This is a genomic window from Flavobacterium sp. GW823-FHT04A11 (assembly GCF_058796535.1).
This window is the reverse complement of sequence record NZ_CM179503.1, coordinates 1-57,671: the sequence shown is the minus strand read 5'-3', so window position 1 is coordinate 57,671 and position 57,671 is coordinate 1. Positions and strand designations below refer to the sequence as shown.

Annotated in this window: 50 protein-coding genes, 5 tRNA genes and 3 rRNA genes; 22 read left to right on the top strand and 36 right to left on the bottom strand. The window is 34.4% G+C overall.

From position 1 onward, the window contains the following. Positions 1 to 92: 92 nt before the first annotated feature. The 9 genes from AC3QL1_RS00290 to AC3QL1_RS00250 all read right to left on the bottom strand — a co-directional run bounded on the left by AC3QL1_RS00290 (position 93) and on the right by AC3QL1_RS00250 (position 6,167). A complete protein-coding gene (locus AC3QL1_RS00290; protein ID WP_492494254.1) occupies positions 93 to 533 on the bottom strand; it encodes a sterol desaturase family protein in 441 nt (146 codons plus the stop codon). A gap of 157 nt (positions 534 to 690) precedes the next feature. Next, positions 691 to 1,530 carry a phytoene/squalene synthase family protein gene (locus tag AC3QL1_RS00285; protein ID WP_492494253.1) on the bottom strand — a complete coding sequence of 280 codons (840 nt, stop codon included), beginning with the start codon at positions 1,528 to 1,530 and terminating at the stop codon, positions 691 to 693. A 4-nt stretch (positions 1,531 to 1,534) separates the two neighbouring features. Next, positions 1,535 to 3,001, bottom strand: a complete 1,467-nt coding sequence (gene crtID / locus AC3QL1_RS00280; protein ID WP_492494252.1) for a bifunctional phytoene desaturase/3,4-desaturase — start codon at positions 2,999 to 3,001, stop codon at positions 1,535 to 1,537. Between the two features lie 36 nt (positions 3,002 to 3,037). Continuing rightward, positions 3,038 to 3,937 (bottom strand): MerR family transcriptional regulator, encoded by a 900-nt coding sequence (locus AC3QL1_RS00275; RefSeq protein ID WP_492494251.1) that lies wholly within the window; start codon positions 3,935 to 3,937, stop codon positions 3,038 to 3,040. 73 nt (positions 3,938 to 4,010) lie between these two features. After that, positions 4,011 to 4,973: an ion channel gene (locus AC3QL1_RS00270; RefSeq protein WP_492494250.1), complete on the bottom strand. Its 963-nt coding sequence runs from the start codon at positions 4,971 to 4,973 to the stop codon at positions 4,011 to 4,013. Between the two features lie 127 nt (positions 4,974 to 5,100). Beyond that, a complete protein-coding gene (locus tag AC3QL1_RS00265) occupies positions 5,101 to 5,601 on the bottom strand; it encodes a tetratricopeptide repeat protein (RefSeq protein WP_492494249.1) in 501 nt (166 codons plus the stop codon). Between the two features lie 256 nt (positions 5,602 to 5,857). Then, positions 5,858 to 5,940 (bottom strand) — tRNA-Leu (locus tag AC3QL1_RS00260). A gap of 42 nt (positions 5,941 to 5,982) precedes the next feature. Beyond that, positions 5,983 to 6,055: transfer RNA gene (locus AC3QL1_RS00255), tRNA-Lys, on the bottom strand. A 39-nt stretch (positions 6,056 to 6,094) separates the two neighbouring features. Further along, positions 6,095 to 6,167 (bottom strand) — tRNA-Lys (locus tag AC3QL1_RS00250). 126 nt (positions 6,168 to 6,293) lie between these two features. On the opposite strand from AC3QL1_RS00250, the gene AC3QL1_RS00245 reads away from it, so the two are divergent. Next, positions 6,294 to 6,812 (top strand): shikimate kinase, encoded by a 519-nt coding sequence (locus tag AC3QL1_RS00245; protein ID WP_492494248.1) that lies wholly within the window; start codon positions 6,294 to 6,296, stop codon positions 6,810 to 6,812. Here AC3QL1_RS00245 and AC3QL1_RS00240 read toward each other — a convergent pair. Together AC3QL1_RS00240 and AC3QL1_RS00235 are read right to left on the bottom strand one after the other, a co-directional pair. Continuing rightward, a complete protein-coding gene (locus AC3QL1_RS00240) occupies positions 6,804 to 7,304 on the bottom strand; it encodes a phosphoribosyltransferase domain-containing protein (RefSeq protein ID WP_492494247.1) in 501 nt (166 codons plus the stop codon). The genes AC3QL1_RS00245 and AC3QL1_RS00240 overlap by 9 nt on opposite strands. Before the next feature lie 130 nt (positions 7,305 to 7,434). Next, complete coding sequence (locus tag AC3QL1_RS00235) at positions 7,435 to 7,824, bottom strand: RNA-binding S4 domain-containing protein (RefSeq protein WP_492494246.1); 390 nt, start codon at positions 7,822 to 7,824, stop codon at positions 7,435 to 7,437. Between the two features lie 79 nt (positions 7,825 to 7,903). On the opposite strand from AC3QL1_RS00235, the gene bamM reads away from it, so the two are divergent. Beyond that, a complete protein-coding gene (gene bamM, locus AC3QL1_RS00230) occupies positions 7,904 to 9,076 on the top strand; it encodes a BamM family beta-barrel-assembly machinery protein (RefSeq protein WP_492494245.1) in 1,173 nt (390 codons plus the stop codon). A gap of 78 nt (positions 9,077 to 9,154) precedes the next feature. On the opposite strand, the gene AC3QL1_RS00225 is transcribed toward bamM, so the two are convergent. From AC3QL1_RS00225 to AC3QL1_RS00215, 3 genes are all read right to left on the bottom strand, one after another. Next, on the bottom strand, positions 9,155 to 10,108 hold the full coding sequence (locus AC3QL1_RS00225; protein WP_492494244.1) for a transketolase family protein: 954 nt from the start codon (positions 10,106 to 10,108) through the stop codon (positions 9,155 to 9,157). 87 nt (positions 10,109 to 10,195) lie between these two features. After that, complete coding sequence (locus AC3QL1_RS00220; protein WP_154785687.1) at positions 10,196 to 11,047, bottom strand: transketolase; 852 nt, start codon at positions 11,045 to 11,047, stop codon at positions 10,196 to 10,198. A 248-nt stretch (positions 11,048 to 11,295) separates the two neighbouring features. Next, positions 11,296 to 11,604: a hypothetical protein gene (locus AC3QL1_RS00215; protein WP_492494243.1), complete on the bottom strand. Its 309-nt coding sequence runs from the start codon at positions 11,602 to 11,604 to the stop codon at positions 11,296 to 11,298. Positions 11,605 to 12,008: 404 nt separating this feature from the next. On the opposite strand from AC3QL1_RS00215, the gene tgt reads away from it, so the two are divergent. From tgt to AC3QL1_RS00170, 9 genes are all read left to right on the top strand, one after another. Continuing rightward, entirely contained in the window at positions 12,009 to 13,139 is a 1,131-nt protein-coding gene (tgt, locus tag AC3QL1_RS00210) for a tRNA guanosine(34) transglycosylase Tgt (RefSeq protein WP_492494242.1), read from the top strand. 64 nt (positions 13,140 to 13,203) lie between these two features. Beyond that, positions 13,204 to 14,292 (top strand): LptF/LptG family permease, encoded by a 1,089-nt coding sequence (locus AC3QL1_RS00205; RefSeq protein WP_492494241.1) that lies wholly within the window; start codon positions 13,204 to 13,206, stop codon positions 14,290 to 14,292. Then, positions 14,279 to 15,166 (top strand): DMT family transporter, encoded by an 888-nt coding sequence (locus AC3QL1_RS00200; RefSeq protein ID WP_492494240.1) that lies wholly within the window; start codon positions 14,279 to 14,281, stop codon positions 15,164 to 15,166. Before AC3QL1_RS00205 ends, AC3QL1_RS00200 begins: the two co-directional genes overlap by 14 nt. Positions 15,167 to 15,278: 112 nt before the next feature. Then, a complete protein-coding gene (locus AC3QL1_RS00195) occupies positions 15,279 to 16,232 on the top strand; it encodes an acetyl-CoA carboxylase carboxyltransferase subunit alpha (protein ID WP_042567357.1) in 954 nt (317 codons plus the stop codon). A gap of 140 nt (positions 16,233 to 16,372) precedes the next feature. Beyond that, on the top strand, positions 16,373 to 17,917 hold the full coding sequence (gene dnaB, locus AC3QL1_RS00190) for a replicative DNA helicase (protein ID WP_492494239.1): 1,545 nt from the start codon (positions 16,373 to 16,375) through the stop codon (positions 17,915 to 17,917). A 191-nt stretch (positions 17,918 to 18,108) separates the two neighbouring features. Further along, a complete protein-coding gene (locus AC3QL1_RS00185; RefSeq protein ID WP_492494238.1) occupies positions 18,109 to 18,468 on the top strand; it encodes a hypothetical protein in 360 nt (119 codons plus the stop codon). Positions 18,469 to 19,142: 674 nt separating this feature from the next. Further along, entirely contained in the window at positions 19,143 to 19,934 is a 792-nt protein-coding gene (locus AC3QL1_RS00180) for a sensor histidine kinase (protein WP_492494237.1), read from the top strand. 112 nt (positions 19,935 to 20,046) lie between these two features. Continuing rightward, positions 20,047 to 20,712 (top strand): response regulator, encoded by a 666-nt coding sequence (locus AC3QL1_RS00175; protein ID WP_492494236.1) that lies wholly within the window; start codon positions 20,047 to 20,049, stop codon positions 20,710 to 20,712. 336 nt (positions 20,713 to 21,048) lie between these two features. Then, a complete protein-coding gene (locus AC3QL1_RS00170; RefSeq protein ID WP_492494235.1) occupies positions 21,049 to 22,308 on the top strand; it encodes an asparagine synthetase B in 1,260 nt (419 codons plus the stop codon). Here the strand turns inward: AC3QL1_RS00170 and AC3QL1_RS00165 are convergent, their stop codons facing one another. From AC3QL1_RS00165 to thrS, 10 genes are all read right to left on the bottom strand, one after another. After that, on the bottom strand, positions 22,309 to 23,112 hold the full coding sequence (locus AC3QL1_RS00165) for an endonuclease/exonuclease/phosphatase family protein (protein ID WP_492494234.1): 804 nt from the start codon (positions 23,110 to 23,112) through the stop codon (positions 22,309 to 22,311). Positions 23,113 to 23,197: 85 nt separating this feature from the next. Beyond that, positions 23,198 to 23,365 carry a hypothetical protein gene (locus tag AC3QL1_RS00160; RefSeq protein WP_492494233.1) on the bottom strand — a complete coding sequence of 56 codons (168 nt, stop codon included), beginning with the start codon at positions 23,363 to 23,365 and terminating at the stop codon, positions 23,198 to 23,200. A gap of 164 nt (positions 23,366 to 23,529) precedes the next feature. Next, positions 23,530 to 24,198, bottom strand: a complete 669-nt coding sequence (locus tag AC3QL1_RS00155) for a response regulator (protein ID WP_492494232.1) — start codon at positions 24,196 to 24,198, stop codon at positions 23,530 to 23,532. A gap of 180 nt (positions 24,199 to 24,378) precedes the next feature. Then, positions 24,379 to 26,103, bottom strand: a complete 1,725-nt coding sequence (locus AC3QL1_RS00150; RefSeq protein WP_492494231.1) for a tetratricopeptide repeat-containing sensor histidine kinase — start codon at positions 26,101 to 26,103, stop codon at positions 24,379 to 24,381. A gap of 169 nt (positions 26,104 to 26,272) precedes the next feature. After that, positions 26,273 to 26,707 (bottom strand): carboxymuconolactone decarboxylase family protein, encoded by a 435-nt coding sequence (locus AC3QL1_RS00145; protein WP_492494230.1) that lies wholly within the window; start codon positions 26,705 to 26,707, stop codon positions 26,273 to 26,275. Positions 26,708 to 26,784: 77 nt separating this feature from the next. After that, positions 26,785 to 27,357 (bottom strand): Crp/Fnr family transcriptional regulator, encoded by a 573-nt coding sequence (locus AC3QL1_RS00140; protein WP_492494229.1) that lies wholly within the window; start codon positions 27,355 to 27,357, stop codon positions 26,785 to 26,787. A gap of 151 nt (positions 27,358 to 27,508) precedes the next feature. Beyond that, positions 27,509 to 27,853 (bottom strand): 50S ribosomal protein L20, encoded by a 345-nt coding sequence (rplT, locus tag AC3QL1_RS00135; protein ID WP_017498429.1) that lies wholly within the window; start codon positions 27,851 to 27,853, stop codon positions 27,509 to 27,511. 102 nt (positions 27,854 to 27,955) lie between these two features. Further along, positions 27,956 to 28,153: a 50S ribosomal protein L35 gene (gene rpmI / locus AC3QL1_RS00130; RefSeq protein WP_007810722.1), complete on the bottom strand. Its 198-nt coding sequence runs from the start codon at positions 28,151 to 28,153 to the stop codon at positions 27,956 to 27,958. Between the two features lie 98 nt (positions 28,154 to 28,251). Further along, positions 28,252 to 28,803 carry a translation initiation factor IF-3 gene (gene infC / locus AC3QL1_RS00125; RefSeq protein WP_072974136.1) on the bottom strand — a complete coding sequence of 184 codons (552 nt, stop codon included), beginning with the start codon at positions 28,801 to 28,803 and terminating at the stop codon, positions 28,252 to 28,254. 22 nt (positions 28,804 to 28,825) lie between these two features. After that, a complete protein-coding gene (gene thrS / locus AC3QL1_RS00120) occupies positions 28,826 to 30,772 on the bottom strand; it encodes a threonine--tRNA ligase (protein WP_492494228.1) in 1,947 nt (648 codons plus the stop codon). 1,046 nt (positions 30,773 to 31,818) lie between these two features. Here thrS and AC3QL1_RS00115 point away from each other — a divergent pair. The 6 genes from AC3QL1_RS00115 (at position 31,819) to pafA (ending at position 39,111) form a co-directional block, all read left to right on the top strand. Then, a 16S ribosomal RNA gene (locus AC3QL1_RS00115) occupies positions 31,819 to 33,332 on the top strand. A gap of 122 nt (positions 33,333 to 33,454) precedes the next feature. Further along, positions 33,455 to 33,528 (top strand) — tRNA-Ile (locus AC3QL1_RS00110). Between the two features lie 155 nt (positions 33,529 to 33,683). Beyond that, positions 33,684 to 33,757: transfer RNA gene (locus AC3QL1_RS00105), tRNA-Ala, on the top strand. 131 nt (positions 33,758 to 33,888) lie between these two features. Continuing rightward, positions 33,889 to 36,772 (top strand): 23S ribosomal RNA (locus AC3QL1_RS00100). 171 nt (positions 36,773 to 36,943) lie between these two features. Continuing rightward, positions 36,944 to 37,053: ribosomal RNA gene (gene rrf / locus AC3QL1_RS00095) — 5S ribosomal RNA — on the top strand. The 16S, 23S and 5S rRNA genes sit together here with 2 tRNA genes alongside, the layout of an rRNA operon. Positions 37,054 to 37,491: 438 nt before the next feature. After that, complete coding sequence (pafA, locus tag AC3QL1_RS00090) at positions 37,492 to 39,111, top strand: alkaline phosphatase PafA (protein WP_492494227.1); 1,620 nt, start codon at positions 37,492 to 37,494, stop codon at positions 39,109 to 39,111. A gap of 123 nt (positions 39,112 to 39,234) precedes the next feature. Here pafA and ald read toward each other — a convergent pair whose 3' ends face one another. Beyond that, entirely contained in the window at positions 39,235 to 40,353 is a 1,119-nt protein-coding gene (ald, locus tag AC3QL1_RS00085; RefSeq protein ID WP_492494226.1) for an alanine dehydrogenase, read from the bottom strand. Positions 40,354 to 40,550: 197 nt separating this feature from the next. Here ald and AC3QL1_RS00080 point away from each other — a divergent pair, with 197 nt between their 5' ends. Beyond that, complete coding sequence (locus tag AC3QL1_RS00080; RefSeq protein WP_154784369.1) at positions 40,551 to 41,009, top strand: Lrp/AsnC family transcriptional regulator; 459 nt, start codon at positions 40,551 to 40,553, stop codon at positions 41,007 to 41,009. A 66-nt stretch (positions 41,010 to 41,075) separates the two neighbouring features. On the opposite strand, the gene AC3QL1_RS00075 is transcribed toward AC3QL1_RS00080, so the two are convergent. Both AC3QL1_RS00075 and AC3QL1_RS00070 read right to left on the bottom strand, forming a co-directional pair. Beyond that, positions 41,076 to 42,524: a glyceraldehyde-3-phosphate dehydrogenase gene (locus tag AC3QL1_RS00075; protein ID WP_492494225.1), complete on the bottom strand. Its 1,449-nt coding sequence runs from the start codon at positions 42,522 to 42,524 to the stop codon at positions 41,076 to 41,078. Positions 42,525 to 42,742: 218 nt separating this feature from the next. After that, the gene (locus AC3QL1_RS00070; RefSeq protein WP_492494224.1) at positions 42,743 to 44,143 is read right to left on the bottom strand and encodes a trypsin-like peptidase domain-containing protein; all 1,401 of its coding nucleotides are present in this window, start codon (positions 44,141 to 44,143) and stop codon (positions 42,743 to 42,745) included. A 140-nt stretch (positions 44,144 to 44,283) separates the two neighbouring features. On the opposite strand from AC3QL1_RS00070, the gene dapF reads away from it, so the two are divergent. The 4 genes from dapF to AC3QL1_RS00050 all read left to right on the top strand — a co-directional run bounded on the left by dapF (position 44,284) and on the right by AC3QL1_RS00050 (position 47,920). After that, the gene (gene dapF, locus AC3QL1_RS00065) at positions 44,284 to 45,066 is read left to right on the top strand and encodes a diaminopimelate epimerase (RefSeq protein WP_492494223.1); all 783 of its coding nucleotides are present in this window, start codon (positions 44,284 to 44,286) and stop codon (positions 45,064 to 45,066) included. Between the two features lie 82 nt (positions 45,067 to 45,148). After that, entirely contained in the window at positions 45,149 to 45,682 is a 534-nt protein-coding gene (locus AC3QL1_RS00060) for a GNAT family N-acetyltransferase (RefSeq protein ID WP_492494222.1), read from the top strand. Between the two features lie 10 nt (positions 45,683 to 45,692). Continuing rightward, positions 45,693 to 46,733: an endolytic transglycosylase MltG gene (mltG, locus tag AC3QL1_RS00055; protein WP_492494221.1), complete on the top strand. Its 1,041-nt coding sequence runs from the start codon at positions 45,693 to 45,695 to the stop codon at positions 46,731 to 46,733. A gap of 539 nt (positions 46,734 to 47,272) precedes the next feature. Then, on the top strand, positions 47,273 to 47,920 hold the full coding sequence (locus tag AC3QL1_RS00050) for a peptidoglycan-binding protein LysM (protein ID WP_492494220.1): 648 nt from the start codon (positions 47,273 to 47,275) through the stop codon (positions 47,918 to 47,920). 53 nt (positions 47,921 to 47,973) lie between these two features. On the opposite strand, the gene scpA is transcribed toward AC3QL1_RS00050, so the two are convergent. The 9 genes from scpA to dnaA form a co-directional block, all read right to left on the bottom strand. Continuing rightward, on the bottom strand, positions 47,974 to 50,100 hold the full coding sequence (gene scpA, locus AC3QL1_RS00045; protein WP_492494219.1) for a methylmalonyl-CoA mutase: 2,127 nt from the start codon (positions 50,098 to 50,100) through the stop codon (positions 47,974 to 47,976). Positions 50,101 to 50,142: 42 nt separating this feature from the next. After that, a complete protein-coding gene (locus AC3QL1_RS00040) occupies positions 50,143 to 51,507 on the bottom strand; it encodes a methylmalonyl-CoA mutase subunit beta (protein WP_492494218.1) in 1,365 nt (454 codons plus the stop codon). 17 nt (positions 51,508 to 51,524) lie between these two features. Then, positions 51,525 to 51,851, bottom strand: coding sequence for an FtsB family cell division protein (locus AC3QL1_RS00035; RefSeq protein ID WP_492494217.1), 327 nt, complete (start codon positions 51,849 to 51,851; stop codon positions 51,525 to 51,527). Positions 51,852 to 51,978: 127 nt separating this feature from the next. Beyond that, positions 51,979 to 52,587 carry a uridine kinase gene (gene udk / locus AC3QL1_RS00030; protein WP_492497597.1) on the bottom strand — a complete coding sequence of 203 codons (609 nt, stop codon included), beginning with the start codon at positions 52,585 to 52,587 and terminating at the stop codon, positions 51,979 to 51,981. 254 nt (positions 52,588 to 52,841) lie between these two features. Next, positions 52,842 to 53,723 (bottom strand): SDR family oxidoreductase, encoded by an 882-nt coding sequence (locus AC3QL1_RS00025; protein ID WP_492494216.1) that lies wholly within the window; start codon positions 53,721 to 53,723, stop codon positions 52,842 to 52,844. Positions 53,724 to 53,798: 75 nt separating this feature from the next. Then, positions 53,799 to 54,926, bottom strand: coding sequence for a methionine aminotransferase (locus AC3QL1_RS00020; RefSeq protein WP_492494215.1), 1,128 nt, complete (start codon positions 54,924 to 54,926; stop codon positions 53,799 to 53,801). A gap of 54 nt (positions 54,927 to 54,980) precedes the next feature. Further along, on the bottom strand, positions 54,981 to 55,694 hold the full coding sequence (locus AC3QL1_RS00015) for an SAM-dependent methyltransferase (protein ID WP_492494214.1): 714 nt from the start codon (positions 55,692 to 55,694) through the stop codon (positions 54,981 to 54,983). A gap of 72 nt (positions 55,695 to 55,766) precedes the next feature. Next, positions 55,767 to 56,234: a low molecular weight protein-tyrosine-phosphatase gene (locus tag AC3QL1_RS00010; RefSeq protein ID WP_492494213.1), complete on the bottom strand. Its 468-nt coding sequence runs from the start codon at positions 56,232 to 56,234 to the stop codon at positions 55,767 to 55,769. A 9-nt stretch (positions 56,235 to 56,243) separates the two neighbouring features. Next, complete coding sequence (gene dnaA / locus AC3QL1_RS00005) at positions 56,244 to 57,671, bottom strand: chromosomal replication initiator protein DnaA (RefSeq protein WP_072973220.1); 1,428 nt, start codon at positions 57,669 to 57,671, stop codon at positions 56,244 to 56,246.

Sequence of the window (57,671 nt, the reverse complement as noted above, 5' to 3'; positions counted from 1 at the left end):
GAAGTGGAGCTCTTTTTGTGTCAGGCTTTTTCTGCCTGATACAAAAAAGCGGGAACGGAAAGCCCGCCCCTTGGGGAACGCCCAAAATTACACTACATTTTATAATATTTGAAAGGAACGAATAACATTCCGAAACATTCTCCGTGCTCTTTTCCTAAATGTTTGTGGTGAATTTTATGTGCTTTTCGTAAACCAATCAGGTATTTGTTTTTGGTGTTTTTAAACCATTTAAAACGCTGATGAATCAAAACATCATGAATTAAAAAGTAGCAAATTCCATATAAGGTAACGCCACAGGCGATGAAAAACAAATAATTGAATCCGCCCTGAACGCCAAAATAAAAAAGCGTAATGCTTGGAATGGCAAAAATGACAAAGAATATGTCGTTGCGTTCAAATGTATCTTCGTATTTGGGCTGATGATGATCTTCATGAAAATACCACATCAAACCATGCATGATGTATTTGTGTGTGAGCCAGGTAACGCACTCCATGAAAAGAAAAACGCCTAAAAAGATTAAGAAAGAAATCATTTTTTATGTTTTGAATTGTTGAATTATTATTTTAAAATTTAATTTGTCATCGAGAGGAACGAAGCAACCTCACTATTATAAGACATACCGTTTGATTTAGCGAATGCAGTTGCTTCGTTCCTCGGAACGACAACACTGCAGGGAAAGCTAAAAAAAACTAAACCAGTTTTAATTTGTAAGTTACAAAAGATTGCGCTAAAAGTCCGGCTTTTGTATAATTTGAAACTCTTATTCTTGAATTTCCAATTTCGTAATAAGGCGTGTTTTTTAATTTTTTGAGTAATTTTCTATAATAGATGTACGCTGTATAAACGCCAAATTTTGCTTCGATAGGTAATTTTATAATTCCCTGATAGGCGACTCTAAAATCTTCCTCAATTTCTTTGATGATGGCGGTTTTTGCATTTTCATCAAAAGATTTTAAATCTACGCCCGGAAAATAATTTCGGTTTAGAATTAAATTATCATCTTTTAAATCTCTTAGAAAATTAACTTTCTGAAAAGCAGAACCTAATCGCATGGCTTCACTTTTGAGCTGTTCGTATTTTTGATCGTTTCCTTTTACAAAAACTTTCAGGCACATTAAGCCCACAACATCGGCAGAACCATAAATGTAATCTTCGTATTCTGTTTGGGTGTTATATGTTGATTTAATCAGGTCGAGTTTCATGCTTTTTAGAAATGCCTGAACCAAATCGTCTGTGATATTATATTGCTTAACAGCGTGCTGAAATGAGTTTAAAATTGGATTTAGGCTAATTCCGTTTTCTAAAGCTTTATAATATTCCTTTTCAAAATCATTGATAAGGTTTTCTTTATCGTAATCGTGAAATGAATCTACAATTTCATCAGCAAAACGAACAAAGCCGTAAATACTGTAAATACCATCTCTAATACTTGGCGATAACATATTTACCGCAAGCGAAAAGGATGTGCTGTAGTTTTTGGTGACCAATTTGCTACATTTGAAAGATACGGTGTCGAATAGTGATTTCATCTTTTTACGGTCTAATAGATTTTTGTATTAACTCAGCAACCAATTTTCCTGATATTAAAGCAGGTGGGACTCCAGGTCCGGGAACAGTTAATTGCCCCGTGAAATATAAGTTACGGACTTTTTTACTTTTTAGTTTTGGCCTTAAAAAAGCAGTCTGCAATAACGTATTAGCCATTCCATATGCATTTCCTTTGTAGGCATTATAATCTGTTACAAAATCATTTTTGCAGAATGATCTCTTAAATATAATATTATTTTTGATCTCTTGTTTCGTAAGTTGCTCAAAACGAGTGATTATTTTTTCAAAATACGTTTCTCGAAGTTCTTCGCTATCGTTTATTCCGGGTGCTAACGGAATGAGAAAAAAGCCGCTTTCCATTCCTTCAGGAGCGGCGGTTTTATCTGTTTTTGATGGAAAATTGGCGTAAAATAACGGAGCGTCCGGCCATTTTGGATCGTCATAAATATCTTTTGCATGCTGATTAAAATCAACATCAAAAAATAAAGCGTGGTGTGAAATGTTTTCTATTTTTTTATTGAAGCCAACAAAGAATAGAAGTGAGGAAGGTGCAAAAACACGACTTTTCCAATATTTTTCAGAATAGGCGCGGTCTTTTTCTTCCAGTAAAGTTTCGGTGTGGTGATAATCGGCGCCGCTTAAAATAATATCGGAGTTTATAATTTTTCCGTCAATTACAATTCCGGTTGCGGTTTTGTTTTCGACTATTATTTTTTCGATTGATGCATTGGTTTTAATCGTAACACCTAATTCAAGGGCTAATTTTTCGATTCCGCGAACAACATCAAACATTCCTGTTTTTGGATGCCATGTTCCTAAACCGAAATCGGCATAATTCATGAAATTATAAAAAGAAGGCGTTTTTGAAGGTTTTGCACCGAGAAATAAAACCGGAAATTCAAGAATTTGAACTAATCTTTCATTCTTAAATTCTTTTCTGATATCGTTGCTTACGTTGCTAAAAAACTGATTGAGTTTTAAAGTCGTTTGAATTGTAATTAATTCTAATGGAGAAATGCCGGGACGATACACCAAATCTTTAATCGCGATATCATAATTGCTTTTGGCTTTGCTTATAAAGTTGTCCAGTTTTTTGCCACTTCCTTTTTCGATACTTTCAAAAGTGGCTTTTATTTCTTCCAGATTATCATAAATGCTGATAAAATCATCCACGCCAAAATAAACTCTGTAAGCCGGATTTAATTTTATAAGTTCATAATAGTCTGAAGATTTTTTGTTGAAGTCCTGAAAGAAACGTTCAAACACATCGGGCATCCAATACCAGCTTGGTCCCATGTCAAACGTAAAACCATTTTTTTTGAACTGTCTTGCGCGACCGCCAATTGTGTTGTTTTTTTCGTAAATAGTGACTTTGTTTCCTTGTTTTGCCAAGTAACACGAAGCGGCTAATGCAGAGAAGCCTGAACCTATTATGGAGATAGTTTTTGTCATTTGTTTAACAAATATACAAAAACTTTAAACAAAATATTAGATCGAATCGATTGTTTCTTGCATCGAATCGAAAATTTTTATTCTTTCAGGAAGGTTTTTTGTTTCGATATGTTCTGTCATTTTACCCATAAGCCAGATTTCATTATTCTTTTGGAGTAATTTCTGTCCCATCGATTTTACATATTGATTGATAATATTGCGATCAGGCTGAATGGTCATAAATGAAACAAACGTAATGTTTTCAAAATGTCTCGTAAGATCCTGCAGGTTTTCAATTGGCATGCTTTCGCCCAGATAAATGGTTTTATATCCTTTTGATAAGATTTCGTATTGCAGGTACAAAAGTCCAATTTGGTGAATTTCATTTAAAGGCAATGAAAGAACAAAAATCCTGTCTGTTTTTGTTGGTTTTAATATCTGAAGGCTTTCCGTATAAATTAAAATCTTTTGTTTGATCAAATGACTCATAAAATGTTCATTTGCAGGAGTTATAGTTTCAGATTGCCATAACAGTCCTAATTCTTTCAAAAGAGGTAAAAAGTGATCTTTGAAAACTTCCTTAAATGATTTTTCAGAAATAAGCCAATCAAAAGTGTTGAAGAAAATTTCCTGGTCAAAATTCATCATTGCCATTTTAAAAGAAGTGATGGCATAATTTTGAGCATTTTTCTTTGAGATAATTTCGCGAACCAATTGCGGAATTTTTTCTTCTGGAAAGGTAGATATTTTAGATATTTTGTAACCATACTCGTGAAGTAAGGTTATGTTTAAAAGTTTTTGTAAGCTCTGTAAGTTATAAAGTCGAATATTAGTATCCGTTCTCATGGGTTCAAGAATGTTGTATCTTTTCTCCCATATACGGATTGTATGTGCTTTTATTCCTGATAAGTTTTCGAGATCCTTTATGCTGAAAACGGTCTTTATATTGTTTATCATTGTACATTAATTGGGTAAACAAAAGTAAAATAAAATCTGAAATTAGCTCTAAAACTTAAATAAAATGATGGGATTAAGGGAACTTTGTAGTATGATACTGATTTAATTTATCGAGATACAAAATCGTTTTAGTTCCATCCTTGCTTCTATTATACATTGTTTCGAATTTTGCGCCATAAATAATTTCGTTAAAAGTATAAGATGTTCGGGCAGCGACAGTATTACTAAACATATCATCAAAGGTGGTGATAAAAACAAGAATCTCACCATGAGTTCTTTTAAAATCTTCTTCGGTAAAATTATACAACGGACTTTCTTCTGTAATGGCATGAACTAACGTCCAACTTAATGAAAGCGCATTTATTTTGTCTAGTTCGAGATGGAGGCTGTAAAACTTGTTTGTTTTTGTACCATTTTCTTCAACGCTCATTCCCAAAGTGATTTTTGCTGTTGCATCTGTAAAATTTGTGTTTTTAAAAGGAACAAGGCGAATCATTAATGCTTTGCCATCTTTATAAGGAGCGATCAATGCGTTATGCGAAAATTTCAGGAATGCAGTTGGTTTGCTAAATCTTCCAAAAAATAATCCCGTTGCAATAGCAAAACTTAATAATCCAATTAAAGCTTCGGCTGCGGATAATGCGCTGGTTAAAAATCCGGTTGGACTAATATGTCCGTAACCAACAGTTGTGAAAGTTTGCGCGCTAAAAAAATAAGCCTGACCAAATTGGGTTAATATACTTTGTGATTGTGCGATTCCGTCAAGATGTTCGATTCCGATGGCGTAATATAAAACCGCGAAAATAAAATTGATTATAACGTAAAAGGAAAATAAAATCAACATGAATTTCCAGTTTGGCATGTCGATCATGGTGTGGTACCAACTAATACGGCGCAGGAAATTCATTCCTCTTTTTTCAATATTTGGAGTTCCGTTTTTATTTACAAATCTTCCACCGTAACTGTTTGCATTGGTTCCAAAACCGGAGTTTTCGTCTGTTTTGGCTTTATTATTTAGTTTTTTAAGAAGTGCCATTTATAGTTCATTTATAAGGCAAATGTAGTAATATCTTTTAAACGGAAATGAGTATGGTTTTTAAACAAAAAAGCAATCTGTAAAATGATATTCACAGATTGCTTTTATACTTGATTTTGGTTTTAATTTATTTACAGAAAGTAGCTCTGTTTTTTATGGCGCTTTGGCTTCCTAATTCGATTGCTTTAGAGAAGTCTTTGCAGGACTTCTTTTTCTCGCCCATTTTGTTGTAGCAAAGTCCTCTTAAATTCAGCGCTACATAATCTTTAGGATTCATCATAAGGCAATAAGAGCAGTCTTCTACTGCAGCGTCGTAATTCATTAGTTTGTAGCTTACGTTTGCTCTTCCTGCAAAAGCGTCAGAATTCATTGTGTCAAGCTCAATTGCTTTGGTAAAATCAGCAAGAGCACCCTGCAGGTCGTTAAGTTTGTATTTTGCAACGCCTCTGTTTTGATAAGCTTCTGTAAAATGAGAATTCATACTAATTGCTTTGGTGTAATCAGCGATGGCGCCTTTTGTGTTGCCGGCTTCAGCTTTTTTCATGGCTTTGTCAAAATAGGCAGTTGCAGATTGTGCCCAGGTAAGGCATGTAATCATCATAAACGATGCTAATAGTAGGTTTTTCATAAACTAATTGGGGATTAGGTTAATGGTTGATTAATTTGGAACGAATTTAGGAAAAGTTTGTTTTGGAAAGTGATTTCCGGTAAAAAAAAGTAGAAGAAATTGTTGGGAAATATTTCTGATGAATACAGATGCCCTAGCCCAGACAGGAACGGCATCCTTTTATGGTGGGGTTCACCATAAAAGATACAGTGGATGGCTGGATTAGCTTCAAATAAAAAAGGTACAAAGAAGAATAATGCTTCTTTGTACCTTTTTGTGACCATGGAGGGATTTGAACCCTCACGCCCTTGCGAGCACCACCCCCTCAAGATGGCGAGTCTACCGTTTCTCCACATGGCCTAAAATGAAAAAAGGTCAAGTAATAAATTACTCGACCTTTTGTGACCCGACTGGGGCTCGAACCCAGGACCCCATCATTAAAAGTGATGTGCTCTACCGACTGAGCTATCGAGTCATTGCTTTCAAGAAACTTATGTGATAATCACAAAATTTGTGACCCGACTGGGGCTCGAACCCAGGACCCCATCATTAAAAGTGATGTGCTCTACCGACTGAGCTATCGAGTCATTATGTTTCTTGAATGCGGGTGCAAATATAAGGAGTTTATTTTATTATTTGCAAGCATTTTTATTATAAATTTGTCTTTTTTTAATCAACATCTACAACGCCCTAGTTTATAGGGTTTTATTAAAATGAAAAAAATCGTCTTATTAGGATATATGGGTTGCGGAAAGTCAACTATTGCCCAAAATCTTTCAAAAATTACAAATATTCCATTTTTAGATTTGGATAAATGCATCGAAAAAAGAGCCAATTTATCAATAAATGAGATTTTCGAAAAACATGGAGAGATCTATTTTAGAAAATTAGAACACGAAATGTTTGTCGAATTACTTCAATCTTCAGAAAATAGTATAATAGGTTTGGGTGGCGGAACTCCATGTTATGCCAATAATCATGAATTATTAAAAAGAGAGGACCTTACATCTATATATTTAAAAGCTTCAATTGAGACTTTATATAATAGATTAATTCATAACAAAAGCAAGCGCCCGTTAATTGCTAATATGAATGAGGAAGAAATGAAAGAATTTATCGCAAAACATTTGTTCGACAGAAGCTATTATTACAACCACGCACAACATAAAGTTTCGGTTGATAAGAGAACAGTCGAAGAAACAGTTCAGGATATATTAGAAATCTTAGCTTAAAAAAGCATAATCGTCGCCGTTATCATCAAAAACCACCTGAACATGTTCTAGTAGTGATGTTGATAACGATATTCCTTTAAAATCGGCTTTTACAGGGTATTTCTTGTGATTTCTGTCAACAAGTACCGCTGTTTTGAATTTTTTAAGCGGAACGTCCAGGAAATGGCGAACGGCATATATTAATGTAGTTCCGGAATTTAAGACGTCATCTACCAAAACTAAACCTTTGTTGGAGTATTCTGCGGCGGTCAATGAGGTTTGTATAGGTGATTGTGGATTCTGTTTGTCGACTTTAACTTCGCAAAGAGAAACTTTTAATGTAGAAATGCTGCTTAATGCCAAAGCAATTTTTTCGGCAAAAACAGATCCGTTAGAAGCAATTCCGGCAATAACAACTTCTTCTTCATCAACAAAAGTCTCGTAAATTTGATACGCGATACGTTTTATTTTATGTTCGATTTCCTGATTGGTTAAGATGATGTTTTTGCTCATGATTGATTTTTTTGCTAAAGTACAAATTTAGGTTTTGAAATTCCAATATATAAAATTCCAAATTCCAATTTTGAAACATAAACAGTTTGGAGTTTTACGGTTGGAATTTGGAATTTAAAAAGTTTGGAATTTAATTTTCCTCTTCTTCATCAAAAATTTCATTTCCATATTCGTCAATATCTCTTCTGTCTTTTTTAGTTGGTCTTCCGGTTCCGCTTTTTCGATAGTGCTCTTTCGATAGTTTTAATAACTCTAAATGTGCATAAGCTTCAGCCGGAGTTTCATTTTTTCGGTACATATCGACAAGTTTTGCCCCAACACGACTTTCGGGAATATCCAAAACGGTTATAATTTGTGTAATCTGGTCTTTTCTAAAGGTAATTCTGTCCGTAGGAAAAACTTCTTTTGACGGCTTGGCAACCTGCCCATTTACAGTAATATGGTTCTTTTTACAAGCCTCAGTAACCATGTTTCTGGTTTTGTAATAACGAACACACCATAAGTATTTATCTATTCTCATAATTTTTCTAAAATCCAAGTTAAATTCTTTACAAAAATAAATCAATATTGTATCTTGCGCACCTAAAAAATTAACAATAATGAATAAATTTAAATATTATTTTATTTTATTGCTTGCTGGAATTGCAACAGTTTCTTGTAATAAAAGTGATGATGATACGCCTGTTGAACCTTTAAGAGATTATCAGGAGCAATTTAATACAGATAATGCGAATATTGAAGAGTATTTAAATACAAATTATATTACGGTAACTCAAAGTCCGGGAAATACTGAAGATCAGGATGTAGTTATTGACAGTATTACTGATCCAACGACTCAGCCTTCTATAATGTCTTATTTAAATAGTGCTACTTTTCCAAAACTATTAAGTAAAAATGTAGACATGGATGGTATTACTTATAAGATGTACTATTTGGTTTTAAGAGAAGGTACAGGAACATCTCCGGGAAATACTGATGGTGTTTTGGCAGCTTATAAAGGTGAATATATGACTCGTGTTGCAAAAACAGATAAAGCTCCAACTTATTTAAAGACTACTTTTTTTGAAGAAGTTAAGTTTCCGCAAACAAGTATAGATTTATATACGGCTATAGTTGGATGGGGTGAAGCTTTTCCTGAGCTTAAAACCGGAACTTCAACTGTACAATCAGACGGATCAATTAAATATGAAAATTTTGGGTCAGCAGTTTTGTTTATTCCTTCAGGATTAGGTTATTATTCCGGAAGTTCTTCGATTCCTGCTTATTCTCCTTTGATTTTTAATGTTAAATTTTATAATTATAAAAGGCTGGATCATGATTTTGATGGCGTTTTTGATTATCAGGAAGATATTAATGGAGATCATTTTGTAAGAGATTTTAGAAATACTACTATATATCCAAATGCTCCTGTAAATCCGGATGATACTGATAAAGATGGTATTCCTGATTTTCTAGACAGCGATGATGATGGAGATGGATTTACAACTTTCTATGAAGTTACCAAACCAGCTGGACAAATTGGTATTGTGGATGGAGTTAATTATGGAGTAAGCACATATTACCCATGGGATCCAACTGTGGATAATCCTGCGACTCCAAATGTAGATGAAACGGAGCCAAGAGGTATTCCTAGAAGACCAACAGGAGATTTGACTGATCCTACTAAACCAGAATCTGCAGCAAATCCTAGAAAATACATAGAGGCAGATTATTTAGATAATCCAAGATTAAGAATACATCTTGATAACACATATCCTATTAAGAAACCATAATAAGATTTAAAATACAGATACAAAAAACCTCGAAAGTGATTTCGAGGTTTTTTTATATAAAGTAAGAAAACTAAAAAATTATTTTCTTTTGATTACTTTTTCAACAGCTTCAACAATTGCCTGATTGTTTAATTTATATTTCTCCATTAATTGCTCTGGAGTTCCAGACTCACCAAAACTATCGTTTACAGCTACAAATTCTTGTGGAGCGGGAGTATTTAAACCTAATACTCTTGAAATGCTTTCTCCAAGACCTCCAAGAATGTTGTGCTCTTCTGCAGTTACCACACATTTTGTTTTAGCCAATGATTTAAGAATCGCTTCTTCGTCAAGTGGTTTAATAGTGTGAATGTTGATTACTTCAGCAGAGATTCCTTTTGCTTCAAGAGCTTCTGCAGCAATAAGAGCTTCCCAAACTAAATGTCCTGTTGCAACGATTGTAACATCAGTTCCTTCGTTTAATAAAATAGCTTTTCCAATTACGAAAGGCTCATCAGCAGGAGTGAAGTTAGGCACAACCGGACGACCGAAACGTAAATAAGCAGGACCGTGGTGATCTGCTAATGCTAATGTAGCAGCTTTAGTCTGATTGTAATCGCAAGTGTTGATTACAGTCATTCCCGGTAACATTTTCATTAAACCAATATCTTCAAGGATTTGGTGTGTTGCTCCGTCTTCACCAAGTGTTAAACCAGCGTGAGAAGCACAAATTTTTACATTTTTATCAGAATAAGCAACTGATTGACGAATTTGATCGTAAACTCTTCCTGTAGAGAAGTTAGCGAAAGTTCCTGTAAAAGGAATTTTTCCTCCAATTGTTAAACCTGCAGCAATTCCAATCATGTTAGCTTCTGCGATTCCGATTTGGAAAAAACGCTCCGGGTGATTTTTTTTGAAATCATCAAATTTTAATGATCCAATTAAATCAGCACAAAGTGCTACAACTTTTTCGTTTTTTTGACCTAATTCAGTCATTCCCGCTCCAAAACCTGAACGAGTATCTTTACTTCCTGTATTTGCGTATTTTTTCATTGTTTTTCTTTTGAGATGCCAAGTTTCTAAGTGAATAAGTATCTGAGTTTTTAGACTGAGAACTGATCACCGTGACTGAACACTTTTTTAATAATCGATTTGATCTGCAGAATAGTTTTGAGCTAAAGCACTTGCCAACTGATCGTTGTTTGGTGCTTTACCATGCCATGCATGTGTGTGCATCATAAAGTCTACACCATTACCCATTTCAGTGTGTAATAAAATACAAACTGGTTTTCCTTTTCCTGTTCTTGATTTTGCATCTGTTAATCCTGCAATGATGGCATCGATATTGTTTCCTTCTGCGATTTCTAAAACATCCCAGTCAAAAGCTTCAAATTTAGCGCGAAGGCTTCCCATTGCTAAAACTTCGTCAGTTGTTCCGTCAATTTGTTTTCCGTTAACGTCGATTGTTGCGATAAGGTTGTCTACTTTTTTAGCAGAAGCATACATAATTGCTTCCCAGTTTTGACCTTCCTGCAATTCACCATCACCGTGTAAAGTATAGATCAAATGATTGTCTCCATTTAATTTTTTTGCCTGAGCAGCACCAAGAGCTACAGATAAACCTTGTCCTAATGAACCAGAAGCCATACGTACACCAGGTAAACCTTCGTGAGTAGTTGGGTGACCTTGTAAACGTGAGTTTAGTAATCTAAACGTAGCTAATTCTGAAACAGGGAAATAACCGCTGCGAGCTAAAACGCTATAAAAAACAGGAGAAATATGTCCGTTTGAAAGGAAGAAAATATCTTCTCCAATTCCGTCCATATCAAAACCTTCTTTACGTTCCATTATATTTTGGTATAGCGTTACCAAAAATTCAGTACAACCTAGTGAACCACCTGGGTGACCTGAGTTGACAGCATGTACCATTCGAAGAATATCTCTTCTTACTTGGATAGTTAAATCGCTTAATTGTTGTGTGTTAGGCTTCATTTTATGTGTAAAAGTTAAACTGTTGCAAAAGTAAATTTTATTTTGCGGGGAGACAAATGATTTTCTGCATTAGTTTGATACAATTGTTAAATTCTGCTTCTTTTTTTATTGATGTGAAAAAAAACTTTTAATTCTTGTGGATAGTGTATAAAAAGTTTGCCACAGATTAAAAGACTAATTTGATTTGAAAATCAGTACGAATCTTTTAATCTGTGGCAAAAAAATATTGCATTATGGGCAAAAAAGGCTTATTCTGTATCGCTGTCGCTGTAGAAATTATTTTCTTCGTCTTCTGAACCAACATCTTCCAGCTCGTCATCAAGTTCAGAACCAGGAATGTCTAAATCATTTCCGAGTTTATCGCTGTTTTGTTTCCAATCATTGTCATAATTGTCATTGCTAATGATTGTTCTTTCGCCTGAAATTCCTTCAGGATCGATATCCTCCAGTTTTTCTTCCTGATTGTAGATGTCTTCGTTTGCAGGATAATCAAGATTGTCAAGATTTCTTTCAATTCTCTCTTCGGTTGTCGTGTTTTTATTTTCTGAATTTATCATGATTTCTATAATTTAATGGATATTAATTTTGTTTTTTTTCTATTTCAATAAAATTAAGAAATGAATAGTCTTCTTGTGTTACACATTATTAATGTGGTTGTTGTAACTTTTACATTTGATTTATTATAAAGTTTATTGTTAAGCAGTCAGTTCTTTTGCGTTAGGGATAGAAGCGAAAAGCCCACAGCCTGACGAAGGAAGTGCGAGGACTTGTAGCGGATAGCCCGACCCTTGGGTAACGCCCAAAACATTTAAATTCCAATTTTAGAACTCCAAATTTCAAATTTGTCTTGTATCAGGTTTTAGGTTGAAAAGCCATTATCTCAATTTGTAATTGACAAATTATCTAATTAATTAAATTTTCCTCAAATTAACCTATCTTTGCCGACTGAAAAAAGAAACAGATGAAGTTTGATTTATTACAAAAAGATCCGCAATCAAAAGCTAGAGCGGGGAGTATTACTACAGATCACGGCGTAATTGAAACGCCTATTTTTATGCCTGTTGGAACGGTTGCTTCTGTAAAAGGAGTGCACCAGCGTGAACTTAAACAAGATATTAATCCGGATATTATTCTGGGAAACACATACCATTTATACCTGCGTCCGCAGACAGAAATTCTTGAAAAAGCAGGAGGTTTGCATAAATTCATGAATTGGGATCGTAATATTTTGACGGATTCCGGTGGATATCAGGTTTATTCTCTTTCAAGCAATCGAAAAATTAAGGAAGAAGGAGTGAAGTTCAAATCGCATATTGACGGTTCGTATCACTTTTTTACACCGGAAAATGTAATGGAAATTCAGCGTACGATTGGTGCTGATATTATCATGGCTTTTGATGAGTGTACGCCTTATCCTTGCGATTACAGATATGCGCAGCGTTCTATGCACATGACACATCGCTGGTTAGATCGTTGCATCAATCATTTGGAAAAAGTACCTTATAAATACGGTTACGAACAAACATTTTTCCCGATTGTTCAGGGAAGTACTTATAAAGATTTGCGTCAGCAGTCTGCAGAATATATTGCAAATTCTGGTCAGCAGGGAAATGCAATTGGCGGATTATCAGTAGGTGAGCCTGCAGAAGAGATGTATGCCATGACTGAAGTTGTTTGTGAAATTCTTCCGGAAGATAAGCCACGTTATTTAATGGGCGTTGGAACTCCTATTAATATATTGGAAAATATTGCGTTAGGAATTGATATGTTTGATTGCGTTATGCCAACCAGAAACGCCAGAAACGGAATGTTGTTTACAGCAAACGGAACAATCAATATCAAAAATAAAAAGTGGGAAGCTGATTTTTCGCCAATTGACGAAATGGGACACACTTTTGTGGATACTGAATATACAAAAGCGTATTTACGTCACTTATTTGCTGCAAACGAATATTTAGGAAAACAAATTGCAACGATTCATAATCTTGGTTTTTATATGTGGTTGGTTCGTGAAGCAAGAAAACATATCTTAGCAGGAGATTTTAGGCCATGGAAAGAAATGATGGTAAAAAATATGAGTCAAAGACTATAAAATATGTTGATTTGTTTAATCGATTATTCGGTTAAACGGTTAAACAAATAATTGATTAAACTGTATGTTAACAATAATAGATAAGTATATTTTAAAAAGATATTTAGCCACTTTCTCGGTGATGATTCTGTTATTTATTCCAATTGGAATTGTAATTGACGTTTCTGAAAAGGTAAACAAAATGTTGGAAAACAAAATTCCGTTTACCCAGATTGCGCTCTATTATTACAATTTTACCATTTATTTTGCAAACTCATTGTTTCCGATATTTTTGTTTTTATCGGTAATTTGGTTTACATCAAAACTGGCCAATAATACAGAGATTATTGCAGTTTTAAGTTCCGGAATTTCATTTACGCGTTTTTTAAGACCTTATATTATAGGAGCAAGTATTGTTTCTGTTTTTGTATTGTTAATGGGATTTTTTATCGTTCCTGCTGCCAGTGAAGGTTTTAATAATTTTAGATATACTTATTTAAAAGGTAACGGAAAACAGTTAATGCGGGGCGAAAACACTAATGTTTACAGGCAAATTAACGACAACGATTTTATTTTTGTAAATAGTTTTAATGAAGAATCCAAAACGGCTTTTAATTTTACACTGGAGCATTTTGAAAAAGACAAACTAAAGTATAAAATTACAGCAAGCCGCATTAAATGGGATCCGAAAAAGAAAACTTATACGATGTATGATTATTCGAAAAGAACTATTGGCGAGCTTAATGACGTAATAGAAAAAGCGCCTGAAAAAAATACTGCTTTTAAATTTGAACTCGAAGATTTAACTCCGGTGGTTTATATTGCAGAAACGTTGAGTCTGGGTAAACTTTATAAGTTTATTGAAAAAGAAAGAAAACGTGGTTCCGGAAACATAAATACTTATTTGGTTGTGCTTTATAAAAAATACAGCGTACCGGTTTCGGCATTTATTTTAACGATTATTGCCGTAGCAGTTTCTGCGATGAAACGCCGCGGTGGTATGGGAATGAATCTTGCCATCGGGATTGCAATTGCATTTTCATTTGTGTTTTTTGATAAAATATTTGGTACTCTTGCCGAAAAATCTACTTTCTCACCTTTATTAGCTGTTTGGTTTCCGAATATGGTTTTCGGAGTCCTGGCAATTTACTTACTACGTAATGCGAAACGATAATTTAAAAAGTTATTTAAACCTTCATTTAATTGTTTTTATCTGGGGATTTACAGCAATTCTTGGAGCTCTAATAACAATTGATGCCGAAAATTTAGTTTGGTTCAGAATGTTTCTTGCCGGTATATTTCTGGCCAGTTTCATTGTTTATAAAAAGCAGTCTTTTGTTATATCAGCCCAGTCTTTTGCCAAATTAATTTTTGTTGGATTGCTGATTGCACTGCATTGGATTTTCTTTTTTAGGGCTATACACGTTTCTAACGTTTCGATAACCTTATCGATATTTTCATTAGGTGCTTTTTTTGCTTCTTTATTGGAACCGCTTTTTTACGGAAGAAAAATATTATGGTACGAGGTTTTCTTCGGATTAATAATCATTGGAGGTTTAGCATTAATAATGCAGGTAGAAGTAAAATACCTTAGCGGAATGTATTATGCGCTGGCTTCGATTATTTTAGGAGTTTTGTTTACCTTAATGAACGGTAAATTGATCTTTGATCACGAACCTTCTGTTATTACATTTTATGAGTTTGGTGCAGGAGTTTTCTTTATTTCGATTTATTTTTTAATTCAGGGAAAATTTACGGCTGATTTTTTTACAATGTCATTAAACAACTGGATATTATTATTGATTTTAGCTTCGGTTTGTACAGCTTATGCGTTTACAGCTTCGGTAAAAGTAATGCAGAAGTTAACGCCTTATACGGTGATGTTAACCACTAATTTAGAGCCGGTTTACGGAATTATGCTTGCTTATTTTATTCTTGGAGGAAAAGAAAAAATGAGTACCGAATTTTATATCGGCGCCATCATAATTGTAATTACAGTAATCTTAAATGGTGTATTTAAACATTACCAAAACAAGAAGAATCTGTAATATTTTACTTATTTATAAATTTCATTTTTACATTTTAAACACGAAATAATCATACGAATAGTATAATATTTTTATATTTGCGGTTCGATTTAAAAACAAAATTCAAAAATCCATGGAATATTTAGATTTTGAGCTTCCAATAAAAGAACTTGAAGAGCAGTTAGAAAAGTGTGTTATAATTGGAAAAGAATCTGACGTTGATGTAACACCAACCTGCAAGGAAATCAACAAGAAATTAGAACAAACTAAGAAAGATATATACAAAAACCTTACGGCCTGGCAACGAGTTCAGCTGTCAAGACATCCAAACAGACCTTATACTTTAGACTATATCAGAGCAATTTGCGGTGATACTTTTTTAGAGCTTCACGGAGACAGAGGTTTCAAAGATGATAAAGCGATGGTTGGCGGTTTAGGAAAAGTAAACGGACAATCGTTTATGATCGTAGGTCAGCAAAAAGGTTATAATACAAAAACACGTCAATACCGTAATTTTGGTATGGCAAATCCTGAAGGATATCGTAAAGCTTTGCGTTTGATGAAAATGGCAGAGAAATTCGGAATTCCGGTTTTAACTCTTGTAGATACTCCGGGTGCATATCCTGGGCTTGAAGCAGAAGAAAGAGGACAAGGAGAAGCAATTGCCAGAAATATTTTTGAAATGGTTCGTTTAAAAGTGCCAATCATTACTATTATCGTTGGTGAAGGTGCTTCTGGTGGAGCTTTAGGAATTGGTGTTGGAGATAAAGTATATATGTTAGAAAATACATGGTACTCTGTAATTTCTCCAGAATCATGTTCTTCTATTTTATGGAAAAGCTGGGAATACAAAGAGCGTGCAGCTGATGCTTTAAAACTGACATCATCTGACATGAAAAAACAAAAATTAGTTGATGATGTAATTCCGGAACCACTTGGTGGAGCGCATTACGACAGAGAAACTACTTTTAAAACAGTAGCGGAATATATTACTAAAGGATATAACGAATTAAAAGACTTATCAACAGCCGACTTAATTGCTCAAAGAATGGACAAGTACAGTAATATGGGCGAATATAAGGAGTAAATTCTTACAATATTATTTAAAATCCGAAGCCTTACAGTTTCGGATTTTTTTTTGGTTATCAACAAAAAAAACTTACTTATAAACAATTAATAGTTATAACTAGATAGCAATTTTTTTTTAAATTTTGTTACTTTCGCTATATGGAAAATTTCAAGAACATAAACCCTGTAAAGGTAGACAAAACCACCATTATTAATTTAGAAAAAGGGAAATTACCACCGCAAGTACTTGAATTAGAGGAAGCTGTACTTGGGGCAATGATGATTGATAAAAAAGGTGTGGATGACGTAATTGATATTTTACAACCTGATGCTTTTTATAAAGACGCGCATAAATATATTTTTGAAGCAATTGTTCAGCTTTTTACTGAAACGCAGCCTATTGACTTATTAACCGTTTCGACTCAACTGAAAAAGAATGGAAAATTAGACATTGCCGGTGGAGATTTTTATTTAATTCAGCTGACACAAAAAATAGCCTCTTCGGCGCATATTGAATTTCACTCGCGTATTATTCTTCAAAAATTTATTCAGCGAAGTTTGATTCGAATTTCTTCTGAAATTATCGAAGCATCTTACGATGAAACAGCCGATGTATTTGATTTATTGGATCAGGCTGAATCAAAATTATATGAAGTAACACAGGGAAATATCAAAAGAAGTTCTGAAACTGCTCAAAGTTTAGTTTTGCAGGCAAAGAAACGTATTGAAGAAATTGCCGGAAAAGAAGGTTTGAGTGGTGTTGAAACCGGTTTTACTAACTTAGACAAACTGACTTCAGGATGGCAGCCGAGTGATTTAATTATTATTGCGGCAAGGCCAGCGATGGGAAAAACTGCCTTTGTACTTTCTATGGCCAGAAATATTGCTATAGAATTTGGGCATGGAGTAGCATTGTTTTCTCTAGAGATGGCTTCAGTTCAGTTGATAACGAGGTTAATTTCATCAGAAACAGGATTGTCATCTGAGAAATTACGTACCGGTAAATTAGAACCGCACGAATGGGAAATGCTAAGTACCAAAGTAAAAAACTTAGAAAAAGCACCTTTGTATATTGATGATACGCCGTCACTTTCAATTTTTGATTTAAGAGCAAAATGCCGTCGTTTGGTTTCACAGCATAATATTAAAATTGTCATTGTAGATTATTTGCAATTAATGACTGCCGGTGGAAATGGTAAAGGAGGAGGAAATCGTGAACAGGAAATTTCTACCATTTCGCGAAATCTAAAGGCTTTGGCAAAAGAGTTAAACGTTCCGGTAATTGCACTTTCGCAGTTATCGCGTGCCGTTGAAACGCGTGGATCAAGTAAGCGTCCGTTGCTATCGGATCTTCGTGAATCCGGAGCGATTGAGCAGGATGCCGATATTGTTTCGTTTTTATACCGACCAGAATATTACAAAATTGATGAATGGGATGATGATGAAGCTTCGCCTACTGCCGGTCAGGCTGAAATTATGATTGCCAAACACCGTAATGGTGGTATCGAAAATGTGCGTTTAAAATTTATTGGACACCTTGGTAAATTTGATAACCTTGATGATTTTTCAGGCAGTTATGATGATTTACCATCAAAAATGAATCACGATGATAATCCTTTCATCACTAAAAATCTGCCTTCGGCAAATGAAGCATTCGGAAGTAACCTGAATGACGATGATGATGACAGTGACGTGCCATTTTAAACAAAATAAAACTAAAGAAAAAATCTTTATAGGGTAAAACTTATGAAGATTTTTTTTTATACCATAATTACTTATAATCGTTAATAATTTTAGATAAATAAAATTTTTACATAAAAATTAATTCGGTAGTTTAGCCAAACTATTAACAACTGTTTAACAATCTAAACTATTAACTAATTAAAATTTAATCTATGAATGAAGAAACCTTTCCTGGTCCTATTAAGATTTCATTAGCAACCGCTAAAGAATGGGAAAAGAGATACGAGGATGACACTACCGTTGAGGATCCGAAAAGTAAAGTAAAATCTTATTTGATACCTCGCGAAAGTCTTGAATTAGTTTTGCAGCTTAATACTGATGCCGTTCGTGCTTATATTGGTATAAATGATCAAAGAGAAAAAACACTTCTTTTTGTTGGTGCAGAGCTAGACAAAGATACAGGTAAATATTTGGACGTTTACGGGCCTCCGGCATCACAAAATGTAGCAGCAAGATCAGCTGAAGATGATATTATTGTTTACGATGGTGCACGTCCAAGTCCTCCATATTGATTTTAAATAAAAGGAAGGTGGATGATTTTCTAATTTATTCGGGTTATTTGATTTTATTATTAAATCTTATACTGTACTCATATAGCTTTTTCCGAAAGGGAAAAGCTAATGTTTTTTTTGTTTCATATTTAGCATTTTCATTTATAATGCAGTTTTCTATGGAACTTATGTATCATTTAAAAATAAACAATTTATTTGTTGTTAATATATTTTTTATTGGCCAAATGATACTATTGGGATTGTTCTATAATTCATTAATGGAAATAAAAAGCCAAAAAATATTCGTGAAAACAAGTTTAATAATCTCCTTATTGGTTTTGACAATACAATTTGTGATGAATTCAAGTGAGTTTTTTAAATTTAATTTATTTGCAATTAACTTAACATCTTTAATTATAGTTGTTTTTGCCTTAGTTCATTTTTATAATATGCTTACGGAGAGCAAAAATTTTTACTATTTCAGCGTTGGGATTGTATTTTATTTATTAGCGAGTACCGTTTTGTTTTTAATTGGGAATCTTTCTTTAGGTTTGAGTAATGATTTGAAATATTTAACCTGGAGGCTAAATGCTTTTTTCATTGTCATATACCAGTTTACCATTTTATATGAATGGATAAAAAGTTTTTCAAAAAAAGCGCAGTTAACTTAATTCGCAAATTTGTAATAAGAAAATATGAATGCTAATTCAATTCCTGAAAAAGAAATCGTTGCAATAATATTATATGTTTCACTATTTTTTATAATTGTCGCAGTTGTATTAATTATATTCTTCTATTTTTCAAGAAAAAAAATAATTCAAAAAGAACTTGAAAAGAAAGATTTAATATTGCAATACCAAAAAGAACAACTTCACGCAATTATCATTACACAAGAAGAAGAACGTAAACGTATTGCACAAGATTTGCACGATGATATTAGTTCGAAACTCAATATAGTCTCATTAAACAGTCATTTATTAACTTCTCCAAATTTAACAGAAGCAGAAACAACTGAGATTACAGAAAATATAATTAATCTGACTACCAAGGCTTTAGAAAATTCAAGAAAAATTGCTCATAATTTATTACCGCCTGTTTTTGAAAAATTTGGCTTAAATGCCGGTATTGAAGAATTATGTGAAGAATTTGAAAGCAGTAAAGAGGTAAAAGTTCATTATAAAAATGAAATTGATTTTGATGAAAATGATATTGACCGGCATTTGCATGTTTTTAGAATTTTACAGGAACTGATGAATAATTCCCTGCGACATGGAAAAGCATCTGAAATTTGGATTGCTTTTAAAAATATTGATACAATAAATACCTGTAATTATGAAGATAATGGAAAAGGTTTTGATTCTGATAACATTGAAAATCAGAAAGGACTTGGTATGAAAAACATCGATAGCAGAATTTCATTTTTAAATGGAACAATCAAAATAAATTCTCAAATTAATGATGGTATAGCTGTAAAGTTTACTTTTTAGATATTTCTTATAGGATTAATGTCTACATTTTGTCTACATAAGAAGGTATTTTATGTATTTTTGAAGCATATTTTGTAATTTCGGAATTCAAAAAACCAAATACACAAATAAAATGAGTGGCATTATTAAAATTGCTTTAGTGGATGACGAGGTTTTATTTCGGAAAGGAATTGCTTTTTTATTGCAAAGAGAAAATAATATTGAAATTATTTTCGAAGCTTCAAACGGAGATGAACTTATTTCAAAATTAAATAACAGCGAGTCAAAACCTGATATTATTATCATGGATTTGAAAATGCCGGTACTAAATGGTGTCGAAGCAACAAAAATTATCCGTAAATCTTATCCTGACATCAAAATAATTGCACTAACCAGTTATGATACAAAATCATTTATTGCAAATATGATTCAGATTGGTGCTGTTGCTTATTTAATTAAAAATACAACACCAAAAGATTTAATTCATACAATTAATGAAGTTTCTAAAAAAGGTTTCTATTATAATCAAACTGTTTTAAAAACAATTCAGGAGACTGTTGTCTCATCTAAAAACTCAAAAGGCAATTTAGAAACAGGTTTCCTTTCACCTCGTGAAATTGAAATTCTTCAACTTATTTGTCAGCAAAAAACAACTACTGAAATTGCAGATCATCTTTTCTTAAGTCCAAGAACCGTTGAAGGGCATCGAAATAATCTGCTTCTTAAAACAGAATCGAGAAATATTGCCGGATTGGTCGTTTATGCTATTCAAAATGAAATAGCTGTTTTAACTATTTAAATATTAGCTGGTTAAAAATTGAATTGATAATACATAATAAACAATTATCGTCATTACAAGTAAGCAAATGCCTATTTTTTGTAGTATACTTAATCCTTTTAGCAAGTTCTTACTCTCATTAAATTTCATGGTTAAATTTTTCATTATTTATTTTATTGGTTATTTTGGCAAACAAATTTAAAAAGAAAGTTTCTTTAGCTTATACGTGTTTTTACCTGATTTTGTAAAAAAAATCGAACATTCTGTATTATTTTGCCAGTACTTAGTTTAGTTAATTATCCTGTGCTATTGTGTTTTTTAATTCTTCCTTTATATCTTTACTAAAATAATTTTCTGATGCACAAAAGTTTAGTTTATATCTTTATATTTCTTTTTTCATTCACCGTAAAAGCTTCATTTATTCTGCTTCCAATGGATGAAACAACACAGCAAAATCACCTAAAAGCATATGGAATTACGTACTGGTGTTTGAGTAAAGATTATAAGGCGAGCTGGTTGCTAAATTATAGAGGAGGTTCTTTTTTACTTCCTGATGTAGCAGAAATTCGAAAAGAATGTCAAATTCGAGGTGTTAGTTTTGAAATACTTTCAGATAGTGAAGAAGCTTCAATTTTAAACGAAATATCCAGTCCTGCTCAGAATATGGAATCGGTGATTCTTGAAAAAGCACCAAAAATTGCCGTTTATACCCCAAAAGGAAAACAACCTTGGGACGACGCAGTAACTTTGGTTTTAACGTATGCCGAAATTCCATTTACACCAATTTATGATGAAGAAGTTTTAAGTGATCAGTTATTACTTTATGACTGGTTACACTTGCATCACGAAGATTTTACAGGACAATATGGAAAATTTTATGCAGCTTACAAAAATACACCCTGGTACATTGATCAAAAAAAGGATGCGGAAGCTTTGGCAGCAAAATTAGGCTACTCAAAAGTATCACAAGAAAAAGGAGCTGTTGCAAAAAAAATAAGAGATTTTGTTATTGGAGGCGGATTCATGTTTGCAATGTGTTCTGCAACAGATAGTTTTGATATTGCACTGGCTGCTGATGGAGTAGATATTTGTGAAGCTATGTTTGACGGTGATGCCAGCGAACCCAATTATCAATCAAAATTAAATTTTGGAAATTCATTTGCTTTTAAAAATTTCACATTAGAAAGACGCCCCGAACAATATGAATTTTCAGATATTGATATGACTATGAAACGCAGAATTCCCATGGAAAAAGATTATTTTTCTTTAATGGAATTTTCTGCAAAGTGGGATCCAATTCCAAGTATGTTATGTCAAAATCATACACAGCTTGTAAAAGGTTTTATGGGACAAACAACTTCTTTTGATTCTGCATTAGTAAAATCAAGCGTTTTAGTAATGGGAACATGTGAATTAAATGGTGAAGCAAGATATATTCACGGAGAAAAAGGAAAAGGAATGTTTACTTTTTTTGGAGGCCATGATCCTGAGGATTTTCAGCACCAGGTTGGTGATCCGCCAACAGTTTTAGATTTACATCCTAATTCACCAGGATATAGATTAATTTTGAACAATGTATTGTTTCCTGCAGCCAGAAAGAAAAAACTAAAAACATAATTAATTTATAGAAAATTCAAACCAAATAGGAATATGATCTGATATTTTTCGTGCTTCTTTTAATGATTCAAAATTTTTGTAAAAAGAAATTACTCCCGAATTAATGTATTTAACATCGTTTTTTTTATAAAAAACATTGTCAAACTCAGATGCAAGACAGCAATTATTTTTACATTCTTGTTTTAATGTTGTTTTTTGTTTTACAAAAATAGGAGAGAAGCCCATTTTTTTTAAAGGATTGAAAACAGTATGTGATTCGGGGCAATTAAAATCTCCAATAAAAATTAATTTTAAATCAGAATATTCCTGAGGGAGAAATTTAAAATATTTAATTTCCGTTTCAGGTTGTTTTTTCTTCGTTATAGCATGAAAGTTAACTAACGTGATTATTTTTTTGTCAATTTCGAAAGTGGCAAAATAAGGTTCACGATCAATTTCTAAATGATATTTTTTTTCAAGCCAGGCATTGCTTTTTAGTTTGGCTTTGGAAGTTTTCCAGATATAGGCATATCTTTCCTTTTTATAACTTGTACCACTTGTAGGATTGCTAATGCTATAATCCCATTTAGCTCCTTTTTCGTTTAGAATTTCTGCTAATTTTGAAATTGCTTGCGCACCGCCATAACCTGCCACAACTTCCTGAATTGCTACAATGTCATAATTTTTAATTGTATTGGCGATAGTATGTAACTGAGAATTAGTTTTTGATTTTCCAAAGTTCTCTAAATTCCAGGAAACAATTTTAACCTGAGAAAACGAATGAATACCAAAGAAGAAAATTAAAAGGCGTAGAATGTTTTTCATGTAGAGTTTAAAATATCAAATATAAATCATTTCAAAATTTGACAATCAATCTGATATTTTAAAATTTGATATTTTTTAAACGCTATTAGTGTTTTTTATATCTGTTTTTTAGAGCAGTTGATATAATTATTATTTGTAAAACCAAAAGTGCCGGAATAAAGATAATTTTCCAATCAATATCCAGCCATCCTGTTTTATCTGATACAAAAGCAAAACTTATAGATAAAAAAAGGCAGAGTAACATTGTTTTCATTATGATTTTATTTTTGGTTGTATAAATTTTTCTACTATATTTTTGATGCTGCATTTCTTTAAAATCAATTTTAAAATGTGGTTTCATTTGTTAGTTAAAAGAATTTAAGCAAACTTAAGCCTATAAACAACGATTTCCTTACGGAAAACCGTAGTGCATAAAACTTAAACAAGACCAAAATCTTTGGCAATAGCAATTAAATGGACATTGTTATTCGCTTTGAAATATATTTTTAACTTATTAATACGTTTTTCAATACTACTCGTACCATTTGGTAAGATGCAATTGGACTTAAATTCGTTAGAAATATTTTCTAAAGTATATCCTTGGGCTAATAATTTTAAAATAGAAATGTCATAAGATTCGATTTCAATCAAAGTTTTATCATTAAAACTAAAAGATAAATCAGAGGAAAGAATTTTTTCTTCGTTTTCAAATGTTCTTTCTATTGCTTTTTTTAATTCTTTTATACTATTTCGGCCTTTCGAAACATAAGCATTAATGCCAAAATCATTAAAAAGAGATTTTATTCGGTATGATTTATCTTCAATAGAAAATACTATTTTTTTTATCATAGGCTGAACCTCGTTTACGGCTCCTATAAGTTCTTCTCCACTTTCTAAATTTATTTCACGATGATCTGATTTAAAAGATAAATCGCTAATTAATAAATCGTAAGGGTCATTATCAATAATTGCTTTTTTTATTTTTATTAAAGCATCATCGCAGTATTTCACATGGTCAATAGATGGTATTTCAAGATCTTCAAGTACTTGAATAACAGTAATACTTATACTATCTAAATCTTCGGCAACTAAAACTTTTTTAAACATAAGAGAATTATAAAGAAAAGGAAAAACTTAATTTATATACTTTGTCAGAATTTTTCTCAAAAGTAATAGTTTGATTTCTGATTTTAGTACGGTTTTCCACATTTTGAAAGTTTTTTTATGAAATGTTTGATTACTAATTATTGTGTTGTTACTCTAAACTATAAAAAGAAATAGTATGAATTAGACTGGGAAATTAAACTGAACCTTAAATCCTTTTTCAGCTTTAGTATCTATATCGATTTTACCTTTGATGGCGAGAATTCTGTTTTCGGCATTGTATAACCCATTTTTAAAAGTGATATTGTTCGTTTTTACGCCTTTTCCATTATCAGTATAATTAATATAAATGCTTTTGTTTATGTGTTTAAACGTAATTCCAACTAATGTTGCATCACTGTGTTTTTTCATATTTACAAGCAATTCCTGTAATACTCTGTAAACAGCAATTTTTTTATTTCGTTCAATATCATTCCACGGAATAGTATCGAGACCATTAATTAAGAGATTTATATTGCAGGTATCAAATCCTGAAATCATTTCCCTCAAATAAAAAACATAATTTTCGCTAGTTATAATTGGACTGTTTTCTTTCGAAATATCTCTTGTTCGTGAATAAATAGCATCTAAATGATTTAATAATTGCTCTTTATTTTCTGTTAATGAAAGATTTTTATTTTCGGCAAAAGCCATAGTATGATAAATATCGTTAGCAAGTTCATCATGTAATTTTTTAGAAATACGTGTTTCGCTTTGATAAGTTGCTTCAATTTTATCCTTATTAGCTCTCGAAGTCAAATAAAAATAAAGGACTAAAATTAAACCGAGACTGAATGCAATAATAATATACGAGACAATATTGCGGTTTTTTTGTCTTTCTAATTGTAATTCATTTTCAGTTTTATTAGCCTTTAGCTTTAGATTTTCATCTTTTTGTCTTTTTGAGTCATATTTTATTCTGGCAAATTCATTTTTTGCCTTTTGTCTAACTTCAAAAATACTGTCTACAAGGGAAACATATGTAATGGAACTTTTCTTCAATTCGTTATCATTACTGTTCTTGATTATTAATTCCAAAGAATTAAGGCGATCATCAATGCAATGTGCTTCAGTGTATTTTTCGTAAGCTAATAGTGCGTATTTCTCAGATAATTTCGGATTCTTTTTGTCATAATATTGCGATAAATGCTTATAACTCATTCCCAGTCCTAATTCATTTTGCAGTTTTAATCTAATTTCAAGTCCTTGATTTAAAAAATTTAATGCATTTGGATTATTGTCGAAGGTGTAACAAGATCCTAAATTATCATAAACTTTAGCGAGCAGTAAAGGATTGTTGATAATCTCTTTTTCGTGTAAGAGAGCCTCGAATATTCTAATAGCCTCCTTATATTTCTTTTGTTCACGAAATACTAGGGCAATGTTATTTTGCATTGCTATCTTTCGTTTTTTGTCGGTTTTTATTTGGTAAGCCTTTTTATAATAAAGAATGGAATTGTCAAAATTATAAGTGTTGAAATAATTTATACCCAAAATACGATAGATAGTCCATATATATTCGGGATCATTGACTTTATCTAAATACTTAATTGCTTCTGTTGCCGTTGCTTCACTGCCAACATAATCGCTATTGGCTTGTTGGATTTCAGACATTTTTAAAAGCGAAAAAACAATTTTCTTTACATCAGTCTTTGGATCAGCCGTTAATTTTGCTTCATTATAGTAATAGAAAGCACTATCAAATTTTTCTTCTTTGTAAAATTGATCTGCAAACGCAATAAATCTTTCTACGTCTCTTACCGGTTTTTTGGGCTCATTATCATCACTACTATTTTTTTGACAAGAGAAAATAATGACAATTAAGGCAAAAGTTATATAGAGACAAAATTGTATTCTTTGTGGTTTCATGCGCCAAAAATATAGAATTCTAATTGTTGAGAGCACGTATAAATACCTGATTTTATCTTTTTTTTGAAATTTTAAATTTCAGTTTCTCATTTACAAGCATATACAGACAAACCCTCGTACAGGAGGGTTTGACTTTATTGAGATTGTTGTAAAATTTATCTTCATAAAATTATACAGCTCTCATTCCTGTAGTGATTCCTATTCGGTTCCACGCATTAATAGTGATGATCATCATGATGATTTCAGCAAGATATTTTTCGTCAAATAAACTCGCAGCGTTTTGATATACTTCTTCAGAAACATGATTACTAATTAAAGTAACTTCTTCAGTTAAGGCTAGTATGGCTTTTTCTTCTTCGGTATAAACATCAGCTTCACGCCATGCACTTAATAAATAAATACGTTGTTCTGTTACGCCATACTTTCTGGCATCTGCAGTATGCATATTAATGCAATAAGCACAGCCATTTATTTGAGATGCACGAATTTTAATCAATTCTTTATGAACCGGAGTTAATGAAGTAGTAGAAATGTATTTTTCTAAATTCATCATAGCCTGATAAGCCTGTGGAGCAACTGTTGGGATAATAATTCTTGGTGTCATTTTGTATGTTTTTAAAGTTTGATACAAAGTTCCTGCATCTATGCTTTAAAAAACTTGAACTACTTCAAGAAATGAAATTATACCTTTCCAGCTCTAATCTTACTCATAAATTCAGCTGAAAAATCTAAATAAGAAGCAATCATATATTGTGGCACACGCTGTACAAATTCGGGAAAATGATCATTAAAATGATGATAACGTTCTTCTGCAGACATTGTAAACAGAAATTTAATTCGCATTTGCATGGCGCCAAAAGATTTTTGAGAAACGATTCTAAAATAACGTTCTAATTTTGGAATTTCAATTAGTAAGGCTTCGAGAGTCGTTTTATCAATAGCGATTACTTCTGAGTTTTCTACAGCCTGAATATAAAAATGGGAAGGGATATGATTATAATAACTTAAAATATCTGTAATCCACCAATTTTCAATACCAAATTGAAGTGTCTGTTCACTTCCTTTCGAATTGATTATATATTGTCTCATACAGCCTTTAACTATAAAATACATAGTATTACAAACCTGACCTTCTTTTAATACATGTTCTTTCTTTTTTATTATCGAAAGATTTAAACTAGATTTTAATGTATCTATTTCTGAAGGTTCTAAATCTATAAATTTTTCAAGATGTTGGAAAAGTGCTTCGTACATACGAGATAAGTTTGATTGAATACAAATGTACCGTATAAATTGAATTTCTAAAAATCGATTACAGACTTCTCTAAAAGCAAAAAACCATCCCGTTTAGACGGGATGGTTTTTCTATGATAAGTAAGTAATCTAAATTGAGTTTATAAAACGTTTATTTTACTTTATTAAGTATTGCTTTGAAAGCTTCTGGGTGGTTCATAGCTAAATCTGCAAGAACTTTACGGTTCAATTCGATTCCGTTAGCTTTAACTTTCCCCATGAATTGAGAATAAGACATTCCTTCTAATCTAGCTCCAGCGTTGATACGTTGAATCCATAAAGCACGGAAATTTCTTTTATTCTGTTTTCTGTCACGGTAAGCGTAGCTCATCGCTTTCTCTACCGCGTTCTTAGCAACTGTCCAAACGTTTTTACGTCTACCAAAGAAACCTTTGGCTTGCTTCATTATTTTTTTTCTTCTTGCTCTTTTAGCAACTGAATTTACCGATCTTGGCATAATTTTAATGTGTTTTTGTAGCAGGCGTCCTGAATTGAATCAAAGGAACTTGAAAGCCATACTCCAAGGTTATAATAAATATTTTTTTAACCTAAAGAATTATTAGATAATTCTTAATTGTTGTTTGATGCTTTTCATATCTGTTGAGTGAACTAGCGCTGAGTGTGTCAAAGCTAATTTACGTTTTTTAGATTTTTTAGTCAAGATGTGACTTTTAAAAGCATGCTTTCTTTTAATTTTTCCAGAACCAGTAACTTTGAAACGTTTCTTGGCGCTAGATTTTGTTTTCATTTTAGGCATTTTTCCTAGTGTTTTAATTTATTCTTACTTACTTATATTTTCGTTTCAATTTTAAAGTCTCAGATTTCAAGCTGATAACTGAGACTTTAAACTGATAACTATTTTTTCTTCTTCGGAGCAATGAACATAATCATTCTCTTACCTTCTAAAACCGGCATCGCTTCAACTTTACCATGTTCTTCTAAATCCGTAGCTAAACGAAGTAATAAAATCTGCCCTTGATCTTTATAGATGATAGAACGTCCTTTAAAGAAAACGAATGCTTTTAATTTAGCACCTTCTTTAAGGAACTTCTCAGCATTTTTTCTTTTAAATTCGTAATCATGCTCATCAGTCTGAGGGCCAAAACGAATTTCTTTTACTACAACCTGCGTAGATTTAGCTTTTAAAACCTTATCACGTTTCTTTTGTTCGTAAACAAATTTCTTGTAATCCATGATTTTACAAACCGGCGGTTCAGCATTTGGTGAAATTTCAACCAAATCCAATTCAAACTGATCTGCTAAACGTAAAGCTTCGGCAAGCTTAAATACACCTGGTTCGATGTTTTCGCCTACTAATCTTACTTCTTGTACACCACGAATATTATTGTTTATTCTGTGTGCATCCTTTTTTTCTACTCGAGGTTGGTAACCTCTGTTGCTTCTTATTGCTATGACTTTATAATTTAAGTTAAACTGTAAAAACTTTTAATGTCTTTTTTATTTCTTCGTTTACAATAGCGACAAATTCATCAATTGTAACTGTAATATTCCCTTTTCCTTCTTGACCATGACGACGAATAGAAATAGTTCCGTTTTTCTCTTCTTCCTCACCTACAATTAGCATAAATGGTATTTTCTGCATTTCAGCATCTCTAATTTTCTTACCAATTGTCTCGTTTCGGTTGTCAATTAGGGCGCGAATTTCGTGATTTTCTAGCAAATCTAAAACTTTTTTAGCATAAATTTCGTATTTCTCGCTCAAAGACAAGATTATAGCTTGCTCAGGCATTAGCCATAGTGGGAAATTTCCTGCAGTGTGTTCTAGTAAAATTGCGATAAAACGTTCCATAGATCCAAAAGGAGCTCTGTGAATCATAACTGGGCGATGTAATTCATTATCAGCACCTTTGTAAGTCAATTCAAAACGCTCCGGAAGGTTATAATCAACCTGAATAGTTCCCAATTGCCATTGTCTGCCTAAAGCATCTTTTACCATAAAGTCAAGCTTCGGACCATAAAAAGCAGCCTCGCCATATTCTACAACAGTATTCAGTCCTTTATCAGCAGCAGCATTGATAATAGCGTTTTCTGCTTTCTCCCAATTTTCATCAGAACCAATATATTTCTCTCTGTTTTCCTGATCTCTCAAAGAAATTTGAGCAGTAAAGTTTTCAAACCCTAACGAACCAAATACATAAAGTACCAGGTCAATTACTTTTTTGAATTCTTCATCTAATTGTTCCGGAGTACAAAAAATATGTGCATCATCCTGAGTAAACCCTCTAACACGAGTTAAACCGTGTAATTCACCAGATTGTTCATATCTATATACAGTACCAAATTCAGCATAACGCTTAGGTAAATCTTTATACGACCAAGGCTTTACATTGTAAATTTCACAGTGGTGAGGGCAGTTCATCGGTTTCAATAAAAACTCTTCCCCTTCAGCAGGAGTATTTATTGGTTGAAAACTATCAGCACCATATTTAGCATAGTGACCAGAAGTTACATAAAGTTCCTTTTGTCCAATATGTGGAGTAACTACTTGTTCGTATCCAGCTTTCTTTTGAGCTTTCTTTAAAAATTGCTCTAAACGATCTCTAAGCGCAGCACCTTTTGGTAACCATAAAGGTAAACCTTGCCCAACTTTTTGAGAAAAAGCAAATAATTCAAGTTCCTTACCTAATTTTCGGTGATCACGACGTTTAGCTTCTTCAAGAAGTTCAAGATATTCAGTCAAATCCTTTTGTTTAGGGAAAGACGTTCCGTAAACGCGAGTCAACTGTTTGTTTTTCTCATCACCTCTCCAGTAAGCACCGGCAACACTCATGATTTTAAAAGCCTTGATGATTCCGGTATTCGGAATGTGTCCACCACGACATAAATCAGTAAAAGTAGCATGATCACAAAAAGTAATAGTTCCGTCTTCAAGATTCGAAATTAATTCAGTTTTGTAAACATTGTCTTTGTACATCGCCAAAGCATCTGCTTTACTAACCGGACGCATTTTAAACTCATGCTTACCTCTTGAAATCTCAAGAACGCGATCTTCAATTTTCTTAAAATCAGCTTCAATAATCTTCTGATCTCCAAAATCAACATCATAATAAAACCCATTAGCAATTGCAGGTCCAAGAGTTAATTGAATTCCAGGATACAATTCCTCAAGAGCCTGAGCCATTACGTGAGAAGTCGAATGCCAGAAAGCTTTTTTGCCCTCTGCATCATTCCAGGTATATAAAATAAGACTACCGTCGGTCGTCAATGGAGTTTCGGTTTCAATTGTTGTACCATTAAAAGACGCAGAAATTACATTTCTTGCAAATCCTTCACTAATGCTTTTAGCAACCTCCATCGGAGTTACGCCCGAAGCAAACTCTCTAATTGACCCATCGGGTAAAGTAATCTTAATCATTGTTTATAATTTTGTGAATGCAAATATAACGCATTACTAAAATACATACAATACATATATTCATCTTTATACTATTAATATCTAGGATCTAAATCTTATTGTTATCCGTCACCTTGTTTTATACATGTGTATAAGGAAAAGTTTCTACTATAATATATATGCGTAATTATTCGTCAACGAAACCCGACAGGTTTTCAAAACCTGTCGGGTTTACTAATAACCTTTTTAATAACAGTTTTGTCCAGCTGAGCGAAGTCGAAGCTTTTTTAAGTTTGGAATTTAATTAAGAATCAGGAGCTATTTCCCGCTATCTGTTCCAATCTTTTGCTTTTTAAAGGAAAAAGCAAAAGGATTTCCACTTCTATCGGGGCTAGGGCAGCAGTTTTCAGAAGGAAATAAAGCGCAAGGAAGAAAACCAGGCGCCTTTGCCACTCTGCGAGAAACCACAAAACTGTAGAAAAAGAAACCTTAGCGCCTTTGCGGCCAACCCACCCCCAAAGAGCCAAAATCAGGCATAACCCGCCAAATCAAAAAAAAACTTTGCCCTGTAAAAAACGCGAAACCAGCCATTTAGGAAAAAGATTGAAATTATATAAAAAAAAGGCTTGGAAATGTAAATAAAGGTGCTACTTTTGCACCCGCAACAACGACAGACGTTCACTGAAATACTGACAGGCTAGTTAAACTAAACGAAAAAATATTTTCAAAAAAAGTTTAAAAAAAGCTTGTGAGATTTGAAAACAGCTGTTACATTTGCACCCCGCAAAACACGGAAAGTTCATTGAGAGATTGGCAAGGTTGGAAGGAAAAAAGGAAAAGAAATTTTCTAAAAAAAAACTTCAAAAAACATTTGCCGGTTAAAAATAAGTTTTCTACTTTTGCACCCGCTTTGAGAAACAAGCGAAACAAAATTGAAACACGTTCGTAGACATATTGAATTGACAGCCGTTTTAACAGAGATGTTAGAACAAAAGAATAAGAGTAATGGAATCGGGAGATTCGAAGAGAACCGATAGAGACGACATCGCAATATAATATTAAAATATACGATGAAGAGTTTGATCCTGGCTCAGGATGAACGCTAGCGGCAGGCTTAACACATGCAAGTCGAGGGGTATTAGTTTTCGGACTAAGAGACCGGCGCACGGGTGCGTAACGCGTATGCAATCTACCTTTTACAGAGGGATAGCCCAGAGAAATTTGGATTAATACCTCATAGTATAGTACAACCGCATGGTTGAACTATTAAAGTCACAACGGTAAAAGATGAGCATGCGTCCCATTAGCTAGTTGGTAAGGTAACGGCTTACCAAGGCTACGATGGGTAGGGGTCCTGAGAGGGAGATCCCCCACACTGGTACTGAGACACGGACCAGACTCCTACGGGAGGCAGCAGTGAGGAATATTGGACAATGGGCGCAAGCCTGATCCAGCCATGCCGCGTGCAGGATGACGGTCCTATGGATTGTAAACTGCTTTTGTACGAGAAGAAACACTCCTACGTGTAGGAGCTTGACGGTATCGTAAGAATAAGGATCGGCTAACTCCGTGCCAGCAGCCGCGGTAATACGGAGGATCCAAGCGTTATCCGGAATCATTGGGTTTAAAGGGTCCGTAGGCGGTTTAGTAAGTCAGTGGTGAAAGCCCATCGCTCAACGGTGGAACGGCCATTGATACTGCTGAACTTGAATTATTAGGAAGTAACTAGAATATGTAGTGTAGCGGTGAAATGCTTAGAGATTACATGGAATACCAATTGCGAAGGCAGGTTACTACTAATGGATTGACGCTGATGGACGAAAGCGTGGGTAGCGAACAGGATTAGATACCCTGGTAGTCCACGCCGTAAACGATGGATACTAGCTGTTGGAAGCAATTTCAGTGGCTAAGCGAAAGTGATAAGTATCCCACCTGGGGAGTACGTTCGCAAGAATGAAACTCAAAGGAATTGACGGGGGCCCGCACAAGCGGTGGAGCATGTGGTTTAATTCGATGATACGCGAGGAACCTTACCAAGGCTTAAATGTAGATTGACCGTTTTGGAAACAGAACTTTCGCAAGACAATTTACAAGGTGCTGCATGGTTGTCGTCAGCTCGTGCCGTGAGGTGTCAGGTTAAGTCCTATAACGAGCGCAACCCCTGTTGTTAGTTGCCAGCGAGTCATGTCGGGAACTCTAACAAGACTGCCAGTGCAAACTGTGAGGAAGGTGGGGATGACGTCAAATCATCACGGCCCTTACGCCTTGGGCTACACACGTGCTACAATGGCCGGTACAGAGAGCAGCCACTGGGCGACCAGGAGCGAATCTATAAAACCGGTCACAGTTCGGATCGGAGTCTGCAACTCGACTCCGTGAAGCTGGAATCGCTAGTAATCGGATATCAGCCATGATCCGGTGAATACGTTCCCGGGCCTTGTACACACCGCCCGTCAAGCCATGGAAGCTGGGGGTGCCTGAAGTCGGTGACCGCAAGGAGCTGCCTAGGGTAAAACTGGTAACTAGGGCTAAGTCGTAACAAGGTAGCCGTACCGGAAGGTGCGGCTGGAACACCTCCTTTCTAGAGCCCCATGTGTTAGCAGCAATGCACGCTGGGGAAAAAAGATGTCTATCTAAAGGATCTGGATTTCAGGTTCAATTACTCTTGCTGTTAGTTCAAATAATAAATTTTAAGTAAAACAGAGTCTCGTAGCTCAGCTGGTTAGAGTACTACACTGATAATGTAGGGGTCGGCAGTTCGAGTCTGCCCGGGACTACTTTTTTAAAGTTTTCAATTCAAAATTGAGAATTAAAAATTAAAAAGACTGTTAGCTTGGAAAAAGGAAATTCTGGAAGTTGGAATTCACCAAAAGAAATTAGAGAAGAATTAAGAAATCTAAAATCTGAATTCTACAATCTAAGATTGAAAAATGGGGGATTAGCTCAGCTGGCTAGAGCGCCTGCCTTGCACGCAGGAGGTCAACGGTTCGACTCCGTTATTCTCCACTGGTTTACTATAAAGATAGTAAATAAAAGTTCATTGACATATTGAGATAAGAAAATAATAAAAAGTAGAAAGCGTTTTTGTTATAACTAACAAAAACAAAAAAAACGGTCATATTAAATTATGATTGGTACAATAAGCAAAATAAGGGCGTATGGGGGATGCCTAGGCTCTCAGAGGCGATGAAAGGCGTGATAAGCTGCGAAAAGCTGCGGGGACGGGCACACACCGATTGATCCGCAGATACCTGAATGGGGCAACCCACTATGTTGAAGACATAGTACACCGATAGGTGGGCAAACCCGCTGAACTGAAACATCTAAGTAGGCGGAGGAGAAGAAAACAAAAGTGATTCCGTAAGTAGTGGCGAGCGAACGCGGATTAGCCCAAACCAGTGCTGTTACGGCAATGCTGGGGTTGTAGGACCACGACATTTTATGCACAAGGAACCGGAAGTTGCTGGAAAGTGACGCCACAGAGGGTGATAGCCCCGTATGGGTAACAAGTGTAATAGATAGTGGTATCCTGAGTAGGGCGGGGCACGTGAAACCCTGTCTGAATTTGGCGGGACCATCCGCTAAGGCTAAATACTCCTGAGAGACCGATAGTGAACCAGTACCGTGAGGGAAAGGTGAAAAGAACCGTGAATAACGGAGTGAAATAGATCCTGAAACCATACGCTTACAAGCGGTCGGAGCCCTTTCGTGGGGTGACGGCGTGCCTTTTGCATAATGAGCCTACGAGTTAACGTTGCTGGCAAGGTTAAGTGGTTAAGCCACGGATCCGTAGCGAAAGCGAGTCTGAATAGGGCGCTTTAGTCAGTAGTGTTAGACGCGAAACCGTGTGATCTACCCATGGGCAGGTTGAAGCTGTGGTAACACACAGTGGAGGACCGAACCGGTTGACGTTGAAAAGTCTTCGGATGACCTGTGGGTAGGGGTGAAAGGCCAATCAAACTCGGAAATAGCTCGTACTCCCCGAAATGCATTTAGGTGCAGCGCTGTGCATAAAGTTATATAGAGGTAGAGCTACTGATTGGATGCGGGGGCTTCACCGCCTACCAATTCCTGACAAACTCCGAATGCTATATAATGTTTCACAGCAGTGAGGGCTTGGGTGCTAAGGTCCAAGTCCGAGAGGGAAAGAACCCAGACCATCAGCTAAGGTCCCCAAATATACGCTAAGTTGAAAGAACGAGGTTTGTCTGCCCAGACAGCTAGGATGTTGGCTTGGAAGCAGCCATTCATTTAAAGAGTGCGTAACAGCTCACTAGTCGAGCGGACGAGCATGGATAATAATCGGGCATAAGCGTATTACCGAAGCTATGGATTTAGAGTTTACTCTAAGTGGTAGGGGAGCATTCTAACAGGGTTGAAGGTGTATCGTCAGGTATGCTGGACTGGTTAGAAAAGAAAATGTAGGCATAAGTAACGATAATGCGGGCGAGAAACCCGCACACCGAAAAACTAAGGTTTCCACAGCTATGCTAATCAGCTGTGGGTTAGTCTGGTCCTAAGGCGAACCCGAAAGGGACAGTCGATGGCCAACGGGTTAATATTCCCGTACTACTAATTACTGTGATGGGGTGACGGAGTGATGAAAGCGCCGCGAACTGACGGAATAGTTCGTTGAAGTACCTACCTATAAGATGCGCAGGCAAATCCACGCGTCTTGGGGAAATACGATAGTACTCGGAGTCTTCGGACAAAGAGATAGTGCGCCTAAGGGCTTCCAAGAAAAACCTCTAAACTTCAGGTAATTAGTACCAGTACCGTAAACCGACACAGGTAGTTGAGGAGAGAATCCTAAGGTGCTCGAGAGATTCATGGCTAAGGAATTAGGCAAAATAGACCTGTAACTTCGGGAGAAAGGTCGCCCTGAGCAATCAGGGCCGCAGTGAAGAGGTCCAGGCGACTGTTTATCAAAAACACAGGGCTCTGCAAAATCGTAAGATGAAGTATAGGGCCTGACACCTGCCCGGTGCTGGAAGGTTAAGAGGAGATGTTATCTTCGGAGAAGCATTGAATTGAAGCCCCAGTAAACGGCGGCCGTAACTATAACGGTCCTAAGGTAGCGAAATTCCTTGTCGGGTAAGTTCCGACCTGCACGAATGGTGTAACGATCTGGACACTGTCTCAGCCATGAGCTCGGTGAAATTGTAGTAACGGTGAAGATGCCGTTTACCCGCAGTGGGACGAAAAGACCCTGTGCACCTTTACTATAGCTTAGTATTGACCTTGGATAAATGATGTGTAGGATAGGTTGGAGACTATGAAGCGGCGTCGCCAGGCGTTGTGGAGTCATTGTTGAAATACAACCCTTTGTTTATCTGAGGCCTAACCCCATATTGTGGGGGACATTGCTTGGTGGGTAGTTTGACTGGGGTGGTCGCCTCCAAAAGAGTAACGGAGGCTTCTAAAGGTTCCCTCAGTACGCTTGGTAACCGTGCGTAGAGTGCAATGGCATAAGGGAGCTTGACTGAGAGACATACAGGTCGATCAGGTACGAAAGTAGAGCATAGTGATCCGGTGGTTCCGCATGGAAGGGCCATCGCTCAAAGGATAAAAGGTACGCCGGGGATAACAGGCTGATCTCCCCCAAGAGCTCATATCGACGGGGGGGTTTGGCACCTCGATGTCGGCTCGTCACATCCTGGGGCTGGAGAAGGTCCCAAGGGTTGGGCTGTTCGCCCATTAAAGTGGCACGCGAGCTGGGTTCAGAACGTCGTGAGACAGTTCGGTCTCTATCTACTGTGGGCGTTAGAAATTTGAGTGGATCTGATTCTAGTACGAGAGGACCGAATTGGACAAACCTCTAGTGTATCTGTTGTCCCGCCAGGGGCACCGCAGAGTAGCTACGTTTGGAAGGGATAAGCGCTGAAAGCATATAAGCGCGAAACCCACCACAAGATGAGATTTCTTTTAAGGATCGTGGAAGATGACCACGTTGATAGGCTATAGATGTAAAGGCAGTAATGTCATAGTCGAGTAGTACTAATAATCCGTAAGCTTATGTACACCCTTTTCCCCCGATGCAAGTCGGGGGGAGAAACTTTCTAATACTTTTATGTTTCTTTATCTCAGTATGTTAAGATATTTGCTCGACGCAGAGCAGTTATGAGTTTTGAGTTATAAGTTATGAGTTGAAAAACTGCAGACTATAAACTGTGAACTGAAAACTAACAGCCTTAAGGTGGTTATTGCGGCGGGGCTCACCTCTTCCCATCCCGAACAGAGTAGTTAAGCCCGCCTGCGCAGATGGTACTGCAGTTATGTGGGAGAGTATGTCGTCGCCTTTCTTTTGAAAATCCTCATCATGTATTTGATGGGGATTTTTCGTTTTATAACACTTTTTTTACGCAAAGCATGCCAATAAAGCTTGAGTTGTTTTAAAGATAAAGTTCGCAAAGCTATTCGAAACAGATTTATGAAATTCGATTAAATAATGCGTGATTTTTTTTAAGCATATACTTTTATTTACCACGTTTGCGTTAAGAATGGGAACGGCATCCTTTTGCGCTGCCTTATACTTCTCTTCATCCAAAAACCGAAAGTGCAAAAGATATATAGCGGACAGCCCAGCCCGCCGCGGCGGGAAACGCACAAATTCTTATTCAATTCATTATATATAATTTTAGTTCTGTTAAATTAGAGTCAATTTTGAGTTTTAAGCTAAGACCAGTTAGCCTTTTTGAATGCGAATCTGTATTTTTGCATTCAAATTTTATAATTTAAGTATGAAAAAAAGTATTGTATTGTTGACATTATTTGTTATCTCAAATTTAAGTGCTCAACAACGCCCTAAATTGGTTGTAGGTATTGTAGTTGATCAAATGAAAATGGAATATTTATATCGGTTTTCTGATGATTTTTCTCCAAATGGATTTAAGAGATTAATGAATAATGGATATACTTTTCAGAATATGCATTATAATTACATGCCAACATATACTGCTCCGGGGCATGCATCTATTTATACAGGTACAACACCTTCTACTCATGGGATTGTTGGTAACGAATGGTTCAGTAGAACTCTTGGTAAGGAAATGTATTGTACAGATGATGCAGGCGTAAAAACCGTAGGTGATGGAACTGTTGAAGAAGGAGCAATGTCACCAAAAAATCTTCAAAGTACTACTATTACTGACGAAGTGAGAATGGCGACTAATTTTGAGGGAAAAGTGATTGGAATGAGTTTAAAAGATCGAGGTGCAATTTTGCCTGCTGGTCATTTTGCAAATTGGGCCTTTTGGTATAGCAAAACTGGTTCTTTTATTTCCAGTACTTTTTACGGTGAAAAATTGCCTGACTGGGTGACTCAATTCAACAATGAAAAACATTATATGGCATACATTAATAAAGGTTGGGATTTATATAAACCTGCTTCGACATATAATGAAAGTTTAGCGGATAATAATCCGTATGAAGGAAAGTTATACGGAAGTGCAGCGCCTGTTTTTCCTTACGACTTAAAATCAATGTATGAGAAGAATGATGCCGGAATATTAAGAGCAACACCTTATGGAAATGATTTATTAGCTGAATTTGCAAAAAAAGCTATCGAAAAAGAAGAATTAGGGAAAGACAATATTACTGACTTTCTAACGGTTAGTTTTTCGTCCACAGACTATGTTGGACACTTACTTGGACCAAGATCTATGGAACTTCAGGATACATATTTAAGATTAGACCAAACTATAGCTGATTTTTTAAATTACTTAGATACAACGGTTGGTAAAGGAAATTATCTTTTATTTTTAACTGCTGATCATGCTGGCGCTGAAAATGTAATTTATCTGAAAGATCGTAAATATAATGTAGATAATTATCCTTCAAAAGATGTGAAAAAAAGTTTGCAGGATTTCTCGACTAAAACGTTTGGAGTTGATTTGATCTTAAACTATTCAAATTTTAATATTTTCTTTAATAAACAAATTATTAAAGACAAAGGTTTAGAACTTGTAAAGGTTAAGCAAGCTTTTAAAGAGTTTTTAATTTCTCAACCGCAAGTTAAAAGAGTGTATACTGAAGAGGAAATTTTAGCAAATTCAGGAAATGATTACTATTTAAATTTCGTAGCAAAAGGGTATGATGTTACTCAGGATGGTGATATGATTATAGTAGATAAACCTGGAGATATTGAGTACTCAACTACAGGGACATCACACGGAACACCTTATAGTTATGATACGCATGTGCCAGCAATTTTTTATGGGTGGCACATTAAAAAAGGAGAGTCTTATGACAAGAAGGCAATTACAGAAATTGCACCCACAATAGCTCAGAAAATTAAAGTTACTTTCCCAAATGGAACTGAAGCAAAAGTATTGCAGGAAGTTTTGGATGAAAAGAAATAAACTAAATATTAAAAAAGACCTGCTAAAAATAGCAGGTTTTTTTATGGCATAAAAAAAGGCTTTTCCGTTAAGAAAAGCCTTTTAAAATTGAGTGTTTAGTAAGCACTTATTTTAATGTTAGCACTATGCGTTTGCTAACACTAATTCTTCGTTAAAAGGAAGATTCCAAGCTTCGGCAACTCCTTTGTAAAGGATTTTCCCGTTTGCAATATTCAATCCTTTTTTCAATTCTTCATTTTCGCTGCATGCTTTTTCCCATCCTTTGTTTGCTAATTGCACTGCGTATGGTAAAGTTGCATTTGTTAAAGCTAAAGTGGATGTATAAGGAACAGCTCCTGGCATATTTGCCACACAATAGTGAACGATATCATCAATGATAAAAGTTGGGTTTTCGTGAGTTGTTGGAGTACAAGTCTCAATACAACCACCTTGATCAACTGCAACGTCAACTACAACAGTTCCCGGACGCATTAATTTAAGCATATCACGAGTAATTAAGTGAGGTGCTTTTGCTCCTGGAATCAAAACTGCTCCAACAATTAAATCAGCATCAGCGATTGCTTTTGTTATGTTATAGTGGTTAGACATTTGTGTACTTACGTTTGCAGGCATAATATCATCTAAATAACGTAAACGTGGCAAACTTAGGTCCATAATAGTTACCTGAGCACCTAAACCTGCAGCCATTTTTGCAGCCTGAGTTCCTACGATTCCTCCACCTAAAACTAATACTTTAGCTGGCGGCACACCTGGAACACCTCCTAAAAGAATTCCTCTTCCTTTTAATGGTTTTTCAAGATATTTTGCTCCTTGTTGAATTGCCATACGACCAGCAACTTCAGACATTGGAACTAATAAAGGCAAACTACGATCTGTTTTTTCTACTGTTTCATAAGCCAAACATACAGCACCTTTTTCAAGCATAGCATGAGTTAATGGTTCTGATGAAGCAAAGTGGAAGTAAGTAAACAACAATTGATCTTTTTTGATTAATGGATATTCAGATGCAATTGGTTCTTTTACTTTAATGATCATTTCTGCAATAGCATATACTTCTTCAATAGTTGGTAAAACTACTGCACCTGCACTTGCATATTCATCATCACTAAATCCACTTCCTAAACCTGCAGTTGATTGAACATAAACAGTATGTCCGTGTTTTTTCATTTCAGAAACACCGGCAGGAGTTAATGCTACACGATTTTCGTTATTTTTAATTTCTTTAGGAACACCTATTATCATTTGTTATATTTTTAGTTTTTTGTAATTGTTTTTACAAATTTACAGGCATAGAATATATTATGGATAATTGATCTATAAATAAGAAAATATTATTTTATTTAGTATTTTTACAGAAAATATTTCTTTTTGATATCTATTTTGATTCCCCAAAAAGAAAAAATGACTGAATTTCAATCCTGAATTAAATCGTTTTCGTTATGGCTTTAGATGAAATTGACAAAAAAATCTTACGACTTTTGCAAGTAGATGCGCATTATACTTTAAAAGACATTGCAAACAAAATAAATTTGTCCTTAACTCCTGTTCATGATCGGGTTAAACGTCTTGAAAAAGAGGGAGTTATTGAAAAGTATGTTTCGATTTTAAATAAGAAAAAACTAGGTAATAATTTAACGGTTTATTGCCAGGTTACGCTCACCAAACAAACCTATGATACTTCGGAGGGTTTTAATCAGTCGATACTCAATTTACCTGAAGTTGTAGAGTGCAATTATGTTTCTGGTAACTTTGATTACATGCTAAAAATTATAATTCCTGATATGGAGAGTTATCATCATTTTCATCAAAAAAAACTTTCCGTTCTTCCTGAAGTTTCTCTGATAAATACTGTTTTTGTAATTTCTGAAGTAAAAAGTACAACCGTTTTACCTATTTAAATAAAGCAAAAAACCATCAAAAGTATGATGGTTTTTAAGAAAAGAAATAGCTGGTTTTGGTTTTTATTAATAATAAGTAAAGCGTCTTACTTTAGCAATATATTTTGCTAAACGAATTACTTGGTGACTATATCCGTATTCATTATCATACCAAATGTAAAGCACAATACTTTTTCCATCTTTAGAAACAATTGTAGCGTTACTATCATAAATTGATGGAGCAGAAGTACCAACAATATCAGAAGAAACAAGTTCATTATTTAATGAATATTTGATTTGCTCTACCAATTCGCCTTCTAAAGCGTATTTTTTCATTATTTTATTGATAGCAGCGATAGATGTTGCTTTTTTGACTTCTAAATTTAAAACTACCAAAGATCCATTTGGAACTGGAACTCTAATAGCATTTGAAGTTAATTTCCCTTCCAAAGAGGGTATTGCTTTTGCAACAGCACTTCCAGCGCCAGTTTCTGTAATAACCATGTTTAAAGCTGCGGCCCTGCCACGACGGTATTTTTTGTGCATGTTATCAACTAAATTTTGATCATTTGTATAGGCATGAATGGTTTCTAAATGACCTTTTACAACTCCCAAACTATCTTCAATAACTTTTAAAATTGGTGTGATCGCATTTGTAGTACATGATGCTGCCGAGAAAATATCTATTTGGTCGGGATCATATTCAGTATGATTAACACCGTGAACAATATTCGGAACTCCTTTTCCCGGAGCTGTCAATAAAACTTTGCGTACTCCGTTTGAAGTTAAATGACGTTTTAAAGCTTCTTCTGTGGTAAATGCTCCTGTATTATCAATAACAAGTGCATCATTTATTCCGTAGTCTGTATAATCTATTTCTTCAGGCGTGTTTGCACTAATAATATGAACAGTAGTTCCGTTGATTATTAGAGCATTATTTTTTGGATCTGCTGTTACTGATCCTTGAAAATCTCCATGAATTGAATCGTATCGTAGTAAAGAAGCTCGTTTTTCTAAAATTGCCGCATCGCTTTTGTCTCTGGTTACAATTGCTCTTAAACGTAACTGATTTCCCTTTCCGGTTTTCGACATTAATTCTCTTGCCAATAGACGTCCGATTCTCCCAAAACCATATAACACAACATCTTTTGGCTGAATTTCTTCTGATGATTTGGCTTTTTTCAATTTATCCATTACAAAATATCTCGCATCCGGATATTTTTCATCTTCTAAGCGATATTCATATGTCAATTTTCCTAAATCTAATTTTGCTGGAGGAAAATCTAATGACAAAATAACTTTTGCAATTTCTACCGAATCAAAAATACTGATTGGTTTGCCTACAAATTCACCTGCATATTGATGCAGATTAATAATATCACTGACATTTTTATCCAATAATTGATTTTTAAATAAAACCATTTCGATTGATTTGTCATACCATAAATCACTTATGACTTTGATTAATTCGACACCTGCTCTTCTTCGGTCGACTTGTAATGATACCTCTTTTTGGTACAAAGATTTTTTGCTCATAATTGATTAAATTGAAAAAATAAAATGCTCACTATTTTAAAATTTGGCGCAAAAGTATCCATTTCAATCGATTTCGTAAACTATTTTAGCATTTATTTTTAAAAATAAAAAAGCCACCTTAATTTCTTAAGATGGCTTTTTAAGTTTTAAGTTTTCAGTCTCAGTTATCAGTTTTAAGATTGTAAACTGAGACTGTAAACTGGGACTGAATATCGTGATTAAATAATTATTCTAAATATTTCACCGTTCTTATTGATCATTTCAATTCGAACACTTTGTCCTTCGTCTTTTTTACTTAAAAGTTTCGAAACTGTTTCAACATTTGTTGCTTTTACATTATCGATACTCAGGATAATATTTCCCTGAAGTTCATTTTGATATTGCGCCAGATTTTCATTGGTGATGTTTTTAATTTTCACACCATAATCAATGTGGAATTTCTTTTTATCAACAGCATCAATATTTTCTAACTCAATTCCTTTAAATTCAGTACTAAAAAACTCATTTTTACTTAAAGTTACCGGAACTACTTTCGTTTTTCCATCTCGAATATAAGTCACTTTAACTACATCATTTGGTCTTTTTGTATTGATATATCCGGAAAGATCAGCAAAAGAAGCAATCTTTTGCTCATCTAATTTTACAATAATATCTGCTTTCGTCAAACCGGCTTTTTCAGCTCCGGAATTTTTAGAAACTTTATTGATATAGAATCCTTCAGTTTGGGCAATTCCTAATACTTTTGAAGCATTACTATTTAATTCGCCACCTTCAACACCTAAAATTCCGCGTTGAACATTTCCGAATTCCATAATATCTTCAATAATTTTTCGTGCAATATTAGAAGGAACAGCAAATGAATATCCTACGTAAGATCCTGTCATTGAAGAAATCATAGTATTGATTCCAATTAATTCTCCTCTTGTATTTACCAATGCACCACCACTATTTCCCGGATTCACAGCAGCGTCTGTCTGAATAAACGACTGAATCCCGTTTGCATTTAAATCTCTGGCTTTCGCCGAAACGATTCCGGCAGTTACAGTAGAATTTAAATTATACGGATTTCCAACGGCCAAAACCCATTCACCAACTTTTACAGTATCAGAATTTGCAAAAGCAGTATAAGGAAGTTTTTCGCTCGCATCAATTTTTAATAAGGCAATATCCATTTTAGAATCTGTACCAATCAATTTTGCCTTATATGATTTTTTGTTGTTTAAGGTAATTTCGATTTCGGTCGCATCTTTAATAACGTGATTATTTGTTACGATATAACCATCTTCAGAAATAATAACACCAGAACCGGTTCCTACTTGTTCCTGCTGCTGTTGTCCTCCGTAACCGTAGAAAAATTCCATCATCGGATTACTAACTGTTCTTCGAGAAACATTTTTTACGTGTACCACAGTATGAATTGTTCTGTCTGCAGCTTCGGTAAAATCAACAGTTTCTGCGGCTAATCCAACATTTCTTCCGTATGAATTGGGGGCAAGAGTTACAACAGAATTTCCTTTTCCAAAGAAAGAATTATTGCTCTCAAATAATAACTTGTAAGCGCCAAGGGTAGTGGCACCGCTCAATAATGACACTAAAAATAAGGTCGACAATCTTTTCATAATTAGAATATAGGTTTAAGTTATTTACACGTAAAATTAATTGAAAAAATTATTTGGTAAAATGGTTTAACGCTCTTTAACAATGATTAACATTTCATTAATTAATAGTTCGTACTTTTGTACTTATTAATAGAATAAAAATGCAAATAGAATTTTATAAATATCAAGGTACAGGCAACGATTTTGTAATGGTTGACAATCGTTCTGATTTTTTTCCTAAAGAAGATACTAAATTAATTGAGCGTTTATGTGACCGGCGTTTTGGCATTGGCGCAGACGGACTTATATTATTGGAAAATGATTCTGAAACCGATTTCAGAATGGTTTACTATAATTCTGATGGAAATCAGAGTTCGATGTGTGGTAATGGCGGGCGTTGTTTAGTGGCCTTCGCAAATCAATTGGGTGTTATTGATGATAAAACAACTTTTATTGCTACAGATGGTTTGCATCACGCATCAGTAGGAGATGATGCCATTGTTTCCTTGCAAATGATTGATGTTGATGAAGTTCAAAATAAAGATTCTTATACTTTCTTAAATACGGGTTCTCCGCATCATGTTCAGATTGTGGATGACTTAGAGCATTATAATGTAAAAGAAAACGGAGCAGCTATTCGCTACGGTGAATTATACGGAGCAAAAGGAAGCAACGTAAATTTTGTAAAAAAAGTAGATGATTCCACTTTCTCGCTTCGTACTTACGAAAGAGGAGTTGAAGACGAAACCCTGGCTTGCGGAACCGGAGCAACAGCAGTTGCAATTGCTATGAATGCCACTGGTCAAACGGATAAAACGTCTATCAATTTAAATGTTGAAGGTGGAAAACTCGTTGTTTCTTTTGATAAATTGGGCGATCACTTTTCAAATGTTTTCTTAACCGGACCTGCAAAATTTGTTTTTAAAGGAACAATAGAAATATAGAATTAAAAGCCAAAAATAAAATTCCAAAATCTATATTCTATATTCTAAGATCTATATTCTTAAATCTAAAATCAAAAATTAAATGATCACACTCAAAGGCGATTCAATTTATCTTCGTGCACTAGAACCTAATGATTTAGAGTTTGTGTATGCAATGGAAAACGATCAGAGCATTTGGGAAGTCAGCAATACACAAACACCTTACAGCCGTTTTTTGGTTCGTCAGTATCTGGAAAATGCGCAACAGGATATTTATGAAGCAAAACAATTGCGTTTGGCAATTTGTCAGGATGAAGATTTTCCTGCAATCGGATTGATTGATTTATTTGAATTTGATCCCAAAAATAACAGGGCCGGAATTGGAATTGTGATTCAAAATACAGAAAACAGAAACCAAAACATTGGTTCTGAGGCATTAGAGTTATTAATTAAATATTCTTTTCATAATTTAAATCTTCACCAATTATATGCAAATATTAATGTAGGAAATGTAGCCAGTATAGCTCTTTTTACTAAATTTGGGTTTGAGAAAATAGGAATTAAAAAAGATTGGATTTTGCTAAATGGCCACTATCAAGATGAAGCAATTTTTCAGTTAATCAATAAACAAATTTAAATTTTTAGCTTTGAGTATAAAAAAAATCATCACGTTAAGTGCCGTAGCCGTAATTTCAGTTTTAATAATTTACGGATTTATTTTAATTAGCAGAATTTTTAGCGCCAACACTAAATTCGAAGAAAAAGAACTTTACGTATATGTTCCAACAGATGCTACTTATGCAGATGTGAAAAAAATATTGCAGCCTTATATTAAGAATTACGATAATTTTGAAATGGTAGCCAATAAAAGAAGCTATCCTGAAAATGTAAAATCGGGTCGTTTTTTACTTAAAAAAGACATGAATAATATCGATTTGGTTCGCGCAATGCGTTCAAATGTTCCGGTTAAATTAGCGTTTAACAATCAGGAGCGTTTGGAAAATTTTGCAGGAAGAGTGGGGTCAGAAATCGAAGCAGATAGTTTATCTCTAATGAAAGCCATTAAGGATTCAACTTTCTTAAAAGAAAACGGTTTTAATGAAGAAAATGTTTTCGCCATGTTTATTCCGAATACTTATGAAGTTTACTGGAATACATCCGCAGTAAAATTCCGCGATAAAATGATCAAAGAATACCATAACTTCTGGACGCCGGAAAGAATTGCAAAAGCTGAAAAGCAAGGTTTAACACCAGTTCAGGCGACAATTTTGGCTTCTATTGTTCATAAAGAATCTGTAAAAAAAGATGAAAGACCTCGTATTGCAGGCGTTTATTTAAACAGATTACGTTTGGCAATGCCTTTACAAGCAGATCCAACGGTTATTTATGCGTTAAAATTAAAAGCGAATGATTTTGATCAGGTAATAAAAAGAGTTTTTTATAATGACTTGATAATGAAGTCTCCATATAACACTTACGTGAATGTCGGACTTCCTCCGGGACCAATTGCTATGCCAGATATTACAGCTCTAGAAGCGGTTTTAAACCCTGAAAAACATGATTACATATACTTTTGTGCAAGTGTAGATCGTTTTGGATATCATGAATTTGCTTCAACATACGAACAGCATCAGGTCAATGCAAAAAAATACTCAGACTGGATTGCAAGTCAGGGAGTGACAAGATAAATTATATAAGTATTTATTAAAAAAAACCGAAGACATTTTAGCTTCGGTTTTTTTGTTTCATAATTTAGAATAACCAAAAGAAAAATTAAAAGTATTCATCAGTTTATGAACTTCGTATTTTTCATATTTAATTTTGAACGATTTTAATGAAAAATAAAATTTCACAAGATTGAATTTAACTTTTTAATAATAAATAAACTTTTGATCACATAAAGAACTGAATTTTCCTTTCAAATTAGATCAGTTTATTTTTCAATATCCTTAAAAAGCCTTAAATATTGTAGGTTAAATATTTCAATTTTAACAAATTTCCTAAAAAATTGATAAAAATGGCATTTTTTGGAATTTTTTTTTCGTGTTTTTAAAGCTAAAAAAATGTTTTGCCAATTGCTCGAATACTGCATCAATAAAGGGTTTCGAAGGAATATGAAAAATTACGAAAACCGTTAAATTACTGGTTATCAGCATTGTTTTGTATTCCTTATCTTTGCACCGTAGAAATTTCAAGAGGGTGACAGCGTTTTGAAGAAAAACAATTTATGATAAAGAAATGGTATTTTTATGCGAGTTTGATCGTTATTATTACATTTTTAAGTTTGGGTTTTAAACCCTTTAATCTAGAAACCAAACCTTGGTTTTTAATAGAAAAAACAGATGGATCTGAATACTTATTTCCATCGCAGGAAGTGGATGATTATCCCACTTTACACAAGTTAAATACCCCGTTTACAGGAAAACGTCTTATAGGTTTTAAAGAAGCAGTAGCTTTTAAGGAATCTCAGGGAAAATACCGACTGGTAAATTCTCTTGGTTACATGGGGAAATATCAATTTGGTTCTAAAGCCTTAAGAGCCATAGGTGTAAAAAATGAAAAAGCCTTCTTAAAAGATCCTGCTTTACAAGAAAAAGCGTTTATTGCTTTATTATCCATCAACAAATGGATTTTGCGCAATGAAATTGAAAGGTATGAAGGTAAAATCGTTAACGGAGTTGAAGTTACCGAATCAGGAATTTTAGCTGCAGCTCATCTTGGAGGCGCAGGATCAGTAAAAAACTTCTTTAAAAACAAAGGAAACAGGCATTTTAGAGATGCGTACGGTACTTCGTTAAAAAGCTACATGAAAGCTTTTGGAGGTTATGATCTTTCGTATATTGAAGCAGATAGCAATGCAACCATAAACGATTAAAGAATTAAAAAATAAAAAATCCCGAATTATTCGGGATTTTTTTATGCGTGATTCTAATCAATTAATATTTCCAGAATTTTAATCGCTGCTTCACTTATTTTAGTTCCTGGACCAAAAATAGCAACGGCTCCGGCATCAAATAAGTATTGATAATCCTGTGCCGGAATTACACCACCAACAATTACCATAATATCTTCGCGGCCATGTTTTTTCAATTCCTCAATAACTTGCGGAACTAATGTTTTATGACCTGCAGCCAATGATGAAACACCTAAAATGTGTACATCATTTTCAACTGCTTGTTTTGCAGCTTCAGCAGGAGTTTGAAATAACGGTCCAATATCAACATCAAAACCAACATCGGCATAACCGGTTGCTACTACTTTTGCGCCTCGATCATGGCCATCTTGTCCCATTTTGGCAATCATAATTCTTGGTCGGCGTCCTTCTTGTTTTGCAAAAGCATTAGCAAGTTGCTTAGCTTTTTCAAAATTCTCATCGTTTTTTATTGCTGCACTATACACACCGCTAAAGGATTTAATTTGCGCTTTAAACCTTCCGTAAACACTTTCAAGCGCCTCACTGATTTCACCTAAAGTTGCCCTGTTTCTGGCAGCTTCAATGGCAATTTCAAGTAAGTTGCCTTCTTTCGTTTTAGCACAAAGAATTAGTTTTTCGAGTGATTGATTTACTTTTTCAGTATCTCTTTTTGATTTTATTTCCTCAAGACGATCTATTTGCTGTTTTCGAACCATTTGGTTATCAACATCCAAAATATGCAAAGGATCTTCTTTTTCTAATCGATATTGGTTTACACCAACAATAATATCCTGTCCGCTGTCAATTCTCGCTTGTTTTCTGGCAGCTGCTTCTTCGATTCTTAGTTTAGGAATTCCGGCTTCAATCGCTTTTGTCATTCCGCCTAGTTCTTCGACTTCTTCAATTAATTTCCAGGTACTTTCCGTGATCTCGTTTGTCAAACTTTCAACATAATAACTGCCCGCCCAAGGATCTACAGTTTTGGTAATTTTAGTTTCTTCCTGTAAATAGATCTGTGTATTACGTGCAATTCTTGCCGAAAAATCGGTTGGCAATGCAATCGCTTCATCCAAAGCATTGGTATGCAAAGATTGCGTTCCGCCAAAAGCTGCGGCTGTCGCTTCGATACAAGTTCTCGCAACATTATTAAACGGATCTTGTTCTGTTAAACTCCATCCGCTTGTCTGGCAATGAGTTCTTAAGGCGAAGGATTTATCACTTTTGGGATTAAACTGTTGTAATAATTTAGCCCAAATCATTCTTCCAGCTCTCATTTTTGCAATTTCCATAAAATGATTCATCCCAATTGCCCAAAAGAAAGACAATCTTGGGGCAAATTCGTCAATTGTCATTCCGGTTGATAATCCTGTTCGAATATATTCCAATCCATCGGCCAGAGTATACGCTAATTCAATATCCGCAGTTGCTCCGGCTTCCTGCATGTGGTAACCCGAAATTGAGATCGAATTGAATTTTGGCATTTTCTTGCTTGTAAATTCAAAAATATCAGCAATAATCTTCATCGAAGGCGTTGGCGGATATATATACGTATTTCGAACCATAAATTCTTTCAAAATATCATTCTGAATCGTTCCTGACAACTTTTCAATTGCAACACCTTGTTCTTCTGCAGCCACAATATAAAAAGCCATAATGGGCAAAACTGCGCCATTCATTGTCATTGAAACTGACATTTCATCAAGCGGAATCTGATCGAAAAGTACTTTCATATCTTCGACAGAATCTATCGCAACTCCGGCTTTCCCGACATCTCCAACAACTCTTTCATGATCAGAATCGTAACCGCGATGCGTTGGCAAATCAAAAGCAATAGAAAGCCCTTTTTGACCTGCAGCTAGATTTCTTCTGTAAAAAGCATTACTTTCTTCTGCAGTAGAAAATCCTGCATATTGACGAATCGTCCACGGGCGTCTTACATACATAGTGGCATAAGGTCCACGCAGATTGGGTGTAAAGCCAGCGCCGAAATCTAGAAATTCTAAATCTTCAATATCTTTTTCAGAATAGGTTTCTTTCAGCTCAATTCCCTCGGCTGTAGTGAAGTTAGAATTAGATATTGGTACATTTAACTCTTCACTTTTAATGTCTAACTTTATATGTTTAAGGTCTTTTCTTATCATTGAAAAACTCTTTTTGAGTATGATTAATTACTTTGAAATTGATTATTCTAGTTCAAGACGTTCCTGCTCTAGTTTTTCAGCCAATCTTTTTTCTATAATAGGCGTAATTAATGTTTTTCGTGGTTTTATTTTCACAAAAGGAAACAGTTCTAAATCTTGTTTCATTTTGTCTTCTTTATTTGGATATTTATTAGTGCCTAACAAAACTTCCTTTTTAGAATCAAATAATTCCTGTTCTTTAGCTGCACTTTCCTGAATTTTCTTTTTGATAGTTCCATCATTCAAAAGTTTAAGAAAACCGCCATTTGCTTCAATATCTTTAAACAAAGCCAGACTTTTTTCGGCCAGCTGCATTGTTAGGCTTTCGATATAATAACTTCCGTCAGCAGGATTATTTACTTTATCAAAATAACTTTCGTGTTTTAAAACCAATAATTGGTTTCGGGCAATTCGATCTCCAAATTCGTTGTCTTTATGGTATAATGCATCGTAAGGCAAGTTAGCAACCGCATCGGCTCCGCCTAAAATAGCCGACATGCATTCTGTTGTAGTACGAAGCATATTTACATTATAATCGTAAATTGTTTTGTTTCGTCTCGTTGGAGTAGCTAATATGTGACAATCTAAATTTGGATTATATTCAGCAGCAATTAATTTGAAAAGCATTCGCAAAGCCCGAAGTTTTGCAATCTCAAAGAAATAATTCGTTCCTACAGCAACCTGAAAAACAATAGGCTTTGAAATAGCTGAAAATCGATTTAAATATTCATTGGCATGAGCCAGACTATACGCAATTTGCTGTGTAATATTAGCACCGGCATTTTGATATAAACTTAAGTCTACACTTAATAAAGAAAGATTTGTAGTTGCTTTTGATATTTTTTCTATCGTTTCAAAATTATTTTTGTCAGATGTAGTAAACCAATTTCCTTCTCTTGCAAAATGACCAATCGGATCTAAATTGCAATAAAAAGTTGCCTTTTTTTGGATAGAAATACTATCTAATTTATTTACGAAATCGATTGAAATAAATTTCAAATTAAAGTAAACGATTCTGTTTTCTAAAGGAAGATTTTCTAATAATTTTTGAATGTCAATTTTTTCGTCTTCAATAGTAAAACGTAAACTTTCTGCACCTCTTTCGATAGTGTTTATAGCTCTTTGAATTGATTTTTCGACGTCATAAACAAAAATGTTTTGGCAAATTTTGAATTCGCTTGCTTTTGTTTTTACATTCGCTGCTTTAGAAAATTCATCTCTGTGATAAAATGGTTTTACCTGAATATCTTCGGGAGAATTCCAAATTACAGTTTCGTTATAATCAGCTCCATCTAATTCAAACTGAATTTTTTGTTTCCATTGTTTGGATGAAATCGGATTAAAATCGTCGAAAAGAGTAGTAGCCATTTAATGTTTTTTTCTGATTATTCTTTATCTTTAATAGTGTCTCCTTCAAAATGAATGATGTAAATATCCTCGCTGTCTTTTTTCATGAAATACTTCTCGCGGGCATATTTCTCTATTTGTTCAGGATTTTTTAATTGTTTGATTTGTTCCTGATCTTTTTTAATTTCCTCCTGATAATAAGTTTTATTATCCTCAAGTTCATTAATTTGATTGTCTAAAAAGCGATGATCAAAATAGGAGTAATTGTCTAAAAAAAGCATCCATACCACAAAAAACAGTAAAACCCAGACATATTTATTGCCAAGAAATTTAAACCATGATTTGTCTTTATACGGATTTTTCATTTTTGTTTTTATTTTTAGCCCCGATGGAGCCGATATCCTTTTTATGTCCTGCCTCGGCGGACATAAAAAGATAAAGGCAAGAGCGGGAATAGCTCCTAATTTTTATGGAATAAATTTACAATAAAAATTATGAAATTCGTTGATTAATTACAGCACGAACTACATCAATTGCAACGGTATTGTATTTGTCATTTGGGATAATAATATCTGCAAAAGCTTTAGATGGTTCTATAAATTGCTCATGCATAGGTTTTAGCGTGTTTTGATAACGTGTTAAAACTTCATCGATATCACGTCCTCTTTCCGAAATATCACGCTTTAAACGGCGAATTAACCTTTCGTCAGAATCTGCATGAACAAACACTTTCACGTCAAAAAGCTCGCGAAGTTCCGGATTTGTCAAAATTAAAATTCCTTCAACAATCATTACTTTTCTTGGATGAGTCGATACCGTATCATCAGTTCTGTTGTGCTGGATAAAAGAATAAACTGGCTGATCGATAGTTTCTCCTTCTTTTAATGCTTTCAAATGTTTTACCAGCAATTCAAAATCAATTGCGCGCGGGTGGTCAAAATTGATTAATGCTCTTTCGTCAAACGATAAATTATGGGTTTCTTTATAATATGAATCCTGTGAAATTACACCTACTTCCGTATCCGGTAATTCATTCATAATTTGGTGTACAACTGTTGTTTTTCCACTTCCTGTTCCTCCTGCAATTCCAATAATGAGCATAAAATTGATGTTATATATTTTGTTCGGCAAAAATAATAATTTATGTGGATTGAGTAAATATATTATGTATTTAAACCATATAAGTGATATAAGTAAATTTAAGCAAACAGATATTTAAACAATTTATTACTTCATTGAACTTATATTACTTATATACTAAAAAACATAAAAAATCCCGACAGCTAAGCCATCGGGATTTTCGTGCAATCAGTATAGTTTTGATAAAATATTCTGAATTTAGTAAGCACTTGTATTTATTTATTCTTTTTTGCTTTAATCATCATTTCAAGCTGATCCCAAAGTTCTTCCGGAATAGCTTCCAGCAAATTAAATTGTCCTGCACCTTTAAGCCATTCACCACCATCAATCGTAATAACATCACCATTTACATAAGCTGAAAAATCAGAAACTAAATAAGCTGCTAAATTGGCCAATTCCTGGTGATCACCTACACGTTTTAAAGGCACTTTTTTGGCCATATCAAACTTTTCAGCAAGATCACCCGGTAATAATCTGTCCCATGCACCTTTTGTAGGGAATGGCCCCGGAGCAATTGCATTAGAACGAATTCCGTATTTTGCCCATTCTACAGCAAGACTTCTCGTCATAGCCAAAACTCCTGCTTTTGCAGTAGCACTTGGAACAACATACGCAGATCCTGTCCAGGCATAAGTCGTCACAATATTCAAAATCGTAGCAGAAGTTTGTTTAGTGTCAATCCAGTATTTTCCAAAAGCCAGCGTACAGTTTTTAGAACCCTTAAGTACGATATCTATAACAGTATCAAATGCATTTGCAGACAAACGTTCTGTTGGAGAAATAAAATTCCCGGCAGCGTTGTTTAAAAGAACATCTACTTTTCCGAAAGCCTTTAAAACTTCCTGAAGCATGTTCTCCACTTCTTCATAATGACGAACATCACACTGAAGCGGCAAACATTTTCCTCCGGTTTCAGTTTCAAGTTCTGTAGCCGTATTTTTCAGCTTTTCTAAATCTCTTGAAGTAATCGCTACCTGAGCTCCTAATTCTAAAAAATATTTAGTCATTGCTTTTCCCAAACCGCTTCCACCGCCTGTAACCACTATAACTTTGCCCTTTAAAGCATCGTCACGTAACATTTTATCTGTATAACTCATACTTTTCTTTTTTTACAATATTAATTAAATAAAATAGGATGCACGCATAATAATGTTATAAAATTTTGATAAACTTTATATTTCACATATTTTTTTTGCAGCAGATTCTAAGGTGAAGTCATCTTTGGCAAAGCAAAAACGAATTAATTTTTGATCTTTATGGTCAGAATAAAAGGTAGAAATCGGAATTGCGGCAACGCCATGATCTGTGATTAATTTTTTGCAAAAAGTAACATCATCTTCATTTGAAATAGTAGCATAAGAGGCAACCTGAAAATAAGTTCCCTCGCAAGGTTTTAATTCAAAACGGCTGTTTTTAAGTAACTCCTGAAAATAATCACGTTTTTCCTGATAGAATTTCCCCAGTAAATTAACATCGACAATATTAAGGTATTGACTTATGGCAACTTGGGAAATACTATTTACGCTAAAAACCAAAAATTGATGTACTTTTTTAATTTCTCTCATTAAATGTTCCGGAGCTACAGTATAACCAATTTTCCATCCGGTAATATGAAATGATTTTCCAAAAGAAGAAACCATGATACAGCGATCTAAAAGGAAATTTTTGGTATGTGCCGAAATATGTTTTTCTTCAAAAGTAATGTATTCATAAACTTCATCAGATAAAACCAATATATCAGGATATTTTGAAAGGAGTTTTTCCAGTTCCAAAAAATCATTTTCAGTTAAAATTTTCCCTGTTGGATTATGTGGATTATTAATGATAATCATTTTTGTTTTTGCCGAACACGCTTTTTCGATTGTTTCCCAATTTGGCGTATAATCATCATTTAGAGCAACACGAACAGGTTTTGCGCTGCAAAGTAAAACCGGAGATTCATACGAATCATAAGTCGGATCTAAAATAACAACTTCATCATTAGTTTTGACTAAAGCCAAAATAGAAGTAAAAATTCCCTGAGTTGCGCCTGCGGTTACCAAAATTTCAGTTTCAGGATCAATTGTTCTGTTATACGAACTCTGAACTAATTTTGAAATCTGGTTCAACAATGGCGGATAACCGGACATTGGTGTATATTGATGCACATTTTCCTTGGCAAGTTTTGCTATAATATCTGTCAGTCTTTCATCGACAGGAAAATTAGGAAATCCCTGAGAAAGATTTATCGCATTATATTCAGTTGCCATTTTAGACATCACTGTAAAAATGCTGGTAGTTATGTGCGGAAGTTTACTCATGAAAAAGTTTGATTAGGGAAAACTTGTGAGTACAATATAAGGTAATTTTTACAATTACATTTTATGTATAATAAAAATCGTTGGTCGATTATGCAAATCAACTTTTAATTTTTTCCAGTCAGAAACACGCAATGTCTTGATGAATTCTGTTGGCAGCGTAATATCAGTTGCAATACAAATATGCGTTGCAGGATTTAAAATCTGCAGAATATCTTCGACTAATTTATTGTTTCTATAAGGCGTTTCTATAAAAATTTGCGATTGATTTTTATCCTGAGATAATTTCTCAAAATGTTTCAATGCCGATTTTTTTTCGTCTTTATCAATTGGCAAATAACCATTAAAAGTAAAACTCTGACCGTTCATTCCGGAAGCCATCATTGCCAGTAGAATAGAAGAAGGGCCAACCAAAGGCACAACCTGAATTCCTTTTTCATGCGCCAGTTTTACAATTACAGCACCAGGATCAGCAACTCCCGGGCATCCGGCTTCGCTCATTAGACCCATGTTTTTTCCTTCTAATAAAGGTTTTATAAAGTCTAAATGTTCGCTCGGTTCGGTACGTTTATTTAAAGTAAAAAGAACAAGTTCTGATTGTTTTTTTTCCGGGTAAACCGCTTTTATAGATTTTCTGGCAGTTTTATCATTCTCAACAATATAATAATCTATAAGTTCAATACTTCTTCTTACGGTTTGAGGTAAAACATCCATAGGATCGCTTTCGCCCATAGTGGTTGGAATTAGATATAGTTTTCCTGGAAGTTTCATGTGATTTATTTTATAGATTAAAATGACATATTTGTCAATTATTACGGAGTGAATAATTGAAAATAGATAAGTTTAAGAATGCTTTTCGATGAGTTTTTTTGCAATGATTTCCGTTACTTCATCTAACATTTGATATACATTATCAAATCCGTTAGAAACACCAAAGTAAGGATCCGGTACATCTACATTTTCGTCAGGAAATAATTCATTCAGAATAAGCTGAACTTTGTTTTTATGTTCCGGCGTTTTGGCAAGATGAAGAACATCTCTGTAATTAGAGTTGTCCATAACATATATATAATCGAATTCGTCAAAATCAGAAGCTTGAAATTGTCTTCCTTTTTGACCATCGATGCATAATCCATTTTTTTGTGCAACAGCAATAGAACGTTTGTCCGGCGAATGACCTACATGCCAGGAACCGGTTCCGGCTGAATCAACTATAAAATTTTCTTTTGGTAGTTTTGATGCTAAAATACCTTCAGCTAAAGGTGATCTGCATATATTTCCCAAACAAACCATTAAAATTTTTACTGGCATGATGCGCGTTTATAGCGTTAATTTTTTGTTGATATCTTCGACAAATTTCTTGAACTGTTTGTCTGTAGAAACTAAATTGTCAACAGTTTTACAAGCGTGTAATACGGTAGCATGATCGCGATCTCCAATTTGTGAGCCAATGTTTGCCAAAGATGCTTTTGTAAATTTCTTTGCAAAAAACATTGCCAATTGTCTCGCCTGAACCACGTGTCTTTTTCTGGTTTTAGATTGAAGGGTTTCAATATCCAACTGAAAATAATCAGACACAATTTTTTGAATATAATCGATAGAGATTTCTCTCTTTACGTTTTTAACAAATTTCTCAACAACGCTTTTCGCCAGCTCAATGGTAACTTCTTTTTTATTGAAAGAAGATTGTGCGATTAACGAAATAATAGCACCTTCAAGTTCACGAACATTGGTTTTTATATTCCGTGCAACATATTCAATAATATCTTCCGGCATTTCAACACCATCGCGGTAAAGAATGTTTTTTAAAATCGAAATACGCGTTTCGTAATCCGGCTGGTGTAACTCAGCAGATAATCCCCATTTAAAACGAGACAACAAACGTTGCTCAATATCCTGCATGTCAACAGGCGCTTTGTCCGAAGTCAAAATTACCTGTTTTCCGTTTTGATGCAAATAGTTGAAAATGTGGAAAAACACGTCCTGAGTTCCTGATTTTCCAGATAAAAACTGAACATCATCAATAATCAAAACGTCGATTAATTGGTAAAAGTGAATGAAATCATTACGATTATTCTTTTTAACCGAATCAATATATTGTTGTGTGAAAATTTCGGCAGAAATATATAAAACCGTCTTTTCAGGATATTTATCTTTTACTTCAACACCAATAGCGTGCGCCAAGTGTGTTTTTCCTAAACCAACTCCACCGAAAATCAATAACGGATTAAAGGAAGTTCCTCCAGGCTTATTGGCAACAGCCATACCTGCAGAACGGGCCAAACGGTTTGAATCTCCTTCAAGGAAATTATCAAAACTGTAGTTGGCATTTAACTGCGACTCAATTTTTAAATTTCTAATTCCGGGAATTACAAACGGGTTTTTAAGTTCAGGATTTAAGTTTTTAAACGGAGCATCAACCTCTTGCGGTTTCATTGGCACTCTATTGGCACTTGGTAACTGTTCGGTAAACGGTTGTTTATTACCATAAGTGTTTTCCATCTTAATTTTATAGAGTAACTTTGCGTTTTTTCCCAGTTCTTTGGTAAGCGCAACTTTCAATAATTTTACGTAATGTTCTTCCAGCCATTCGTAGAAAAATTTACTTGGTACTTGAATATATAACGCGTTGTCGGTTAGCTCAACTGATTTGATTGGTTCGAACCAAGTTTTATAGGCTTGATCTTGAATATTGTCTTTTATAAAGGACAAACAGTTTTCCCATACCGATTGAGCAGTTTTAGTCAT

Bases quoted from the DNA above. Each gene is read 5' to 3' on its own strand.
- AC3QL1_RS00290 (WP_492494254.1), bottom strand. From the start codon at position 533: ATGATTTCTTTCTTAATCTTTTTAGGCGTTTTTCTTTTCATGGAGTGC.
- AC3QL1_RS00285 (WP_492494253.1), bottom strand. From the start codon at position 1,530: ATGAAATCACTATTCGACACCGTATCTTTCAAATGTAGCAAATTGGTC.
- crtID (WP_492494252.1), bottom strand. From the start codon at position 3,001: ATGACAAAAACTATCTCCATAATAGGTTCAGGCTTCTCTGCATTAGCC.
- AC3QL1_RS00275 (WP_492494251.1), bottom strand. From the start codon at position 3,937: ATGATAAACAATATAAAGACCGTTTTCAGCATAAAGGATCTCGAAAAC.
- AC3QL1_RS00270 (WP_492494250.1), bottom strand. From the start codon at position 4,973: ATGGCACTTCTTAAAAAACTAAATAATAAAGCCAAAACAGACGAAAAC.
- AC3QL1_RS00265 (WP_492494249.1), bottom strand. From the start codon at position 5,601: ATGAAAAACCTACTATTAGCATCGTTTATGATGATTACATGCCTTACC.
- AC3QL1_RS00245 (WP_492494248.1), top strand. From the start codon at position 6,294: ATGAAAAAAATCGTCTTATTAGGATATATGGGTTGCGGAAAGTCAACT.
- AC3QL1_RS00240 (WP_492494247.1), bottom strand. From the start codon at position 7,304: ATGAGCAAAAACATCATCTTAACCAATCAGGAAATCGAACATAAAATA.
- AC3QL1_RS00235 (WP_492494246.1), bottom strand. From the start codon at position 7,824: ATGAGAATAGATAAATACTTATGGTGTGTTCGTTATTACAAAACCAGA.
- bamM (WP_492494245.1), top strand. From the start codon at position 7,904: ATGAATAAATTTAAATATTATTTTATTTTATTGCTTGCTGGAATTGCA.
- AC3QL1_RS00225 (WP_492494244.1), bottom strand. From the start codon at position 10,108: ATGAAAAAATACGCAAATACAGGAAGTAAAGATACTCGTTCAGGTTTT.
- AC3QL1_RS00220 (WP_154785687.1), bottom strand. From the start codon at position 11,047: ATGAAGCCTAACACACAACAATTAAGCGATTTAACTATCCAAGTAAGA.
- AC3QL1_RS00215 (WP_492494243.1), bottom strand. From the start codon at position 11,604: ATGATAAATTCAGAAAATAAAAACACGACAACCGAAGAGAGAATTGAA.
- tgt (WP_492494242.1), top strand. From the start codon at position 12,009: ATGAAGTTTGATTTATTACAAAAAGATCCGCAATCAAAAGCTAGAGCG.
- AC3QL1_RS00205 (WP_492494241.1), top strand. From the start codon at position 13,204: ATGTTAACAATAATAGATAAGTATATTTTAAAAAGATATTTAGCCACT.
- AC3QL1_RS00200 (WP_492494240.1), top strand. From the start codon at position 14,279: ATGCGAAACGATAATTTAAAAAGTTATTTAAACCTTCATTTAATTGTT.
- AC3QL1_RS00195 (WP_042567357.1), top strand. From the start codon at position 15,279: ATGGAATATTTAGATTTTGAGCTTCCAATAAAAGAACTTGAAGAGCAG.
- dnaB (WP_492494239.1), top strand. From the start codon at position 16,373: ATGGAAAATTTCAAGAACATAAACCCTGTAAAGGTAGACAAAACCACC.
- AC3QL1_RS00185 (WP_492494238.1), top strand. From the start codon at position 18,109: ATGAATGAAGAAACCTTTCCTGGTCCTATTAAGATTTCATTAGCAACC.
- AC3QL1_RS00180 (WP_492494237.1), top strand. From the start codon at position 19,143: ATGAATGCTAATTCAATTCCTGAAAAAGAAATCGTTGCAATAATATTA.
- AC3QL1_RS00175 (WP_492494236.1), top strand. From the start codon at position 20,047: ATGAGTGGCATTATTAAAATTGCTTTAGTGGATGACGAGGTTTTATTT.
- AC3QL1_RS00170 (WP_492494235.1), top strand. From the start codon at position 21,049: ATGCACAAAAGTTTAGTTTATATCTTTATATTTCTTTTTTCATTCACC.
- AC3QL1_RS00165 (WP_492494234.1), bottom strand. From the start codon at position 23,112: ATGAAAAACATTCTACGCCTTTTAATTTTCTTCTTTGGTATTCATTCG.
- AC3QL1_RS00160 (WP_492494233.1), bottom strand. From the start codon at position 23,365: ATGAAAACAATGTTACTCTGCCTTTTTTTATCTATAAGTTTTGCTTTT.
- AC3QL1_RS00155 (WP_492494232.1), bottom strand. From the start codon at position 24,198: ATGTTTAAAAAAGTTTTAGTTGCCGAAGATTTAGATAGTATAAGTATT.
- AC3QL1_RS00150 (WP_492494231.1), bottom strand. From the start codon at position 26,103: ATGAAACCACAAAGAATACAATTTTGTCTCTATATAACTTTTGCCTTA.
- AC3QL1_RS00145 (WP_492494230.1), bottom strand. From the start codon at position 26,707: ATGACACCAAGAATTATTATCCCAACAGTTGCTCCACAGGCTTATCAG.
- AC3QL1_RS00140 (WP_492494229.1), bottom strand. From the start codon at position 27,357: ATGTACGAAGCACTTTTCCAACATCTTGAAAAATTTATAGATTTAGAA.
- rplT (WP_017498429.1), bottom strand. From the start codon at position 27,853: ATGCCAAGATCGGTAAATTCAGTTGCTAAAAGAGCAAGAAGAAAAAAA.
- rpmI (WP_007810722.1), bottom strand. From the start codon at position 28,153: ATGCCTAAAATGAAAACAAAATCTAGCGCCAAGAAACGTTTCAAAGTT.
- thrS (WP_492494228.1), bottom strand. From the start codon at position 30,772: ATGATTAAGATTACTTTACCCGATGGGTCAATTAGAGAGTTTGCTTCG.
- pafA (WP_492494227.1), top strand. From the start codon at position 37,492: ATGAAAAAAAGTATTGTATTGTTGACATTATTTGTTATCTCAAATTTA.
- ald (WP_492494226.1), bottom strand. From the start codon at position 40,353: ATGATAATAGGTGTTCCTAAAGAAATTAAAAATAACGAAAATCGTGTA.
- AC3QL1_RS00080 (WP_154784369.1), top strand. From the start codon at position 40,551: ATGGCTTTAGATGAAATTGACAAAAAAATCTTACGACTTTTGCAAGTA.
- AC3QL1_RS00075 (WP_492494225.1), bottom strand. From the start codon at position 42,524: ATGAGCAAAAAATCTTTGTACCAAAAAGAGGTATCATTACAAGTCGAC.
- AC3QL1_RS00070 (WP_492494224.1), bottom strand. From the start codon at position 44,143: ATGAAAAGATTGTCGACCTTATTTTTAGTGTCATTATTGAGCGGTGCC.
- dapF (WP_492494223.1), top strand. From the start codon at position 44,284: ATGCAAATAGAATTTTATAAATATCAAGGTACAGGCAACGATTTTGTA.
- AC3QL1_RS00060 (WP_492494222.1), top strand. From the start codon at position 45,149: ATGATCACACTCAAAGGCGATTCAATTTATCTTCGTGCACTAGAACCT.
- AC3QL1_RS00050 (WP_492494220.1), top strand. From the start codon at position 47,273: ATGATAAAGAAATGGTATTTTTATGCGAGTTTGATCGTTATTATTACA.
- scpA (WP_492494219.1), bottom strand. From the start codon at position 50,100: ATGATAAGAAAAGACCTTAAACATATAAAGTTAGACATTAAAAGTGAA.
- AC3QL1_RS00040 (WP_492494218.1), bottom strand. From the start codon at position 51,507: ATGGCTACTACTCTTTTCGACGATTTTAATCCGATTTCATCCAAACAA.
- AC3QL1_RS00035 (WP_492494217.1), bottom strand. From the start codon at position 51,851: ATGAAAAATCCGTATAAAGACAAATCATGGTTTAAATTTCTTGGCAAT.
- udk (WP_492497597.1), bottom strand. From the start codon at position 52,587: ATGCTCATTATTGGAATTGCAGGAGGAACAGGAAGTGGAAAAACAACA.
- AC3QL1_RS00025 (WP_492494216.1), bottom strand. From the start codon at position 53,723: ATGAGTTATACAGATAAAATGTTACGTGACGATGCTTTAAAGGGCAAA.
- AC3QL1_RS00020 (WP_492494215.1), bottom strand. From the start codon at position 54,926: ATGAGTAAACTTCCGCACATAACTACCAGCATTTTTACAGTGATGTCT.
- AC3QL1_RS00015 (WP_492494214.1), bottom strand. From the start codon at position 55,694: ATGAAACTTCCAGGAAAACTATATCTAATTCCAACCACTATGGGCGAA.
- AC3QL1_RS00010 (WP_492494213.1), bottom strand. From the start codon at position 56,234: ATGCCAGTAAAAATTTTAATGGTTTGTTTGGGAAATATATGCAGATCA.
- dnaA (WP_072973220.1), bottom strand. From the start codon at position 57,671: ATGACTAAAACTGCTCAATCGGTATGGGAAAACTGTTTGTCCTTTATA.